Raw genomic sequence first — 54,577 nt, 5'->3', positions numbered from 1 at the left:
CCAAAATGCGTCGGCTTCGACATCGGCATCTTCGACCCGGACCTGGACCCCGACGGCAGGTACGCGGCCGAGCTCACCGACACCCTGGTCGCAGTACTCAGCTAGCTCCCCAGACCAGCTCCTGACCGTGGGGTGCTGCAGTGCCCAGCATCCGCAGCTTCCCGCCCGGCCAGGTCCGGAGATCGACGCGGTACTCCCAACCGTCCGTATCCCGCTCGGCGTGCGGCTCCAGGCTGAGGTGCGCCAGCGGCGTGGACTCGGTGGCTTGTGCACCCAGCTCGTCCAGCCGCGCTTCTATTGCAGTCCGGTCCGCACGGCTCAGGTACTGCCACATGATCGAGTGCCACACGACGGTCACGTGCCCCTCCGACAACTCCAGCCCACGCAGGAACGAGACGGCGTCCTCACGTCGTACGTCGGCCGGCACGTCCCGGGCGATCACCAGCGCACCACGCAGCCGCTCCAGCCGGTCAGCCATGTCAGGCCAGACGTACGACGTCAGCGTGAGCGCGCCGTCCGTCGTCAGCGGGTTGACGGGCGCGATGTCACACCCGACCCGCTCCGCGATCCGTAGCTCCACCGACGGCACCTGTCCCGACCACGCCGGATCGAACACCACCGGACTGTCCTCCGGCCCGTACGACGTCCCGTCCGCGACGTACCGGTATCGGTCCGCTCGCAGGTTCAACCCACCCGACGCGCCGATCTCGAACAGGCGCACCGGCAGCGGCACAGCCTCGACCAGCTTCAGCAGACCGCCGTACAGCGCAGCCGACCGTCCCACCTCGTTGGTCTGCGGCGGCTGAGTCAACAGCGACCGCACCTCTCCGATCCGCGACTGCAGCACCTGCTCGAACGCCTCCCACCCGAGCACCGGGTCCCACGTCCCGCCGACGCTCGGGTAGAACGCGGCCAGCTCAGGCGCCGTACCGGAGAGCACCAGACCGTGCACAGCAGCCAGCAGCCGCAGTCCGATCGCCGAACCGAACGACTGGCCGTCATATCCGTCCAGCACCTCGACGGATACGCCACCGACCTCGTAGTCGTCGACGAGCAGCCGAAGCAGTTCGGCGTACATCGGGGACCCCAGGTCCTCGCAGGCGACGGCTTGATGTTGGAGAGCTGTTACGACGTCCACCCGGCTGACTTTAAGCGGTAGCACCGCGCAGGAAGACGCCGAGCACGGCCGCGGTGGCCTGCTCGGCTCCGAGCTCGCGTCGCATCACCATGACCAAAGCGCGTTCCAGCAACGCTGTGTACAGCTGGAAGAGCACCTCCGTCGGCAGGTCGGTGCGGATCGTCTTGTCCGCTGCACCGCGCCGCAGCAGCTCACGGACCGGCTCGGCGAGCTGACGGTCGACCTCGGCCTCGTCGAGCTGCTTCTTCCGCTCAGGAATCGCGCCGCCGGCCCAGATCGCCATGTACTTCGGCCCGACGGCGAGGAAGGCCCTGGTCAACCGAGCCAGGCCGGTCTCGACCGGCTGGACCAGGTGTCCCGCTAGAAGGTCAGGCGGTCCAGAACGGACTTGGCGGTCGTGCGCGCGTCCTCGTCCTCGAGCGGCGAGCCATGACGATCGGTGAGGTAGAAAACGTCCACGCACTCGGCGCCGAGCGTGCTGACGTGAGCGGAGCGGATGTCTGCCCCCGTCGACGCAATGGCCGCAGTGACGTCGTACAGCAGGCCTGGGCGGTCATGCGCCCGCACCTGCAGCACAGTGGCTGTCTCGGACGCCTCCGGCAGCAGGTCGACCCGACTGGCGACCCGACTGCGTGTTGCGGACGAGTCGCGCGCGGCCAACCGGCGTACCAGATCGGTGTCGTCGCGCAGTGCCACCGCGAGCCGGTCCCGCAACCGCACTGGGTCAGGCGGCGATCCGGCAACGGTCCACTGTGAGATGCCGAGTCCCTCTACCGAGGTGATGACGGCGGACCGCACTGAGAGGCGCTCGACCGCCAGTACGGCGGCGACCGTCGACAGCGTGCCCACTTGGTCCGGTACGGCGACGTTGACGCGCAGATCACCGTGATGGTCGGTGAGTGTCAGGCCAAGCCGTCCTACGCCGACCACCTGATTCAGAACCGGTACGGGGATGGGCGGAGCGTCGGTCCACATGCCCTCGCCTCCCCCGGACAGCTCACCGCGCACCCGTCGGCACAGCTCGCCGACCAAGCGCATCCGCCAGGGTGACGACGCGGCTGGGCCCGCAGCCCGGGCATCGGCGTACGTGAGAGCTTCCAGCAGGTCCAGCGTCTCCGTGTCGCGGACGATGCCCGCAACCAGGTCGACGGTCATCGGGTCGTCCAGATCACGCCGTGTGGCGACCTGAGCGAGCATGAGGTGCTGCCGGACCAGCAGCGTGATGGTGTCGGAATCGGCCTCGTTGAACCCGATCCGCCGCGCCACCTTCGCCGCGATGACCGCACCGGTGACGCTGTGGTCGCCGTCGACAGCCTTACCGAGGTCGTGCACCAGTGCGGCGACCAGCAGCAGGTCAGGTCGCCGTACGTCGCGGACCATCGCCGATGCCTCGACGCAGGTCTCCAGCAGGTGCCGGTCGACGGTGAAGCGGTGGATCGCGGACTGCGGTGGCCGGAAGCGCACCGAGTCCCACTCGGGCAGGATCCGCGAGATGTAGCCGGCCTGGTCCAGCGCCTCCCACACTTCGAGCAGTCCGCTGCCCGCACCGAGCAGAGCACACAGCAACCGCCGCGCCTCTCCCGGCCACGGGTCCGGCATATCAGCAGCCGACGACGCCAGCCGTGCACAAACAGCAGGCGACAGAACGAGCTCACGATCCGCTGCGACCGCCGCAGCACGTAGACCGAGCACAGGGTTCCGGTCCGGGCGCGCGTCCGGCATCAGCACGACTTCACCCTCGTGTTGCCCCACACCCTCGTCCAGCGCGAGCAGCAACGGCCCACCGGTCCGCCCCCTGCGCCGGGACCGCGGCGGCTTGGTCATCAGGCTCTCGACCCGTCGCCAGGACACGTCGCACACGTGGGCCAGCATCCGGCCCGTCGCGTACACGTGGCGCAGCAACTCGTCCCGCCCAGACATACCGAGCCCAGCGGCCACCTCACCAGCCAGATCGGCCACGAGCCGGTCCGTCGCCCGACCAGCCACCTCATGCAGTACGTCGCGAACCTCGAGCAGATCCCGTCGCGCCCGCTCCACCACTGGATGCGGTACGTCGATCAGCCACGAGGCCACCAACGCCCGCAGTACGACGGCATCGCGCAAACCGCCGTACGCCTCCTTGAGATCGGGCTCTGCGAGGTGCGCGAGCTCACCGACCGTGGAGGCCCGGTCGCGGCACGCCTGCGCCAGTCCGGGCAGCCGCGACCGCGCAGTACGCCGCCAGTCCGCCATCAGCACCGACCGGAGCTGCAGTGTCAGGTGGGTGTCCCCCGCGACATGCCTCGCGTCAAGCAGTCCGAGAGCGACGCGGTCGTCGGCAGCAGCGGCCTGCCGTGCCTCCGCGAGTGTGCGGACGCTGTGGTCGAGCTTGGTCCGCGAGTCCCACAGCGGGTACCAGATTTGGGCAGCCAGCTCGTCGATCCGCGGGTACCCCTCGGCGTGCACGAGCATCACGTCGAGGTCGCTGTACGGCGACAGCTCCTCCCGCCCGTATCCGCCGACCGCAACCAGGGCGACGCCCTCGGCAGGTACACCGAGGGCGTCGCAAGCCTTCGCGAGCAGCAGTTGCAGCAGCGCGTCGGCCTCCTCGGCACGACTACGCCGCTGCTCTGCTCGATCGACCATCTAGAGTGCGTCTCCGTCCAGCTCGCCGGTGCGGACCCGGACGATCGACTCGACCGGGGTGACCCAGACCTTGCCGTCGCCGATCTTGCCGGTCTGCGCGGCCTTCACGATCACGTCCACCACGTCGGCGCTGTCGCCGTCCTCGACGACCACCTCGAGCCGGACCTTCGGAACCAGGTCCACCTCGTACTCGGCGCCGCGGTACACCTCGGTGTGGCCCTTCTGCCGACCGTAGCCGCTCGCCTCGGTGACCGTCATACCGGTGACGCCGAACGTCTCCAGTGCGGCCCGGACGTCGTCCAGCTTGTGCGGCTTGACCACCGCGGTGACCAGCTTCATGCCTTGACCCCTTCCTTCTCCGAAGTCTCGGTGACGTCAGTCGTGCCATTGTCCGCCGGGGCCGGGCGGGCGGTCATGCCCCGCAGGCCGGACGAACCCAGGTAGTCGTACGCCGTCTCGGCGTGCTCGACCTGGTCGACACCGGTGACCTCGTCGTCCTCCTTGAGCCGGAAGCCGATCGTCTTGTCGATCACCTTTCCGAGGATGAAGGCGACCGTGAACGAGTACAGACCGACGACCAGGTTGGCCAGCGCCTGCCGGCCGAGCTGCGTGACTCCACCACCGTAGAACAAGCCGTTCACAGCCGACGGAGCCGCCGCCGTACCCAGCAGGCCGATCGCCAGCGAGCCGAACAGACCGCCGACGAAGTGCACGCCGACCACGTCGAGCGAGTCGTCGAAGCCCAGCCTGTACTTGAGCGACACCGCGCCGCAGCAGATGGCGCCGGCCGCCAGACCGAGAATCAGAGCGCCGATCGGGCTAACCGCACCACAGGACGGGGTGATCGCGACCAGACCGGCGACCGCACCGGAGGCCATGCCCAGCGTGGTGGCCTTCCCATGCACGATCCGCTCGACGATCAGCCAGCCGATCACGGCGGCAGCAGTGGCGGCCTGGGTGTTCACGAAGGTGACCGCGGCGGTGGTGCCCGCGCTCAGGGCGGAGCCGGCGTTGAAGCCGAACCAGCCGAACCACAGCAGTCCGGCACCGAGAATGACCAGCGGCAGGCTGTGCGGCCGCATCGGGTCCTTCTTCCAGCCGACCCGCTTACCGAGCACGATCGCCAGCGCGAGCGCAGCCGCACCGGCGTTCAGGTGCACCGCCGTACCACCGGCGAAGTCGACCGCTTTCAGCTTGTCGCCGATCCAGCCGCCGTTGCCGTCGTCCAGGAACCAGACCGAGTGCGCGACCGGGAAGTACACCAGGAGCGTCCAGCCCACGACGAACGCGATCCAGCCACGGAAGGTGGCCCGGTCGGCGATCGCACCCGAGATCAGTGCGGGCGTGATGATCGCGAACATCAGCTGGAAGGCGACGAAAGCGAGCGTGGGCGTCGTCCCGCTCACCGCCTCCGGTGCGAGCAGGCCCTTGAGGCCGACCTCCGAGAAGTCCCCGATCACGTGTCCGGTGTCGCCGGCGAACGTCAGCGAGTAGCCGACCACCACCCACAACACAGTGACGACGGCGATGGTGATGAAACTCATCATCATCATGTTCAGCACGCTCTTCATGCGCACCATGCCGCCGTAGAAGAATGCCAGGCCCGGTGTCATCAGCATCACCAGGGCGGCGCTTGCCAGGACCCAGGCGGTATCGCCGGGGACAATCGTCATGAGCGTCGTCCTTCCATCGTTCTCGGCGTGGCCGGCGTCCTCGATCAGGGAACTCCACAACGCCGGGGAGCCCGCGCTCGGCCACATCGCAAACGGTGTCGGCGCGCCGTTTCAGCCGATCGGTCCATTTGTTTCAGGCATGTGACAAAGCGCCCTCTCAGGTGACATCGAGGTGACATGGCTCACGACGGGCCAACTTGTGGCACTCTGGCCTGGACCACACGGGCCGCAGCCGCGCCACTGCACCCGTCTGAGCTGGGGACGAGGAAATGGAGCCGATCCACGGGGTGAGGCCGCGCCGCGGCAGGCCACGGGACCCGGAGGCGGAACCGAGGATCCGCCGGTATGCCGTGCAACTGCTGTTGGAGCGGGGATTCGAAGGAATGACGGTGGACGATGTCGCCGAGGCGGCTGGGGTCGGCAAGGCGACGATCTACCGGCGGTGGGCCAGCAAGGAGCTACTCGCCAACGACGCGATGGCGGACCTGTTCGACATCGCGATCCCGGACGCGGACACCGGCTCGATCGCCGGCGATCTGCGTCAGGTCTACCGCTACGCACTGGAGTTCGTGAACACCGAAAGGGGACTTGCTGTGATCCGCCTGGCAGTCTCGGAGGCGAACCGCGACGAGCGGACCGCCGCGATCTACCGGGACGTCCTGGAACGCCGGATCGTACTGACCAAAGCGGCACTCGACCGGGCGCGGACCCGGGGAGAGCCGATCAAGAGCACCGCGGACCCGGTGCTGATGGTGGAGTGGATGGCCGGTGTGTTCGTGATCCGCGCACTGACCGGGCAGCCGATGCCATCGCCGGAAGACGCCGATCGCCTGGTCGACGTCACGCTGCAGGCTGTCATGGATCGATCAACCCAGGACAGTGCGACGCAGGACAGGGCAACACAGGACAGTTCAACCGCTCAGGCCCGGCCCGAGAGCCAGCTCGCCAACGGCGAGTTCGGTAACGCGCCGCACATTGCCTGAGTCCAGGTCCCAGGCCAAGACCCAGCCTCGGACCTGCAGTAACAGGTTCTGCTCGTCGTACCAGCCCAGTACCGCGCAACAGCCGGGATCCCGCACGTCACCGGAACCGGTGAGAGGGTCATCCAGCATCAGCAGCCGACTGGGCACCGACCGATAGGTGGATATCGCAGCCACTCCCTGTGGCTGCGAGACCATCGCCGGGACCTGCGGCAACTTCCCGGCGACGAACAGCCGGGCCACGGTGCCGACCGACGAGAACGTCTGGCCCACCCACGACTGGACCGGCAGCGGCAGCATGCTGTCCTCGGTCCACCGGCCAGTGTCTAGGTACCGCGTCACGGCGCCCGAGTCGATCCGGTACGGCGCGGTGATCGCCTCCGGGTCCTTGGCTCCGTTGATCCGGACCACCGGCTGCTCGCCGTTGCGGCCCTCCCCGACCACCACGCGGTACGCGACACCGGGTGCGCTCACCAGGACACGCTGTGCGTCCTGGAGCCAGGACACACTCCGGAAGTCCCCACCGGGCAGGCTGTAGTCATCGACCTTGGCTGTCGAGGCGTTGACCGTGACCAGCTGTCCTGGCTGGGGGAAGGCAACCGTCCGGCCGTCGGGTGAGATGGCTCCTGGGCTCAGCGGCGACGCACCGCCCACGGGGAGCAGGCTGACGTCGGCCTGCGACCAGGACGCGTCGCCGCCGAGTAGCAGTGGCTGGTAGCCGTCGCCGTTCTTCACCAGCACGACGGCGACGACTTTGTCGAGCTTGTGGTCGGCCAGCCGATTGACCTTGTCCGGCAGTGCCAGCCGGTCACCCAGCACAGTGTCGAGCCGATCGAGGAATCGCTCACTACCGGCTGGTGGCGCCAGCCAGTAGTCGATTCCGGCGATCTGGCCGGCCGGTGCGATGTAGCCGGTGGGCTGATGGTCCAGCGGGAGGGCGTCCGCCTTGCCGCCGCCGTCCGACTGCCCCATCTCGATCAGTATCGAGGTGACGAGCAACGCCACCAGTACGAGCACCACGCTGATCAGGACGGTACGGCGGCGTCGACGTCGTACCCGCAGTCCGCCTGCCCAGGCCACGTCGGCCAGGTCCGGTTCGGGCAGGTCGTCGGTCACCTGGAAGAGCAGCGGCGGGACGTCCTCGCGCCTCATTTGGCATCACGCCAGTCCCCCGCGCCCAACGCCGTACGGAACAGGCCGAAGGCGCTCAGGCCGTGCCCGTGCACGGCTGTCTGCGACATCCCGAGCAGATCGGCCACCTCGAACTCGGTGAGCTCCTCGACGTGCAGCAGAACGAACACGGCGCGCTGTGCCGGCGTCAGCTCACCCAGTGCGTGCTTCACCTGGTCGTCCTCGTCCGGGAACGCCTTCGCCCGGTTCCACGGCTTCAGTGCCGGCAGGTAGAGCAGCCGTTGGACGAACGCGTCCGGGTCGTCCACTCGCACCCAGTGCAGCGAGAGCTGAGTGAACGCGCGCAACAGCGCCCTCTCTGCTCGCTCCAGATCGCCGTACACGAGGTACGCCGTACGGAGCCATCTACCCTGCCGCGCATCGACGAACGAGGCGAAATCCGGGTCGACCGTGTCGCGCATCCACCCTCCCGCGCCTATTCAACCCCTCAACTACTGCGCGCTGCTACAGCCAATCGCGTCTCTTCGGTGATCAGGTCGAAGTTGAGACCACCGGCCGCCATCAGCCCGGCCGCCGCCGAGGGCATCACCTGGGCCATCGGATTGGTGACGTTGCCGGCTGCGAAGACACCAGGCACCTCCGTCGCACCCATCGCGTCGACCTTGACCGCAGTACCGACCTCGACGCCGTTGGTCTCGATCACCGTCGTCTCGAGTCCCAGGTCGGCCAGGAAGCCGGCCCGGGCTCGCACGGTGGTCTGGACCGCCAACGCCTGCCGCGGGATCACCGTGCCGCCTTCCAGCCGCACACCGGTGATCCGGTCGCCCTCCACCGCGATCTGCTCGACTTTCCCTTGTACTACGGCGATTCCGCGCGCAGCCAGCTCTTCCCACTGCTCCTCGGTCGGCTCCGGTGCCGTATGCAGGAACAGCGTCACGTCGTCACTCAACTGACGGAACAGCTGCACCTGGTGCATTGCCATCGGACTGGTCGCCAGTACGCCGATCGCCTGGTCCTGCACCTCCCAGCCATGGCAGTACGGGCAGTGCACCACGTCCTTGCCCCACCGCTCAGCCAGTCCGGGCACGTCGGGCAGTACGTCGGTCAGCCCCGTCGTCACCAGCAGCCGCCGACTCCGGTACGTCGTACCGTCAGCAAGCTCGACCGTGAACCCGTCGTCGTCACGCCGCGCCGCGATCACAGTGCCCTCAGCGACCTCACCGCCGTACCCGATGACCTCTTGGCGGCCGATCGCGTAGATCTCGCTCGGTGACGCGCCGTCGCGGGTCAGGTAGTTGTGCACGGCCTCGGCGGGCGCGTTGCGCGGTGTGCCGTCGTCGATCACCAGCACCGAACGGCGGAACCGGACCAGGGCCAGCGCCCCGCTCAGCCCGGCCGCGCCGCCACCGATCACGATCACGTCGTACTTCGTCATCTCAGGACTCCCCATTAGTTCGAAGCAGTTCAGGTGTCTCGAGCATGCGGCGCGGTTTTCATTTTCGACAAGTATTGTTGCTGGTATGGCAAACGACGACGACGTCCTCGAATCGGTCGGACCGCGGCTCCGCGGGCTGCGGATCGAGCGCGGGACGACGCTGGCCCAGCTGTCCGAGGAGACCGGCATCTCGGTCAGCACGCTGTCCCGGCTGGAGTCCGGTCAGCGCCGGCCGACCCTGGAGCTGCTGCTGCCGCTGGCCCGCGCGCATCAGGTGCAGCTGGACGAGCTGGTCGACGCACCCCCGACCGGCGACCCGCGGATCTACGCGAAGCCGATCAAGCGTCATGGCACTGTGCACATCCCGCTGAGCCGTCGGCCGGGTGGACTGCAAGCGTTCAAGCAGATCCTGCCGGAGGGCTTTCCCGGCAACGACGTGGTGCAGAAGACGCACGAGGGCTACGACTGGATCTATGTGCTGTCCGGGCAGGTCCGGCTGAAGCTCGGCGACCAGGACTTCGTGCTGAAGGAGGGTGAGGTGGCCGAATTCGACTGCCGGGTGCCGCACTGGTTCGCCAACCCCGGTCCTGGACCGACCGAGGTGCTATGTCTTTACGGCCCGCAAGGGGAGCGGATGCATGTCAGAGCCCGGACCAAATGACTGGAGGCTTTCAGTGAGCGTCGCGTTGTTCACGTTGGGTGGAACGATCTCGATGGCCGGCAGCCAACGCCTGACCGGTGAGGACCTCACAGCAGCGATGCCCGGCCTGGACGAGCTGGGTCATCCGGTGGAGATCCAGGACATCGAGAAGATCCCCAGTGCCAACCTGACTGCCGGCAAGGTGCTCGAGGTCGTCGACGCCGCTTCCAAGGCCGTCGCCGCCGGCGCTGCGGGGGCCGTGGTCACCCAGGGCACCGACACACTCGAGGAGAGTGCCTTCCTCGCCGATCTGGTCTGGCCGCACCCACAGCCGCTCGTCTTCACCGGAGCGATGCGCAACCCGACACTGGCCGGTCCTGACGGCCCAGCGAACCTCCTGGCCGCTCTGCGCGTGGCCTGCTCCCCTGCGGCCCGTGACCTCGGCGCACTGGTCGTCTTCAAGGAAGAGATCCACGCGGCCCGCTGGGTGCGCAAGACGCACAGCACGAGTACGGCGACGTTCGTGTCACCGAACACTGGCCCGATCGGCCACGTGGTCGAGGACCGGGTCCGCGTCCTCACCCGTCCGCTCCGGCTGGACGGCGTACAAGGCAGCGCCGAGCCCTCCGAGCTGGACCACCTCCGGGTGGCGCTCTACACGGTCACCATGGACGACGACGGCTTGCTGCTGCAGGGGTTGGCCGAGACTCATCAGGGTCTGGTCGTCGCGGGGTACGGCGTCGGGCACGTGCCGGCCGCACTCGCGCCGGTGCTCGGCGAGCTGGCGACGCGGATGCCGGTCGTCCTTACCTCACGGACCGGCGCCGGCTCGATCGTCCGCAACACGTACGACTCCCCCGGGTCCGAAACCGACCTGTTGCAACGCGGCCTGATCGACGGCGGATTCCTCGACCCCTACAAGGCGCGGGTGCTGCTTCGGTTGCTGCTGGCAACAGATGACGACATCACGGGGGCGTTCGCGCAGTACGTCTAACCGAGCGACGCGGCCTTGGTCATCAGGTAGTCGCGCTCGGGCAGGCTCGTCGTACCACGGGCCGCCGCACGGAAGTGTTCGGCGGCGGTCGCGTGGTCACCGCGCATCTCGTAGAGGTGTCCGCGGGTCGCGTCCAGGCGGTAGTGGCCGGCGAGCTCGTCGTCGAGTGCTTCGAGGAGCTTCAGACCGGCGTCGGGGCCGTCGACCATGGCGGCTGCGATCGCCCGGTTGAGCTTGACCATCGGGTTGCCGGACAGGTCTTCGAGGAGTCCGTAGAGCGCGAGGATCTGTGGCCAGTCGGTGTCCTCGGCGCGGTCCACCTCGTCATGCAGGGCAGCGATCGCGGCCTGGATCTGGTACTCACCGAGTGGCGGCGTACCGAACGCTTCGACCGCGAGCGCCACGCCTTCGGTGATCTGAACGTGGTCCCACAGCGACCGGTCCTGCTCGGCCAGCGGAATGATCTCTCCACCCTTGCCGGTTCGCGCGGTACGGCGGGCGTCGGTCAGCAGCATCAGGGCGAGCAGCCCGGTCACCTGCCCGTCGTCGGGCAGCTGGGTACGTACGGCGCGCGTCAGCCGGATCGCCTCGGCGGAGAGGTCGCTGCGGTGCAACTCGGGACCACTGGTGCTCGTATAGCCCTCGTTGAACATCAGGTAGAGGACATGCAGGACGTTGCGCAGCCGGTCCGGATCGGCGTCCAGCTCGAAGCTGGCGCCTTTCAGCTTCTGTTTCGCCCGGCTGATCCGCTGCGCCATCGTTGCCTCAGGCACCAAGTACGCGGTCGCGATCTCGGTCGTGGTCAGGCCGCCGACCGCCCGAAGGGTCAGCGCGATCGCTGAGGCCGGCGTGAGTGCGGGATGGCAGCACAGGAACAGCAGCCGGAGCGTGTCGTCGTGCTCCTCGACCTCCGCGGCCGGCACCTCCCGCAGCGCGGCCCGCTCCTCGCGGCGCCGCCGTGCCTGCTGCTGGCGAACCTCGTCGATCAGCCGCCGCGAGGCCGTCTGGATCAGCCAGGCCTTCGGCTTGTCGGGCCGGCCGTCCCGCGGCCAGGTGGTCGCCGCAGCCAGCAGGGCCTCCTGGACCGCGTCCTCGGCCGCGGCGAAGTCACCTGACCAGCGCACAACGGCCCCGAGGACCTGCGGCGTCAGCTCACGCAGCAGGTCCTCGAGGCCGTCACTCAGACCCTCAGGGTCAGAAGTCGTGGAGATCGGCATCCGAGTCCATGACGCGGCGGACTTCGATCGGTTGCTCGAGCGGTACGCCGCCTGGTCCAGGCGCGGCGGACTGGTACGCCGCGATCTCGTAGGCCCGCTCCTCTGACTCCACGTCGATCATCGTGTAGCCGGCCAGGACCTCTTTCGACTCGGCGTACGGACCGTCTGTCAGCACCGGCGCGGTCACGCTGGTCGCCCGCACCACCTTGGCGTGCGACGGCCAGGTCAGGCCCTGGACCTCGACCAGCTCGCCGCTCTGCCGCAGTCGCTCGATGCCCTCGCCGAGGTGGTCCATGTGGGCCTTCATGTCGGCCTCGTCCCACTCCAGCATCGGCGTCTCACAGTTCCCGCCGTCCATGTTCATCAGCAGCATGAACTTGGTCATGTCATCTCCTCGTAGTAGCGCCTTTTACCTGGAGACGGAGCCCGCACCGGGATCTCTACATCAATCCAGCAGTGCATCGACGAATTGTTCCGGGTCGAACGGCGCCAGGTCGTCTGCACCCTCACCCAGCCCAACCAGCTTCACCGGTACGCCGAGTTCGCGCTGGACCGCGATCACGATGCCGCCCTTCGCCGTACCGTCCAGCTTGGTCAGGACCAGTCCGGTGACGTCGATGACCTCTGCGAACACCCGTGCCTGGGTGAGGCCGTTCTGACCGGTGGTCGCGTCGATGACCAGCAGGACCTCGTCCACCTCGGCGGACTTCTCGATGACCCGCTTCACCTTGCCGAGCTCGTCCATCAGACCGGTCTTGGTGTGCAGGCGGCCGGCGGTGTCGACCAGTACTACGTCGGCCTCCTCCGCGATGCCCTCCTTGACGGAGTCGAACGCGATGCTGGCCGGGTCGCCGCCCTCCGGACCACGCACGGTCCGCACGCCGACCCGCTCGCCCCACGTCTGCAGCTGGTCCGCGGCCGCCGCCCGGAACGTGTCCGCCGCACCTAGTACGACGTGCTTGTCCTCGGCGACCAGGACCCGGGCGAGCTTGCCGACCGTCGTGGTCTTGCCGGTGCCGTTCACGCCGACCACCAGGACGACCGCCGGCTGGGTCTCCTTGCGGGTCACGTTCAGCGTCCGGTCCATCGACGGGTCGACCAGAGCGACCAGCTCCTCGCGGAGGATCTCCCGGGCCTGTGCGGCGCCGACGCCCTCGACGCGCATCCGGGTGCGCAGCTTCTCGACCAGCTCCTGTGTGGGCCCGACACCGACGTCCGCCGTGATCAGCGTGGTCTCGATGTCCTCCCAGGTCTCCTCGTCGAGCTTGTCCCTGGACAGCAGCGCGAGCAGTCCCTTGCCGAGCGAACCCTGCGACCGGGCCAGCCGAGCGCGCAGCCGGACCAGCCGGCCCTGCGCGGACTCCGGCGTCTCGAGCGTCGCGGCCGGGGCCTCCGGCAGCTCGGCGTCCTCCAGCGTCCTCGTCGGCGTGTCACGCGGTTCTTCGGCGTCGTCGCCAACCTGGGGCTCAGCAGCCTCGATCGGCGGTTTGGTAGCCCCCGGCAGCTCGGCGCGGCGGCGCCGGGCGACGACGAGACCAGTGGTGCCGACGACGAGGATGACCGCGATCACCACCACGATCGTGATCAGGGCCTGGTCTGTCAGCAGCGGGACGAGCAATGGGGTCAACACGATTCCCCATCTTGACAGACACCCGGCCCGCCGCCCGCATTTGTCACGTCAGGCAAACCAGTTGTCGCGTTACGTGAGGAGGCACCAGCTCGGGCCGGTGAGTGAGCAGAACCACGGTCCGGTCGCCTGCCGCCGCGAACAGGTCCGCGAGCAGTGCCTGGGCAGTCTCCTCGTCCAGGTGCTCGGTCGGCTCATCCAGGACGAGTACGTCGCGGTCTGCGAGCAGGAGCCTGGCGAACGCGAGCCGCTGGCGCTCACCACCGGAGAGCTTTGCACCGTGCTCGCCGACCATCGTGTCGAGGCCGTCCGGCAGGTTCTCGACGAATATGCCCAGTCGTGCCCGATAGAGCGCCTTCCACAACTGCAGGTCGCTCACCCCCGGCTTCGCGAGCAACAGGTTCTCCCGGATGCTCGTGTCGAACACGTGGCTCTCCTGGGTCAGCAGCCCGACGACAGACCGCACCTGGTCGCCTTCGAGCCTGGCCAGGTCCACACCGTCCAGCAGCACCTCTCCCCCGCGCGGCTCGAGGAACCGCAGTAGGACCGCGGCCAGTGTGCTCTTGCCCGAGCCACTCGGACCTGTGATCACCACACGACTCCCGGCCGGCATGTCCAGGCTGAGTCCGTCCAGTACGTCGCTGTCGTCGTACCCGACGCGCAGCAGCTTCACCTGGAGACCACGACCGGTGGGCAGTGGGAGCGGATCGGTCGGTTCGGTGACGGGCTCTGGGGTGTCGACGAGCTCCTGGACTCTGGCGAGTGCGGCTCGTACTCGGATGGCCAGCTGGGCGGCCGCTGGGATGCCGCCGAGGACGTCGGCCAGGGCGAGCGGGGTGAGGACCAGTACGGCGAAGACCGCGCCGGTGATGTTCGCCGTACTTCCGAGGACGAGTGCGGCCAGGGTGGCGCCACCGATGCAGAGGACGAGGAGGGCACTGCCGAGGCCGGTGCTCCAGGCTGACCGGCGTTCGGCGGCGGCCAGGCGGGCGTCGCGTCGGCTGAAGTCGTCCAGCACCGAGTCGATCGCGTTGTAGGCGATCACGTCGGCTGCGGTCAGCAAGGTCTCGGTCGCAGTGGCTGCGACGTCGCCACGGGCGCCGGCGAGGTTGCGTTCGGCACGCTCGGCAGTCCGGGCGGTCAGCCACGGTACGACGGTGCACGCGACCAGGACCGCCAATGCGACGGCCGCACCGGCCGCTGGGAGCAGTAGAGCGAGCAGGGCCACCGTTGCGGCGGCTGTCACGGCTGCGACTGCGATTGGCAGGAGGACTCGCAGCCAGAGGTCGAGGACCGCATCCACGTCCAGCACGAGTCGAGCGAGCAGGTCGCCCTTCCGCCGCGAGGTCAGTCCACCTGGTGCGATCTTCTCGAGCCGCCCGGTGATGCGGGCCCGGGTCTCTCCAAGGACCCGGTACGCCGCGTCGTGGCTGACCAGGCGCTCGACGTACCGGAAGACGCCCCGCCCTACGCCGAACGCCCGTACCGCGACGATCGGAACCATCAACAGGAGCACGGGTGGCTGTGCCGACGCAGCCGTGATCAGCCAGGCCGAGGTTGCGAGTAGGGCGACGGATGATCCTGCGGCTGCAACGCCTAGCAGGAGTGCGAGTACTAGTCGCCGGTCTGGCTTGATCATGCGTCCACCAGCTCTCGTGCTTCTACGGAGACTGTTCGGTCTGCGGCGGCTATCAGGGCGGGGCGGTGGGCGACCATCAGGACGGTTCGACCGGTGGACCGTAGGCCGGCGACCACTGTGGCTTCCGCGCCGGGGTCGAGGCCGGCGGTGGGCTCGTCCAGCAACAGCACGGGCGCATCAGTGATCAGCGCCCGAGCCAGAGCCACTCGACGCTGCTGGCCGCCGGACAGCAACTGCCCCTGCTCCCCGACTGCCTTGTCCAATGCCAGCTCACCGGCGCCGGCCGTGATCAGCGCCAACCGCACCTCGTCATCCGACGCGTCCGGTCGACCCAACCGCACGTTGTCCGCAACCGAACCGAGCCGCAGCCCAGGCCGCTGCGGCACCCATGCGAACTGACGCCGCCACACCACCGCATCGAACTCGTCAGCCGCACTGCCACCAGCCACGACCACACCACGCTCCGGCTCAACGAACCCCAACAGCACAGCCAGCGCAGTGGACTTGCCAGCGCCACTTGGCCCGGTCAGGGCCACCACCTCACCTGGCCGAAGCTCCAGGTCGAACCCGTCCAACGCCGGCTCTGCACGACCCGGATACCGCACAGTCACGTCGTACAGATGCAGAGGAGTTACTCGCAGGTCAGGTACGTCGGTCCGATCGCCGCGCACCGGCAGGGGCGTCTCCAGCACCCGGAACACCTCTTCGCTCGCCGCCACCCCGTCCGCACTCGCGTGGAACTGCTGACCGACCTGTCGCAACGGCAGGTACGCCTCCGGTGCCAGGATCAGCACCATCAAGGCGGTCTCGAGCCCAAGCTTCCCGTCGACCAACCGCAGACCGACCCCCACGGCGACCAACGCCACCGAGATGCTGGCCAGCAACTCCAGCGCGAACGACGACAAGAACGCCAGCCGCAGGCTCCCCATCGAGGCAACCCGGTGCTGATCGGTCACCCGGCGTACGGCGGCCTGCTGAGCCTTCGCGCGCCCGAACAGCTTCAGCGTGGTCAGTCCGCCAACCACATCAGCGAAATGATGAGCCAGCACCGCCAACGCATGCTGACGGCGCCGACTGCGCGCCTCGGTCGCCCAACCGATCAGTGCCATGAAGATCGGGATCAATGGCAGTGTGATCAGCACCGTCCCGGCTGCGATCAAATCACCAGTTGCCATCCAGCCGATCACGCCAGCGGGCACTGTCGATGCCAGGACGAGCTGTGGCAGGTAGCGGGCGAAGTACGGATCCAGATCGTCGAGTCCCTTGGTCAGCAGGGTTGTCAGCGCACTGCTGCGTTCACCACTGAGCCAGACCGGTCCGAGCTTCAGCGAGTGCTCCAGCACCTGCCGACGTAGCGTCGACTTCACCGCGGCCGCAGCGCGCTGTGCGACCACCTCCTGCGCCCACACCAGCAACGCCCGCCCCGCAACGACCGCAGCCAATCCCCAGGCCAAACCTGTGACTCCACTGCCCCGCAGTACGACGCCTGCAATGCCATGCGCCAGCAGCACAGCCTGTACGACGATCAGCACGCCACTGGCGACACCGATCAGGACGGACGCGCCAAGGAAGACCCGAGCCTCCCTGGCTCTCCGAAGCAACCGCGGGTCCAGCGGCTTCATGACACCACGACCCGCTTGCGGAAGACCCAGTACGTCCAGCCCTGATACAGCAGGACCAGTGGGAAGAAGATCGCGGTGATGATCGTCATCGCCTTCAACGTGTACGCCGAGGACGCCGCATCTACTGCGGTCAACGTCGTACCTGGGAGCGTCGACGGCATCACGTCCGGGAACAGCGCGATGAACAACGACACCACAGCCAGTCCGATGGCGAGCGTCGTACCGGTAAAGGCCCAGCCTTCGCGGCGGAGGAGGTTCGCCACCAGGCCGCCGGCGAACGCGACCACCGCGGCGATCGCGAAGCCAACCGAGACGGGGTCGCCGCGCAGCGCCTGCGCCCAGGCCAGAAAGGCGATCGTGAGCACCGCGGCGACGACTCCGGCGCGGGTGGCCAGCCGGTTGGCGCGAACGCGCAGGTCGTCGGTGGTGCGCAGCGCGAGGAAGATCGCGCCATGGGTGATGAACACCGCGACGAAGGTCAGACCGCCGAGCAGCGCGAACGGGTTGAGCAGCGTCCCGAGGCCGCCGATGTACTCGTGATCGGCGTCCAGCGGCACACCCCGGACGATGTTGCCGAAGGCAACGCCCCAGAGCAGGGCCGGCAGCACCGAGCCGATCGTGATCATCAGATCCATCCGACTGCGCCAGACCGGATCGTCCCGCTTCCCGCGATACTCCAGCGCGACGCCGCGCACGATCAGCCCGACCAGGATCGCGAACAGCGGCAGGTAGAACCCGCTGAACATCGTCGCGTACCACTCCGGGAACGCGGCGAAGGTGGCCGCGCCGGCCATGATCAGCCAGACCTCGTTGCCGTCCCAGACCGGCCCGATCGTGGTGATCGCGGCCCGTCGTTCGGGCTCGTTCCGGCCGAGCACGCGGAACAGCATCCCGACTCCGAAGTCGAAGCCCTCGAGCACGAAGTACCCGGTCCACAGCGTCGCGATCGCGACGAACCACACCGTCGTCAGTTCCATCTCGACCCCCTCAGTACGCCAGCGACAGTGGTTTGTCGGGCTGATCCGGTGCGGTGTCCGGTGGATCGTCGGTCCCGGCCAGGCCGCCCCGGATGGTCCGGAGCATCAGCTTCGTCTCGACGACCGCGAGTGCGCCGTACAGGACGGTGAACCCGACCAGCGACGTGATCACCTCGCCGCCCGTCGTACCGGGTGACACACCTGATGCCGTCGGCAACAACCCGAACACCAGCCAGGGCTGCCGGCCGGTCTCGGTGAAGATCCAGCCGAAGGTGTTCGCCAACAACGGCAGCAGCGGCAGCGGGATCGCCAGCCACACCAGCCACCGGCTCGGCGCTCGACCTCGACGTGTCACCCACAGCAGCCACAGCGCGACCGCAGCCGACGCCATCCCGACCCCGATCATCAGCCGGAAAGTCCAGTAGGTCAACGGGATGTTCGGCTTGTAGGACCCCGGCCCGTAGAGCTGCTCGTACGCCTGCTGCAGCGAATTGATCCCCTTCACCTCACCGCCGAAGTGACCGGTGGCGAGGAAGGACAGCAGGTACGGCACCTTGATCGAGAAGATCTCCTTCGAGCCGTCCAGCGTGCCGACCGTGAACACCGAGAACGACGCCGGCTTCTCGGTCTCGTACAGCGCCTCGGCCGCGGCCATCTTCATCGGCTGCACCTCGGTCATCACCTTGCCCTGCAGGTCGCCGCTGATCGCGACCCCCACACTGGCCACGAGCACCACCGAGGCGCCGATCTTCATCGCCGACCGGAACACATCCCGATCCGTGTCAGGCCGCCGTACCAGGTGCCACAACGCGACTCCCGCGACGAACGCGCCGCCGACCATGAAGGCGGCGAAGATCGTGTGTGGAAAGGTGACCAGCACGACCTTGTTGGTCACCACGGCCCACAGGTCGGTCAGCTCGGCCCGGCCGCGCTGGGCGTTGTAGCGGAAGCCGACCGGGTTCTGCATCCAGGAGTTGGCCGCAAGGATGAAGTACGCCGACAGTTGCGTGCCGAGCACCACCATCCAGATGCAGCCGAGATGGACTAACCGAGGCAGCCGCTCCCAGCCGAAGATCCAGAGGCCGATGAACGTCGACTCGAGGAAGAACGCGAGCAGGCCCTCGAGCGCGAGCGGGGCGCCGAACACGTCCCCGACGAACCGCGAGTAGTCACTCCAGTTCATCCCGAACTGGAACTCCTGCACGAGCCCGGTGACCACACCCATCGCGATGTTGATCAGGAACAGCTTCCCGTAGAACTTGGTCAGCCGCAGGTACTTCGCCTTGCCGGTCCGGTACCAAGCGGTCTGCAGGCCGGCCGTGATCGCGGCCAGCGAGATCGTCACCGGCACGAAGAAGAAGTGGTAGACGGTGGTGATCGCGAACTGCCACCGGGCCAGATCCAGCGTGTCCATCGGAAGGCCTCCCGAGCCTATCTACGACGTTTCGTAGTAGATGCTAGCGCGGATCTACTACGACGTGTAGTTATACTGGTCACCGTGGCCAGTGAGGACAGAACACCACGCCCCTTGGGGGACCTGGAACGGTTGGTGATGGAGCAGCTCTGGGCGGCTCCAGCCGCGTTGACCGTGCGCGAGGTGCACGAGCAGCTGGCCGGCACCCGCGAGCTCGCCTACACCACCGTGATGACCGTTCTGGACCGGCTGGCGAAGAAGAAGCTGACCGAGCGCGAGCGCGACGGCAAGGCCTGGCGCTACCGCGCGGCCGCGCCACGTGAGGAGCTCGCCGCCGACCTGATGCGCGACGCGCTGGACCGGGCCGGCGACCGGCGCGAGGCCCTGGTCCGCTTCGTCGGCCAGGTCTCCGACGAGGAAGCAGCACTGCTGCGCGAGGCCCTGTCCCAGCTGGACGCTCAGGAGCAGACGGGGTGATCACCCCGGTCCTGCTGGCCGTCCTGGCGCTGGTGCTCGCCGGCCCGGCACCGGCCGTACTGGCTCGCTCCAACTGGCCCTACCGGGTTCCCCGCGCCGCCGTCATCCTCTGGCAGTCGATCGCACTGGCCGCCGTACTAGCTGCGCTCGGTGCCGGCATCTCCCTCTCGTACTCGATCGCGGGTCGGCCTGGTGAGCCCAGGTTCAATCCGTCCTCGGCACGGGACCTACTCGCCGCAGTGATCCTCGCGATGACCGCGTTGGTCGTGGTGCGGCTGCTGTGGGCCATAGGACGCGTTGCGGTCGGTACGCGGGCCCGCCGCAAGCGGCACCGCGATCTGGTCGACGTACTGGCCACACCGGACGGACTGATCCCCGGACTGCGCGTGCTGGCCGAGGAGACACCACTGGCCTACTGCCTGCCCGCACTGCGTGGCGCACGGGTCGTTGTGTCGGTCGGCGCACTGGACCGGCTCGACGACTGCGAACTGAAGGCAGTGCTCGCCCATGAGCAGGCGCATCTTCGGGCGCGCCACGATCTGGTGCTGGAGGAGTTCACCGCGCTGCACCACGCGTTCCCACGCTGGGTGCGCAGCGACGTCGCACTGGAACAGGCGCGCACGCTAGTGGAGCTACTTGCCGACGACGACGCCCGTCGCCGCAACGGCCCACGCCCGCTGGCCCGCGCCTTGGTCGCACTAGCCGGCGCACCGGCTCCCGAAACAGCCCTGGCCGCAGCCAAGTCCGCCACAGTCCTCCGAGTCCAGCGCCTGGCCGGCCCGGCCCCGGACGAACGCCTGCTCTCCGCCCTGACCTACGCCGGCGCCGCCGCGCTGCTCGTCATCCCCACGATCACCATCGCCGCCCCCATCGTGGAAGCGATCGTGAACGCCGTCAGCTAGTTACCCGAAATGTTTGCCTTCGCCCCGGGCTACGGCCAGCAGCACCAGGCCCGACAGAACCAGCAGAACGACCATCGTGACAACGAATGTCAGCACTTCTCTCCCCGGAAATCCCCACGCACCCCACAACTAACACTGTGCATGACGCGCTCAGCGGGTCAGAAGTTCCCCGAATGCCTTGGCGATTTCGTCGACCTGCCAGGTGAGTGAGTTCGGTGTGACCACCAGCTCGATCCACGACCAGCCAGGTACGTCGGCCGGCTGCCACGGACCGCTCAGGGATTCGTGCGTGCGTTCCATCCGCTCGACCGCGGCGCGCTCGATCGCGTCCGCCGCGCGTGGTGCGTAGAGCCGGAACGAGTTGGTGTGCGGCGGCTCCGGGAAGACGCGGAATCCCTCACTCTGCAAGGCCATCGCGACCTCGACCGCCCGCTGGTACAGGTCGTCCATCAAGGGCAGCACGGTCCGCAGCCCCTCGCGCGCGGACACGGCGTACGGGAAGAGCGAGTAGAGATTGCCACCGAGTCGCCGCTGCCAGCGCCGTACCTCGTCGATCACGTCCTCCGGCCCGGCCAGCGCCGCACCGCTGATACCGCCGAGCACCTTGTAGAACGACACGTATACCGTCGACGCCAGCGCGGAGATCTCAGCCAGGCTGTGCCCGAGGTACGGCGTGCTCTCCCAGAGGCGAGCCCCGTCGAGGTGCAGCGGTACGCCGCGCTCCGCACAGGACTCGGCGAACACGACCAGCTCGTCCCAGGTCGGCAGGACGAACCCGGCATCGCGCAGCGGCAGCTCCAACGTCACTGCGGCCAGCTTCCCCGGAATGGCGGTCAGCTCGTCCGGTCGCGGCTGGCGTGGCTCTGACGTCAGCCGCTCGATCCGCAGCTGGTGCACCTCTTCGAGAGCGTTCAGCTCGTGCATCAACAGGTGGGCCAGCCCATGTACCGCGACCCGGCTGGTCCCTGCACGATCGGCGTACACCCGCAGCACGCTCTGCTGCGCCATGATGCCGGTCGGCAGGAACACCGCTGCCGGTTTGCCCAGCAGCTCGGCCACTTCCTGCTCGAGCGTGGCAACCTCGCCACCGTTGCCGTACGAGTCGGACAGGTCGTCGGTGGCGGCGTCTGCGAGTTGCCGCAGCCGGTCCGGCACCGGCACTCGCTGGCTGTACAGCCAGCGCTCGCAGTTGTCCGCCGCACTCTTCCGGCGATCTCGCAGGTCCTCGGAGGTAGTAGCCACGGCTCCATCCTCTCGTGTACCGCAACTACATTCAGATGGCTGTCTTGACGACCTGCTGTCCTTGAACCGTCCTGATCTCCACCGTGCCGACCTGGTCGAGCGGAATCAGCACACCACCGGCGAACGTGCTGCCGTTCTTGGCGGCCTTCTCCGATACCACCCAACTGCCCGCGGTCCAGGACTTGCCAGTCTTGTCGGTGACGAGCAGCACACACTGGTCTCCGGCCTTCAGCCCCGAGACGTGCACCTGCACCCAGCTCCAACCGGTCCGCGGCTCGACTGTGGTCGCCATGGTCGCGCCACTAGCCGTATCAGTCGTAGTGACTTGCTTGGAGCCGGCCGTTGGTGCGTTCGAAGCCTCCGGTGCGGTCGACCGACCGATTGCGATGCCGCCGCCGAGTGCACCGGCAACCACGACGAGTGCAGCCGCCACCAGCAGCCACCGGGACCGGGATCGCCGCTTGGCCGCGACGGGTACCGGAGGCTCAGCCTCCAACTCGCGCACCTCTCGCAGCGTGCGCTGCAGCAACAGGTCACCGCCCTCGGGCGGTCCCTCCAGGAACGCCTCCGGCGGCACCTCACCGAGGAAGTCCTTCATCTCGTTCAGCTCCGCCAGCTCGGCCCGGCACTCTTCGCAGGTGGCCAGGTGCTCGTCGACGGCTTCCGCCTCGCCCGGCTCCAGCGCACCCAGCGCGTAGGCGCCCAGCTGCGTACGGTCGTGCTCACTCATCGGGACACCTCCGCCTCTTGTCCAGCCAACACCGCGCGCAGAGCTCGGAGGGCGTAATAGGAACGCGATTTCACGGTACCGGGTGGAACACCCAGCTCCTTGGCAGCCTCAGCCACGGACCGCCCGCGGTAGTACAGCTGCACCAGTACTTCGCGATGCTCGGGAGACACCTTGTCCAAGGCGTCCATCACGACCATCGTGTTGACCACAGACTCGGAGTGGTCGACCGAGACCGGCGGCTTGTCCAGTACGTCGGCCACCTCGGCCGGACGCACCGCACGAGCCCTGGCCCGGTCCGTGACGATGTTGCGCGCCACAGTCAGCAGCCAGCCCCGCACCGACCCTTTGCCGGTGGTCAGATCAGCAGCGTGCTTCCAGGCCCGTACCAAGGTCTCCTGTACGACGTCCTCGGCAGCGGCCCGGTCTCCGGTGAGGCGGGTCGCGTAGGCCAGCAGGCTGCGGCCGTGTTCGGCGTACAGCGTGCGGATCAGAGTTTCGGCGTCGTGCGGCGCTGGGGTGTCACCCACCGACCGCACGATACCGGGATCAGCAGGCGCCCACACCAGTGCGGCACTAGTCGACTCAGTAACCGCCATTGCCGGAGCCGGCCGGCTGGGTGGTGATCTTCTTGCCGTCTGCCCCGACGACCCACCAGATGCCGCCGACTGCCTGTCCTTTGGCCTCGCCGGCCTGGCTGTCACTGGCGAACAGGTAGAGCGGCAGACCGTTGATGGCCAGCTGCTTGGATCCGTCCGACCTGGTGATCGTGCTGACCAGCGACGCGTCGATCCCGGTGAGCTGCGGCGTACCGTCGCCCGCGGCCACTGCCGGCCACTTGGCGAGGCAACCGCCCTCACAGTTCGACTTGCCCGCGGTGTCCTTGTCGTACACGTAAACCGTCCGCCCGTTGCCGTCGACAACGATATTGCCGAGACCGGTGACGGATGCCGTTGCCAGCTTCGCCGCGGCACCGGCCGACGGGCTCGCTGGCGCGGAGCTGCTGGAGCCGGAACTCGAGCCCGAGCTCGAATTGTCACTGCCACAGGCAGTCAGCCCGGCCAGGCCGAGCACTGCCACACCGACCACGCCGATCGCACTGCTCAGTCGTTTCATCAGACCCTCCTCGGTTGACCGTTCGTCACCCGCAACACGTGCGGATCCGCGGACCGGTTCAACCCGGAGGGTTATCGTCACCACCATGAGCCAAGAGAGCCTGGAGATTCCCGCCGCCGTTCAGCGCGCGCTCGCCGCGATCGACGCGCAGGACAACGACGCGTTCGTGGCCGCGTTCGCCCCGGACGGCTACGTCGACGACTGGGGCCGGCAGTTCCGCGGCCCGGACCAGATCCGCTCCTGGAGCCAGAACGAACTGATCGGCAAACAAGCCACCTTCACCGACACCCAGGTCACCCAGCCGGGCAACCCCCTGACGATCCTCACCCAGGTCGGCGGCAAGGGTTTCAACGGCCCCTCCCACTTCACCTTCGCCATCGACAACGATCAACTCGCCTCGATGACAATCACGGCCTGACGGTCAAACAGGCCGCACCGTCACCAGGCCGTCCAGCCCTTTGAAGTCCGCTGCGTTCCTTGTGTAGAGCGGCAGATTTCGGCTGGAGGCGATGGCAGCGATCATCAGGTCCAGCCTTCGCGGTCGCGGATCCCGCCCGGCCGCGATGGTCAGCGCCACCAAGGACCCGTATCGCGTCGCCGCGCTCCCGTCGAAAGGCAACGGGTCGAACGCTTTCACTGCCGAACTCAGTACCTCGGCGCGGGCAGCCCGGGTGAACGGGTCCTTCGCCATCTCGACACCTTGATGCAGTTCGGCCAGCGAAACGGCGGTCAGTTCAGCACGCTCTGGGAGATCTGCGATGTCCAGAACCAACAGGTCGATGTAGGTGCAGGTGTCGAGGACACCCGCTGCCAGGCGCTCACTCATGCGCGCTCGAACGGATCATCATCGCCGACCCGGTCCTCGGAGCCGAAGAACTCGTCGGCCTCCTTCCGCATCGCGGCGGCATCGATCCGGGGCAGGAGCCGATGCTGGGCGATCAGATCCTCGGTGGTCGGCTGGCGCCGCGTGGCGAGCGGGCGCAGTTCAGCGACTTCCGTGCCATTCCTGGTGATGTGGTACGTCTCACCGGCCTCCACCGCGTCCATCACCGCGGCGGAATGATTGCGGAACTCGCGCTGAGTGATGATCTTCATGCATCAAGCGTAGCGCGCTGAGACACACGGTGCTACATGGTGCTACACCGGTTCGGGTTCGCGGATTCGCTGGGAGATGACGGCGGAGACGCCGTCGCCTCGCATCGTGACGCCGTACAGGGCGTCGGCGACCTCCATGGTGCGCTTCTGGTGGGTGATGACCAGGAGCTGGCTGTTCTCGCGGAGCTCCTCGTAGATCTCCAGCAGACGGCCAAGGTTGGTGTCGTCGAGCGCGGCCTCGACCTCGTCGAGGATGTAGAACGGCGACGGGCGGGCCTTGAACAGGGCGACCAGGAAGGCGACCGCGACCAGCGAGCGCTCGCCACCGGACAGCAGCGACAGCCGCTTCACCTTCTTGCCGGGCGGGCGGGCCTCGACGTCGATACCGGTGGCCAGCATGTCGTCGGGGTCGGTCAGGACGAGTCGGCCCTCACCACCCGGGAACAGCCGGCTGAACACCTGCTCGAACGCGACCTCGACGTCGCGGTACGCCTGGGTGAAGACCTGCTCTACCCGCTCGTCGACCTCTTTGACGATGTCCATCAGGTCGCGGCGGGACTTCCGCAGGTCCTCGAGCTGCTCGGAGAGGAACTTGTGCCGCTCCTCCATCGCCTCGAACTCCTCGAGCGCGAGCGGGTTGATCTTGCCGAGCTGGTTGAGCGCACGCTCGGCCTGCTTCAGCCGCTTCTCGACCTTGGCCCGGTTGAACGGCTCGGCCTCGAGCTCCAGCGTGTCGTCGTCTGTGGGCAGCGGCGGCACCAGCTGGTCCGGCCCGTACTCCGCGACCAGGGCATCGACCTCGATACCGAGCTCGCCAAGCGCCTTCTCGTACAGCTGCTCGAGCCGCATCTTCTGCTCGGCCCGGGCCAGTGCGTCCCGGTGGACCGTGTTCGTGAGCTGCTCCAGCTCCGACGTCAGGTTCCGGGTCGCGGAGCGTGCCTGGGTCAGCGCCCGCTCGCGGTCGGCCCGCTGCGCCTGGATCGTGGACCGCTCGGCCGCCGCCTGCTGCAGCGACGACTCCAGCCGGGCCAGCACGTGACCGGCGGCCAGGTGCACGGCCTGCGCCGCCTCCGCCTGCCGCGCGCGCCGGGCCGCTCGAGCGATCGCCCGGGCCCGCGCCTCGCGCTCCTGCCGGGCCGCGCGCTCCAGCGAGTCGGCCCGGCCGGACAGCGCCCGGGCCCGCTCCTCGGTGGTCCGCAGCGCCAGCCGCGCTTCCATCTCGGCCGCACGTCCAGTCTTGGCCGCCTCGGCCAGGCGGTCGCGCTCTGACGTGTCCGGCTCGTCGCCGTCCTCGTCGAACGCCTCGGCATCCATCAGCCGCTCTTCGAGCTCGGCCAGACCGGACAGGTTCTTGTCGCGCTCTTCCTCGGCCGCAGAGATCGCCTCGGCCATCCGCTGAGCCTCGCCACGGGACGCCTTCGCCAGCGACCCGAAGTGCGCCAACTGCTCGGCCACAGCGGCCATCGCCGCATCGGACTCGTGCAGCCGGGCCAGCGTGATCTCGGCGGACTCCTTCTGCCTGGCCCGCTCGTCCTCCAGCCCCTGCAGTTCGAACCGGAGCCGCTCGCTCCGCGCCGTCGCCTCGGTCAGCTTCTCCGCCGCCTCGTCGACCGCGGACTGCACCTCGATCAGGCTCGGCGCCGCGTCCGATCCGCCGTACGCGAAGTGCGCTCCGAGTACGTCGCCTGCCCGCGTCGTACAGGTGACGTCGGGCAGGTTCCGAACCAGGGATCGTGCTGCGTCGACGTCCTCGACGACCGCGACCTTGCGGAGCAGCCGCCGGAGCGCGGACCGCAGGGTCTCGGGGCAGTCCACGACGTCAACGGCGTACGACGCTCCGTAGGGCAACGCCGGCCAGGTGTCGTGGTCGTCGGCCGGTGCATCGCCGAGAAGCATCCCGGCTCGGCCCAGGTCGTGCTGCTTGAGGTGACCGACGGCCTGCAGCGCCGCGTCGGTGTGAGTGATCGCGACCGCGTCGGCGGCCTCACCGAGGGCCGCCGCGATGGCGGTCTCGTACCCAGATCGCACGCTCAGCAGGGCGGCCACGGAACCCATCAGGCCATTCACCTGCTCGGAGGCGGCCAGCAGGGCGCCGGCGCCGTCCTTGCGGTTCAGACCGAGCTCCAGCGCCTCCTTGCGCGCGGACAGACCGGTGCGCTCGCGCTCGGCGTCGCGCTCCTCGGCCCGCACCTTGGCCAGGCGCTCGTCCATCTCGTCGAGGACCGCCTGAGCGGCCTCGTACTGGTCGTCGAGCCCCTTCTCACCGGCGTCGAGCCCGGCGACCTGGGTCTCCAGCGCGGTGAAGTCGTGCTGGGCCTTGCCGGCCCGGACCTCGGCCTCGTGCATGTTGCTGGCCAGACGGCCGATCTCGGACTCGGCGGCGGCCGCGCGGCTCTGCAGCGCGTTCACCTGGCCGGTCAGCCGAGCCAGGCCCTCGCGGCGGTCGGCGGCGGCCCGGATCAGCGCGGAGATCCGGCGCTCCTCCTCAGCCTCCTGCGCCTCCAGTTGCTGGCGGCGCTCGACGGACTCGGCGAGCAGCTCGGAGTGCGCCTCGACCTCGGCCTCGATCTGCGCCTCGGTCTCGCGGACCCGGGCAGCCTCCAGCTCGAGCTCGTCGGGGTCCCGCCCCGAGCGCGGGCCGTCGTCGGCCTCGTCGTTCAGTGAACGGATCCGGTCCGCCGCGATCCGCGCCGTACCTTTGATCTTCTCGCCGAAGCCGGACAGCTGGTACCAGGTGTCCTGAGCGGCCTGCAGCGCCGGCGCGTCCTCGCGGAGCGCGTCCTCGAGCTCGGCCTCCAGCTCGCGGGCCTCGCGCAGCTTCGCCTCGGTCTCGGACCGGCGCTCGGTCAGCGCGGCCTCGTCCCGCAGCTCGGCCTCGAGCGCTGACTGGGCCTGGACGATGTCGTCGGCGAGCAGCCGACCGCGACCGTCCCGGACCTCCGCCTGGATCGTCACGGCCCGGCGCGCCACCTCCGCCTGGCGCCCGAGCGGCTTCAACTGGCGGCGGATCTCGGTGATCAGGTCGCCGAGGCGGTGCAGGTTGCCCTCGGTGGCCTCCAGCTTCCGGATCGCCTTTTCCTTGCGCTTGCGGTGCTTCAGGACGCCGGCGGCCTCCTCGACGAACCCGCGCCGGCCCTCGGGCGTGGCGCGCAGGATCGAGTCGAGCTGGCCCTGGCCGACGATGACGTGCATCTCGCGGCCGATACCGGAGTCGCTGAGCAGTTCCTGGACGTCGAGCAGCCGGCAGTTCTGGCCGTTGATCTGGTAGTCGGAGCCGCCGTTGCGGAACATCGTCCGGCTGATCGTCACCTCGGCGTACTCGATCGGCAGCGCGCCGTCGGTGTTGTCGATGGTGAGGACGACCTCGGCGCGGCCCAGCGGGGCGCGGCCGGAGGTGCCGGCGAAGATGACGTCCTCCATCTTGCCGCCGCGCAGCGACTTCGCGCCCTGCTCACCCATCACCCAGGCCAGTGCGTCGACGACGTTGGACTTGCCGGAGCCGTTCGGGCCGACGATGCAGGTGATGCCTGGTTCGAAGTTCATCGTCGTCGCGGACGCGAACGACTTGAAGCCCCGGAGCGTCATGCTCTTCAGGTACAAGGCGAAGCTCTCCAACCCGTGAAAGGACAGACGATACCGAAGGAACCGTCATAACTGCACATCAGGCCAGTACTGCCTGTGATGCTGCCGCTACCCGGGGGAAGTGTTCCGCTTCGCAGTCTACAAAGAGATCGGTGCGAATCCGCGGAGGCGGGACCTGTCAGAGTCGCCGGAAAAGGTCAGGGAGCACAACATTCGGTGAACACACGACCGGCGGAGGCCCGGACGGGGGCCACCGCCGTGGGTGGTGCGGACGGTCGAGATACTAATTCTCTGTTGTCGCGGCTAGGGTCCTCAGACCGAAGCGGGGGCGCGCAAGGCCTCGTCGACGGTCAGCAAGCGACCTTCGTGAACCTGTGCGACGAGGTGGTCGTTCTCTGCCTGCAGGCGCATCACGTGCGCCTCCAGATCGGCGACACGCCGGTTGAGCAGACGAACCTGCTCAAGCATGCGCGGGTCAGTGCCTCCAAGATGCCCTAGAAGAGCCTTGGCCATTGTGCTGTCCTCCGGAAGGGTTCTGGCCGGGTGCGCTCCGCTGGCTTCAGTCATGGAGCGCCGAAAATGTGTGCCGTCTTTCAGGATGACACCGGCGAGGCCGACGGGTCAACCTGGGCCACGTTTATTAACGATACCTCGCTCACCAGCGAACCTGGCGCGGAACCGGCTGACATTTCGGGCACCGGTACGACGAACGGTTCATGAACGGCTCTCGACGAATCGGCCGGCCATCCCGCGGGCACGGCGATCCCTCCTGCCCGTAGACGTTCAGGCCGCGCTCGAAGTAGCCGGATTCCCCGTTCACGTTGACGTACAGGGCGTCAAAGCTGGTGCCACCAACGTTCAGCGCCTCGGCCATCACCTCGTGCGCCTGGTGCAGGATCCCCTTTATTTGAAAGGGTTTCATCGTTTCTGTTGCCCGCGCGTAGTGCAGTTTCGCCCGCCACAACGCTTCGTCGGCGTAGATGTTGCCGATCCCGCTGACCACGGTCTGGTCCAGCAGGGCCCGCTTCAGTCCGGTCTTGCGGCGCCGGATCTTCGCCATCGCCACGTCCGGATCGAACAGAGGATCGAACGGATCCCTGGCGATGTGGGCGATCTCGGCGGGCAGCTCGGCGCCCCCTTCGGAGTACGACAGACCACCGAACATCCGCTGGTCCACAAACCGGACCTCTCCGCGGTCGTCCGCGAACCGGAACCGGACCCGGAGGTGCGCCTCGTCGGGCGCGCCGACCGGCTGGACCCGGAACTGGCCGCTCATCCCGAGGTGGGTGAGGACGGCGTCGCCCGAAACCAGCGGCAGCCAGAGGTACTTCCCGCGGCGGGCCGGCTCGGCGAACACCTGGCCCTTGAGCCGGGCCACGAAGTCGTCCGGCCCGGCGGCATGACGCCGTACCGGCCGGGGATGCAGGACCTCGACGGCGTCGATCGTCCGGCCGGTGGTGAACTCCGCGAGACCCCGGCGGACGACCTCTACCTCAGGAAGCTCAGGCACCTCAGGGCTGCGTGGACGGATCGATCGTGTCGGGATGCGCGGCGCGCAGCGCCTTCCAGGCGGTCTCGGCGGCCTGCTGCTCGGCTTCCTTCTTGCTCCGGCCGATGCCGTGACCGTACGTGTCGGAGCCGATCCGGACCCGCGCCTCGAACGTCTTCGCGTGGTCCGGTCCGGACTCCGCGATCACGTACTCAGGCACGCCGACGCTGAGCTGGGCGACCAGCTCCTGCAGCGACGTCTTCCAGTCCAGGCCGGCGCCGAGCCGCGCCGACGACTCCATCAGGTCGTCGAACAGCCGGTGCACCACCCCGCCCGCGGTCTCGAACCCGCGGTCGAGGTAGACGGCGCCGATCAACGCCTCGACGCAGTCGGCCAGGATCGACGACTTGTCCCGGCCGCCGGTGGCTTCCTCGCCGCGGCCGAGCCGCAGGTACTTGCCGAGGTTGAGGTCGCGGGCGACGCCGGCCAGCGCGCGCATGTTGACCACCGCGGCCCGCAGCTTGGCCAGCCGGCCCTCGGACAGGTCCGGGTGGTTACGGAACAGCGACTCCGTGACGATGACGCCGAGCACGGAGTCCCCGAGGAACTCCAGCCGCTCGTTGGTCGGCAGCCCACCGTTCTCGTACGCGTACGAGCGGTGGGTGAAGGCGTGCTCCAGTAGTTCGTCAGCCAGCGATACGCCGAGCCGCTGGTTCAGCTCGGCGTAGAGCCCCGTTTCGTTGGCAGAGTTCACTGGGTTAGTGCCGTTTAGCTCTCGACGACCTGGCGACGCTCGCCCTTGGCGCCGTACTGGCCGCAGTTGGGGCAAACGGTGTGCTGCAGGTGCTTCGCGCGGCAGGCGGGGTTCACGCAGGTCACCAGCGACGGGGCAGTGGTCTTCCACTGGGCCCGGCGGTTGCGGGTGTTGCTGCGCGACATCTTCCGCTTCGGAACGGCCACGGTTATGACTCCTCGGTTCGGCCGGGGGCTGGTGGACCCGGCCGGCTAGCTGACGTATCTATGACTGGTACTACGGGTTTTCAGTTGTCCTGCTGGTCGTTCTGGACCAAACCGCCCAGGGCGGCCCACCGTGGGTCGACCCCGTCCTCGTGCTGGTGGCCGGGCTCGTCCGCCAGGCGAACCCCGCACTCGGGGCACAGACCCGGACAGTCGTCCGTACACAGCGGCTGGAACGGCAGTGCGAGCACCACCTGGTCCCTCAGCACCGGCTCGAGGGCGATCAGATCGCCCTCCATCCGGCTGGCCTCGTCCGGCTCGGCTTCGCTCTCCGGGTAGACGTACAGCTCCTGGACGTCAGCGAGGAACTCGTCCTCGATATCGACCAGGCACCGCGCGCACTCCCCGACCAGACGGCCGCGGGCCGTTCCGGTGACGAGCACCCCTTCGACCACCGATTCCAGCCGTAGATCGAACTGGATCGGATCGCCTTCGGGGACGCCGATCACGTCGATACCGAGATCTGCCGGCGCCGGCGCCGTAAAGGTGACTTCGCGTTCGGACCCGGCGCGGCGTGCCAGCTCGTGCGTGTCGATCACGAGTGGGGACCGTGGGTCCAAGGCGCTCAGAACGAACCTTTCAGGCGTGGGCAGGCAGGAACTCGGTCTCGTCGAGACCGGTGATCCACATTACCAAGTCCACAGCCCGTCGCCCAATTCGGGGTGAACCTAGAGGATGTCCAGTAACCGTGAGTGAACAGCCGGGGTCACGAATGTACTCACGTCGCCGCCGAGGCGGGCGATCTCCTTGACCCAGCTGGACGAGATGAAAGCGTTCTCCGGGGCGGTCGGCAGGAACACCGTGTCGACCCCGGTCATCCGCCGGTTCAGCTGCGCCATCTGCAGCTCGTAGTCGTAGTCGGCGGCGGAGCGCAGGCCCTTCACGATCACGCCGGCGCCCTCGGCCCGGCAGTAGTCGACCAGCAGCCCGTCGAAGGTGCCGATCCGGACGTTCGGGAACGGCGCGACCAACTCGGTGAGCATCTCGATCCGCTCCTGCGGGCCGAACAGCCGGTTCTTCGACTGGTTCACCCCGGTCGCGACGATCAGCTCGTCGAAGGCGGCGGCCGCCCGGGTGACGATGTCGAGATGCCCGACCGTGGGCGGATCAAAGGTCCCTGGAAAGACCGCCTTAGCCATGGCGGTGACCGTACCAAAGCCGGGCCTCGCCGTACTTGCGGTCCCGCAACGCGGCGAACCCCTCCGGCCACTCCCACGGCTCCCGTTTCCCGCGCTCGACCACCACCACCGCGTCGTCCGCCAGCCACCCGTTGGCGACCAGATCGGTCAGCACGTCCTGCAGCTCGACCGTCTCCAGCTTGTACGGCGGGTCCGCGAAGACCAGGTCGAACACCGCCGGAGCGTCACCCGCAGTAACCTTCTCCACCGGTCGCGTGAGAACAGTCGCTCCGGGCAGGCCGACCGTACGAACGTTGGTCGCGACCACCTCGGCCGCCTTCCGGTCCGACTCCACCATCACTGCCTTCGCCGCCCCGCGGGACAGCGCCTCGAGCCCGATGGCCCCTGATCCGGCGTACAGATCCAGCACCGCCAGCCCGTGGAGGCTGCCGAACTCCGACTCGAGCGACGAGAACAGCGCCTCCCGGACCCGATCCGCGGTCGGCCTCGTCCCGCTTCCCGGCGGTACGACGATCCGCCGGCCGCCGGCCGCTCCCCCGACGATCCGCATCAGGTCTTCTCCAGGTATTCGGTGGTCTCCGACTCCAAAGCGCTGCGTACTGCGGCCCCCAGCACCGGGTACTCGGCCAGGTCGGCGTCCACCGACACGATCGAGTTCGCGACATGCCGGGCGGCGAGGATGACGTCCTCGTCCCGCAGCACGCTCAGCAGCTTCAGACTGCTCCGCCGCCCGGATTGCGCCACGCCGAGTACGTCGCCCTCGCGGCGGGTCTCCAGGTCGATCCGGGACAGCTCGAACCCGTCCGTCGTGGACGCCACCGCGTCCAAGCGCCCGTACGACTTCGACCCCGGCCAGAGGTCGGTCACCAGCAGGCACAGCCCCTGCACCTTGCCTCGCCCGACCCGGCCGCGCAGCTGGTGCAGCTGGGAGATGCCGAACCGGTCGGCGTCCATGATCACCATCGTCGAGGCATTCGGTACGTCGACACCGACCTCGATCACCGTCGTCGCGATCAGTACGTCGATGTCACCGGCCGCGAACCGCGACATCACCGCGTCCTTCTCGTCCGCGGGCAGCCGGCCGTGCAGGATCTCGACCCGGAGGTCGGGCAGGATCTCGGCCAGCGCCTCGGACACCTGCATGACCGAGATCGGCGGCCGGGCCTGCTGCTTCTTGCCGCCCTGCTCCTCCTCGCCCGCCGCGAACTCGCCTTCCTCGTCGGTCGCGTTCTTGACGTCGTCCCCGATCCGCGGGCAGACGACGTACACCTGGTGGCCCTTGCCGACCTCCTCGCGGACCCGGGTCCAGGCTCGCTGCAGCCACTCCGGCTTCTCCTTGGCGGGGACGACCGACGACTGGATCGGCGACCGGCCGGCCGGGAGCTGGGTCAGCGTCGAGACCGCGAGGTCGCCGAACACCGTCATCGCCACGGTCCGCGGGATCGGGGTCGCGGTCATGACCAGCACGTGCGGGGTGTTGTCGCCGGACTTCGCGCTCAGCGCGGCCCGCTGCTCGACCCCGAACCGGTGCTGCTCGTCGACCACCACGAGCCCGAGATCCGCGAACTGGACCTTGTCCTCGAGCAGTGCATGCGTCCCGACCACGATCCCCGCGGCGCCACTGGCGGCATCGAGCATCGCCGTACGGCGGCCTGCCGCGTTCAGCGAACCGGTCAGGAGGGCAACCTTGGTCGCGTGCTCCGCGCCGCCGAGCATGCCCTGCTCGGCCAGATCCCCGAGCATCTTGGTGAGCGTCTTGTGATGCTGCACGGCCAGCACTTCGGTCGGAGCGAGTAGCGCCGCCTGACCGCCGTTGTCGACGACGGACAGCATCGCCCGCAGCGCGACCACGGTCTTGCCGGAACCAACCTCACCCTGCAGCAGGCGGTGCATCGGGTGCGGGCGGGCCAGATCGGCGAAGATCTCCTCGCCCACCTCGGACTGCCCCTCGGTGAGCTCGAACGGCAGCCGCTTGTCGAAGTCGTCGAGCAGACCACCTGGCGTGCGCGGCCGGGGTACGGCGTTCAGCGCGTCGGTCACCGCTCGCCGCTGAGCCAGGATCGTCTGCATCACCAGCGCTTCCTCGAACCGGAACCGCTTCTGAGCGTCCTCGATGTCCTTCTCGGTGTCCGGCAGATGCACCTTTTGCAAGGCTTCACGCAGACCGAACAGCTTCTCGTTGCGCAGGATCAGGTCCGGGATCGGGTCGTCGATCCGCTCGTCCAGACTGTCCAGCACGATCTTGACGGACCGCTCGATCGTTGCGGTCGGCAACTTCGCGGTCGCCGGGTAGAGCGGGCGGAACGGCCTGGCCCGGCGTTCGATCTCGGCCTCGGTCAGGTCCTCGGACTCGAGGATCTCGGTGCCCGGGCCCTTCAGCTGCATGGTGTCGCGGAACATCGTCACCTCGCCCCAGAACAGGGCCGCGGTGCCAGGCGTCAGCTTGGTCGCCAGCCAGGGCTGGTTGAAGAACGCCAGCTCCAGATCACGGCGCCCGTCGGTGACGACGACCTTCGTCAGCGTCTTGCGCCGAGCCCACTTCTGTACGTCGGCCAGCGGGATGTCGGCCTTGGTGTCCAGGGACCGCACGGTGACCTTCTTGACCCGGCCGTTGACGGTCGCCTGGTCGCCGACCTCCAGCTCGTCGAACGGGGTCAGCTCACCCTTCTTCAGGTACCGCCGCGGGTAGTGCCGCAGCAGTTCGCCGACGGTCTCGATCTCGAGCACGTCCGCGAAGGTCTTGGCCGTCTTCGCGCCGAGGAAGTCTCGGAGCTTCCGGTCCGTATCGCTTCTCATTCCACCCCGATCAGCAGCGGGTACCTGTCCTGCCCTCCGTCGTACACCACGACGTCGACATCTTTGCGTTGGCGGCGTACATGCCGCTCCACAGCCTCGGCCAGGCCAGGATCCGCGTCCAGGCCGGTGACGATCGTGAGCAGCTCGCCGCCACCGCCGAGCAGCCGGTCGACGACACCGAACGCGGCCGTCTCCAGGTCGTCGGTGATCAGCGCGAAGTCGCCGTCGACCACGCCGAGCGCGTCGCCGATCTGGCACCGGCCGGCCATCGTCCAGGCGTCCTTCACCGCGATCGTGACCGCGCCGTGCCGGGTCTGCCCGGCGGCTGCGGACAGGTGTACGACGTCGTCGTCGAAGCTGCGTTCCGGGTCGTGGACGGCGATCGCGGCCAGACCCTGGACCTGCGCGCGGGTCGGGATCACGGCGACCCGGATCCCGTCCTGACGGGCCGCGGTGGCGGCGGCCTCGGCGACCGCGATCGAGTCCTTGTCGTTCGGCAGGATCACGATCTCGGGGGCCTGCGACACCTCGATCGCCTGCAGCAGTTCACCGGTCGAGCACCGCCGACCGGGACCGCCTCTGATGACATGCGCGCCGGCCTCGGTGAACAGGTCGGCCAGCCCCTCACCGGCGACGACCGCGATCACGGCCCGGCTCCGGATCGGCTCGTGCTGGTGGGCCTGGTCTGCGAAGTGAGTGACCCGGATCCGGTGCGGGCGGCCGATGTCGATGCCGTGCTCGATCGCGGCGCCGACGTCATCGGTGTGGACGTGCACGTTCCAGAGTCCGTCGCCGCCGACCACCACGACCGAGTCGCCGAGCCCGGCCAGGGTCTGCCGGAAGTCGCCGATCTTGTCGTCGGTCGCGTCGAGCAGGAACATCACCTCGTACGCCGGCCCGTCCTGGCTCTCGGCGCTTTCGCCCTGCGGCTCGACCCTGGCCGGTACGTCGACCCGCACGTACTGCCCAGTGAGTACGGATTCCATCGCGCCGAGGATCACGACGAGCCCGGCTCCCCCGGCGTCCACGACCCCCGCACGACGGAGTACAGCCAGCTGGTCGGTCGTCTTGGTGAGGGCCTGCCTGGCGGATGCGACCGCGGCCAGGCAGACGTCGGCGAGGCTCTTGCCGTCGTTCGCGGCGGTCATCGCGCCGGTGGCGGCAGCGCGGGCGACGGTCAGCATGGTGCCTTCGACCGGCTGGGCGACCGCGCCGTACGCGGCGTCGGCGGCGTACTTGAGGGCGTCGGCGAAGGCGGCCGGCTCACTCATCCGGGGATCCGCGAGTACGCCGTTCTCGCGGTCGCGCGGGAGGTTCTCGTTGAGGCGGAGGCCGCAGGCGCGGATCAGCTGGGAAGTGATCACGCCGGAGTTCCCGCGGGCGCCGAGCAGGGCGCCGCGGCCGAAGGCCTGGATCGCCTCGGTAAAGGTCAGCTCGCCCTTGGGCAGCGCGTCGCAGGCGGCTTCCCAGGTCAGGTAGAGGTTCGTCCCGGTGTCGCCGTCGGGCACCGGGTACACGTTCAGCTCGTCGATCTCGGTCCGCGCCCGCCCGAGCTCGACCAGCGCCGTCCGGGCCCACGCCCGCAACACCTCGACCGTCAATTCCTCCACGCCCGGAAGGTTAGTACCTGTCCGTTTACCATGTGCTGTGCCTCGCTCCGTTCTGTTCTCGTTCGCGTCCGACAGTTACCGGTACGCGGTCCGCGAGATCCGCGAGGCGTTTCCTGGTGAGCACCGGTTCGAGCGGCTCGGGGCCGAGGTGGCCCGGCTGGCCGACACCGCGGTTCCGGTCGAGGAGTTCGCGGCGGCGTGTGACGAAGGCCGCATCATGTTCGTCCGGCACCTGACCCGGGAGATCGCCGGCTACCCGCTGGACGACCTGCCGACCGAGTCCGAGCTCGCGACGACGCTGCTGGAGGAGATCTCGGCCAAGTCGGTCGCGGTGCAGACCTGGGTGGATGGCACCGGTAGCTCGTACCACCACCTGATCGTCGACGCGCTGGCCAGTCGTGGGGTGACGAGCACCCGATCCGGGCAGGACGTCGTCGTGTCCGGAGTCGTAGCCGGGAAGCAGTTGGTCATCGGTGTGAACCGGCTGGCGGACAGCTTGTCGGACTGGCCGGGTGGGCGGATGCGGCTGGCTCGTGGAGACGAGCGGGTTTCGCGGTCCGAGTTCAAGCTCGAGGAAGCGATCGCGACCTTCGGGCTGGAGTTGCCGGCGGCTGGGAAGGCGGTCGACCTCGGCGCCTCACCGGGCGGCTGGACGCGGATCCTGCGGCAGCACGGGCAGGAGGTGTGGTCGGTGGACCCGGGTTCGCTGGACCCGCGGCTGCGGGGCGATCGCCGGATCCATCACGAGGCGACGACGGCGGGCCGGTTTTTCGCGGCCAACCGGGTGCGGTTCGACGTGGTGGTGAACGACATGCGGATGGACCAGGAGCTGAGCGCCCGGATGATGCTCGACGCGGCCGGCCACCTGGCCAGCGGCGGATTGGCGGTCGTGACGCTGAAGGGCGGCGGGAAGAACCCGCTCGACGGCGCCCGGCGCGGCCTGGACGTGCTCCGGCAGGGGTACGACGTCCTGCACGCGCGGCAGCTGCATCACAACCGGAACGAGATCACCGTCGTCGCCCGGAAGCATTAAACGGAAACACGAAGAGGCGCCCGGGGTTAGCCGGACGCCTGTTCGAAGGCCCTACACGGAGGAAAGCTGAGGTCAGCCGACGACGCGCTGGACCTTTCCCGCCTTGATGCAGGAGGTGCACACCTTCAGCTTGGTCGGGGTTCCCTTGATGATCGCCCGGACCGGCTGGATGTTGGGGTTGAAACGGCGGGGCGTACGAGCCTTGACCCGCCGGATCATCGCGCCCTTACCCAAGCGGGCAACGCTGTTGCCGAACGTCGGCTGCTTGCCGCAGACATCGCACTTCTTAGACATGATTCTCCGTGTTCAGGGTCGTGACACCGACAGACCATGTTACATGGGTGTCAGCGAGCCACCAATTCGGCTTCAGGACGTGAGGTAGGCCACTTCGTCCTCGGTCAACGACACCGAAAGACCCGGTGTCGAGGTGCGTGTTTCGCTGACGTGCCGCGGCCCGATCAGCGGAAATACAGGATACGGCTGGTGCAGCAGCCACGCCAAAGCGATCGCGGTCGGCTCGACTCCCTTGGCCTTCGCCAGCTCCCGCGCGCGGTCCAGCCGGCGGAAGTTCTCGTCGGAGTAGAAGCAGCGCACGAGCTCGGAGTCCGAGGTGTCCTCCGGCTTGGCCCGGCCGGTGAAGAACCCGCGTGCCTGGCTCGACCACGGGAACAGGGCGACCTGCCGCTCCCGCAACCAGGCCTGCGATTCGTCGTCCGACACATGCCGGCAGCCGGCCCACGGTACGTCGTACGCCCGGGCGAGGCTGAGGTGGTTGCTGAGCAGCGTGAACGGCTGCTTGCTGTTTGCCTCGGCGTACGCGTTGGCCTCGTCGAAGCGTTCCAGCGACCAGTTGGAGCCGCCGTACGCCTTGATCCGGCCGGCCTTGAAGTGCTCGTCCATGACGTCGACGAACTCCGAGACACCGATCTCCTCGTTGTCGCGGTGCATCAGGTACAGATCGACGTGGTCGGTCTGCAGCCGCTCCAGGCTCTCGTGCAGCTGCCGGGTGATCGACTCCGGGTTGCAGTGCGGGGTGTGCGCACCCTTGCCGATCACGACCACGTCGTCGCGGTTGCCACGGGACTTCATCCACTGGCCGAGGAGCCGCTCGCCGCGTCCACCGCCGTAGATGTACGCCGTGTCGAACGTCGTACCGCCGCGCTCGACGAAGTCGTCGAAGATCACCGCGGCGTGCGGCAGCGTCTGCTGGTTGTCCACACCCATGACGAGCCGGGACACCTGCTTGTCCAGGCCGGGCACCTTGCCGTACGTCATCGGGGCGTCGTCGCGCCGGGCCAGCGGTCGTCCGGTCGCGGTCGGGACCTTCGCGTCGTCCCGCTCGCTCGCGTACTGCTGCCCGATCGCCGCCCGCCACTGGTCCTGGACGGTGAGGTTGCCGAGTGTGTCGGCCCAGCTCATCTCCGGCGCCTGCTTCGCACCGGCCTGTACTGCGGCCTGCACGGCCTCGGCCTCCGCCGCGTAGATGAGGGCCGGCTCCGCGGAGATGTCCCGCGGCTCCTCCCCCACCTTGTGCAGCGTGACGTGGGTCGGCTTGCCGTCGCCGCCGAACCACGGGTCCTCGACGACGAGGTACCCCTCGCTGCCGAAGATCCGGACCTGGTTCCGGTCGGACAGCCGTACGCCGGTGCTGACCTGCGCGGTGACGCCGCCGTCGAAGAACAGCGTCGCCACCGTCCACTCGTCCACGCCGGTCTCGCCGACGTGCCCGACCGCGCTGACCGCGGCCGGGTCGGCGAACGGCTGCCCGGCCGCGATGCCGGCGATCAGCCGTGCGTACGACACCGGGTAGCCGCCGACGTCGAGGATGCCGCCGCCGGCCAGTTCGTCGGCGAAGATCCGGCTCTCCGGCCGGAAGCCCGCGGCGAACGCGAAGGTGGCCTGGATCTGGTGGACGGTGCCGAGCTCGCCGTCGCGGACCAGCTGGGCGACCAGCTTGGTCTGCGGCAGGCACCGGTACATGTACGCCTCCATCAGGAAGACGTCGTTGCGTACGGCGGCCTCGATCATCGCCTCCGACCAGGCCCGGTTGATCGCGAGCGGTTTCTCGCACAGCACGTGCTTGCCGGCCTCGGCGGTCTTGATCGCCCACTCGACGTGCATCGGGTGCGGAGTGGCGATGTAGACCGCGTCGACGGACTCGTCGGCCAGCAGGTCGTCGTACGACGCGTGCCGGTTCGCGATGTCCCACTTGTCGGCGAAGGTGTTCGCCGACTCGAGGGACCGGCTGCCGACGGCGACGACCTCGTTGGTCTTCGACGTCGGCACCTGGCTGGCGAACCGGGAAGCGATGTTGCCGGTGCCGATAATGCCCCAGCGGAGCTTGGTGTCAGTCAAAAGGAATCCCGTTGTCTTCGTAGTTTCGGATCAGAACTTCATGGCGCCTGCCGCCAGGTCGGCGATGAACGAACGCGCGCCGATCAGGAACACGCCGATCAGGGGGATGACGCTCATCAATGCACCGGCCATCACCATTGAGTAGTCGGTGCCGTAGATGCCGTTGAGCTGGTCGAGTGCGACCTGCAGGGTGAGGCGGTTCGGGTCGGTCATCACGATCAGCGGCCAGAGGTAGTCGTTCCAGACGTTGATGAACGTGAAGATGCCGAGGAAGGCCAGGCCGGGCCGAAGTACCGGCAGGCCGACGGTCAAGTACTGCCGGAAGAAGCCGGCGCCGTCGACCTTGGCGGCCGAGATGAGTTCGTCGGGGATCGCGCCGCGGGCGTACTGACGCATCCAGAAGATCCCGAACGCGTTCGCCGCACCCGGGATGATGAGTGCTTTCAGCGACCCGATCCAGCCGAACTCGGCCAGCGTGACGAACTGCGGCACCAGCGAGAGCTGGGTCGGGATCATGAAGGTCGCGAGCAGTATGGCGAACAGGACGTTCCGGCCCGGGAAGTCGTACTTCGCGAACGCGAAAGCGGCCAGCGAGTCGAAGAACAGCACCAGGACCGTGACCCCGAGGGACGCGACCAGGGTGAGCAGCATCGAGCCGAAGAAGTTGATGTTGTCGAGCACCTTGCCCATGTTCTCGAACAGGTGGGATCCGACCAGCAGTTTCGGCGGGTAGCTGAAGATGTCCGGTGTGGTGTTCGAGGCCATCACGAGCATCCAGTAGAACGGGAAGATCGAGACCAGCACCCCGAACATCAGCACGATGTGGCCGACAGCGGTACGCAAGCGCTCAATGGACATCTGCGGCCTCCCTCTTGGCATTCTGGGCTGCGATCTTGCGTTCCACTCGCCGAGCGGCGCGTCGGGTCACCCGTTCGTCGTCGTTTCCGCCGATCAGCCGCCAGTTGATGATGCTGAACAGCACGATCAGGATGAACAACGCCCAGCCGACAGCGGCGCCGTACCCGAACTGGTTCTTGATGAACGCGCTCTGGTACAGGTACGAAACGATGGTCAGACCGGCGTCGCCCGGGCCGCCGATGTTGCTGGTGTCACCGAACAGCACGCGGGACTCGGTGAAGATCTGCAGCCCGCCGATGGTCGAGGTGACCGCGGTGAACAGGATGACCGGTCGCATCATCGGGACGGTGATCCGCCAGAACGTCTGCCGGGTGCTCGCGCCGTCCACCTTGGCCGCCTCGTACACGTCCTGGGAGATAGCCTGCAAGCCGGCGAGGTAGATGATCGCGTTGTAGCCGACCCACCGCCAGGTGACGATGGTGGCGATCGCGATCTTGATCCCCCACGGTTGGGTCAGCCATTCGATCTGGCCGAGTCCGATCGACTGCAGGAACGCGTTCAGCAGGCCGAAGTTGTTGGAGAAAATCGATCCGAACACCAGGGTGATCGCGACCACCGAGGTGACGTTCGGGATGAAGTAGGCGATCCGGTAGAAGGTGCGCAGCCGGGTCGCGTTGTGCAGCGCGTTGGCGATCACCAACGCCAGCAGCAACATCGGCACGGTCGACAGCACCCAGATGATCAGCGTGTTCCCGATCGTCTTCCAGAACGTCGCGTCGGTGAGCAGGTAGTGGTACTGCTCCAGCCCGACCCATTTCATCTGGCCGATGCCGTCCCAGGAGTGGAACGAGATCCAGATCGAGAACAGCACCGGGAACGCGCCGAAGATCGCGAACAGGATGAAGAACGGCGCGACCGCGGTGTACTGCGGCAAGGCCTGACGGTACTTGTTCGGCGGCTTGTCGCCGGCCGCGGCGGTCGCGCTGACCGTCGCCGGAACGGCTTTGCTGGTCACGGCCATTCAGATCGCCCCCGCTCGGGTGAGCTCGCGCTCGACCTGCCGCTGGGCGTCGGCCCAGGCTTGGTCCGGGTTCTTGCCGGATGCCTCGACGTTCACCAGTTCGGAGCTGATCGGCGTGTCGATGATGGTGTCGTAGGGCGAGAAGTACGCGCCCGGGTACTTCTTCGCGGACTCCGCGAACACGTCGACGATCTGCTGCCCGCCGAAGAACGGATCGGGAGCGGCGAGCGTCTTGTCCGTGTAGGTGGCCGGCGTGGACGGGAACAGGACCGGGTCCAGGAAGGCCTGGGCCTGGTTCTTCGCCGACTCCAGCCAGCTGATGAAGGCGAACGCCGCCTTCGGGTTCTTGCAGTACTTCGTGATGGCCAGGAAGGACCCGCCCTTGTTGCCGGCGCCACCAGGAGCCGCCGTAACCCGCCAGAGTCCCTTGGTCTTCGGTGCCGCGTTCTTCGGCCCGAGCTGCGCCCACCAGACGGCCGCGTTGTAGGCGACCAGCTTGCCGTTGGTGACAACGGCGTTCTTGTCGGTCGAGTTCTGCGCGTTCGCCGACAACCCTTCCTTCACGACCCGGACGGAGAGATCGAAGGCCTCCCGGACGTGGTCCTGATCGCCGATGTACTGGCCGTCCGCGGTCATGTAGCGCTTGGACTGCTGCGCCATCCGGTAGCCGTAGATGCCGGTGATGTTGTCGGTGATCGACGAGCCGGGCACCGCCTGCTTCACCTTCTTGCCCAGCGCGATGTAGGTGTCCCAGTCCGGCGCCAGCTCGGCGACGGCGGCGGGATCGATGTCGATACCGGCCTTCTGGAACGTGTCCGTCCGATAGAACAGCGCGGTCGGCCCAGTGTCCATCGGGTAGGCCATCATCTTGTTCTGCTGGGTGATCCCGAGCTTCCACTTCCAGGGCAGGAAGTCGTCCGCCAGGTCCTTGGCGCCGAGCTCGTTCAGGTCGTAGAACTGATCGGCGTTCGGGAAGTAGGTCGCGACGTCGTCGTTGATCGCGACGATGTCCGGGACCAGGGACTTGCCCGCCAGCGCGGTCAGCACCTTGGTCTTGTAGTTCGACCCGATCCGGGTCATCGACAGCTTCATGCCGTCGTACCCCGGGATCGCCTTCTCCGCCTGACTGATCAGACCGTCGTTGACGGATCCGACCCAGGTCCACATGCTGAGCTCGTTCGAGCTGCCCAGTGAGCTGCGGGATCCGCAGCCGGTGAGTCCCGTGGCGGCCGCGGCTGCGGAGCCGCCGACCGCGAGGAAGTGCCTTCTGCTCAAGGTCATAGCCTCACCTGGCGCTTTCTGTTGGATTTCGCCGGAAGGTGTCCAGATATGTTTACGTAGCCATTAGGTAAGCGCATACCGACTGAACCGGTCAAGGCTCCGGTGACAAGATTGGTCTCATGATGATGCGAACCGTCACCGCCGTCCTCTTCGACGCCGACGGCGTGATCCAGCGCCCCAGTCGCGATTGGTGGACCAAACTCGGTTCTCTTGTCCCCGCCGACGGGGAGGCATTCGTCGCGGATCTGATGGCGGCCGAGAAGCCGTCACTGGTCGGCAAGGGTGACTTCCGGGACGCGGTGGCCGACGTACTGCGGCGGTGGAACTCGTCGGCTTCCGTCGACGAGGCGCTCGAGCCGTGGAGCTGGTTCGCCGCGGAGCCTGGGGTCGTGTCGCTGATCTCCGGGTTGCGCGCGGCCGGGGTCGAGTGTCACCTCGCGACCAACCAGCAGGCGTACCGGCGGGCGATCATGCAGGACGAGCGCGGGTACGGCGACTGGTTCGACCAGACCTTCTACTCGTGCGACCTCGGGCTGGCCAAGCCGGATCCGGCGTACTTCCGGGCCATCCTCGGTTCGCTGGACGTGCCCGCTTCGTCGGTGCTGTTCATCGACGACAACGTCGCCAATGTGGCGGGTGCTTCGAGCGTCGGACTGCAGGCCGAGCTGTACGACCTGTCGGCCGGCGTACCGGCGCTGGAGGAGCTGCTTCGGCGTTACGGGCTGCCGATTCCGGACTGAAGTCTTGTGATGGCGTGACGGCTGTGGCATCGTCGCCGGACAGCTGACAACGTAGGACAGTCCACCAGCCGCTCCCTGGAGGCACCGCATGTCCGATCGCCCACGTTCACGCTCTCCCGCCGCGGTGTAGTCGCGCTTACGCTCTGGCCCGCTCAAGTCCGTCACCCCCGGCCGCGGAGCCGTCGAGTCGTGCGGATCTGTTCCCACCCGGTTCGCCGAGTCGTGGATCGCGGTCGCGAATCGCAACCCAAATCCACGACTCGGCGGCTGGAATGTTGACGGAATCTACAGGTCGCGGAAGTAGACCGCGAGTGGGAGCTTCGCGCAGCCGAGGGATTCGTAGAAGGCTCGGGCCGGGGCGTGGAAGTCGTCGCCGCCGGTGCCGATCTCGACGTACTCCGCGCCTTCGGAGCGCATCGCCTCGAAGGCGTGTTCGCACAGCGCGGTGCCGGCGTTCGACCGCCGATGTTCCCGTGCGACGGCGAGCAGCTCGACGGTGCCTTTCGGTCGGGCCGGGTCGACATCCCAGGCGACATACCCAAGCAGCACGCCGCTTTCCTCCGCAACGGCGACGTACTTGTGCTGCGCCGGGTCATGCAACCCGGCGACCTGCTTGCGGTAGTCGTCCCGCCAGTTGCCGTGCTGGTGGGTGAAGATCGTCTCGCCAACCAGTGGGCGGAACGATTCCTCGTAGAACGGCCCGAAGGTGTCGATGGTCAGGTCGATGAGCCGGGCCAGGTCAGCGTCGACGTACGTGCGGATGTGCATGGAGTGTGCCTCTCACGAGTGAAGGAAATCCGGGCAGGCGTGACCGGCACACCGCACTACCTGCAAAGCAGGGGCGGTGAGCCGCGGTCAGCGCCGGGTACGCCCGGCGGCGAAGCACTCCATGGCCGTTAGATTATCGGCCGACTGGCGGTACGGCGACCTGCACGGCGTGGACCTGGCCGGTACGCGGGCCGTTCCTCAGCCGGCCAAGGTTGTCGGTGATGCTGTCGTTCATCCGCCACTCCGACGTCAGGATGCAGAGCGTCGGCCCGTCGAAGTCGACCAGAGTCAGCGCGAACGGAGCCCGGTTCTCGGGCAGGTCGATGCGCTGCAGGATCTCGCCGCCCTTGGCGACCCGGACGACAGCCTCCTCGCCAGTCTGTACCCAGATGGCGCCCTCGGCATCGAGGCAGATGCCGTCCGGGCCAAGGTTCTCCGCGAACACACGCCGGTTGGACAACCCGCCGCCCGGCTCGACGTCGAACGCGGTCAGCCGGCCGGCGAACGACTCCGAGATGACCAGCATCCGCCCGTCCGGCGTGAGCACCATCCCGTTCGGGAACTGGATCTCGTCGGCGACCTCCCGGACCTGCCCGTCGGGCGTGACGAGCTTGATCCAGCCGGGTTTCGGCGCCTCACCACCGGCGAAGTCGAAGTCCGCACCGTTCAGATAAACGTTGCCCCGGGCATCGACCACGATCTCGTTGGCAACCTGCTCGGCCAGCACCGTGACCGATCCATCGGGCTCGTAGCGCCGAAGTCTGTCGCCGGTCGTCAGCATCCGGCCGTCCGGCAGCCACTCGATGGACCAGCCCATCAACCGCTCGACCGGTACGTCGAAGTACTCCGCCTTGCCGTCGGCGTCGACCGCGACCACCTGCTGCTCGATCCAGTTGGTGAACCACAGCCGTCCGTCGTGCCAGCGGGCCGACTCGGGCATCCCCAGGCCGTCGAGCAGGAGTTTCGATTCGGACATCACGCCACCTCATTCGTCGATCGGGCTGCTTTCACCCACTACACGAACGAGGTCCGGTCAGATCGACGGCTGAGCAGGAAAAGTACGGCGATCAGCGGCAACGTCACCAGGTACGCCGTACGCAGGTCCACGACCCGGGCGAGTACGGCGAGGACCGCAGGCGCGACCAGGATCGCCGTACCGGACGCCAGCGCGCCGATCGCGGACAGGCGGGCCGAACTGAGTCCAGGGGTCGCGACCAGGGAGGCGAGCGTGACCGGATAAAGGGGCGCAACGCCGAGGCCCGCCACTACCAGACCCAGGGCGACGAGAGCCGGGGAGTCGAACAGGCTGACCAGCAACGTGCCGCACGCCGCCAGCGCACCCGACGGCAGCACGGGCGACCAGCCACGCCAGCGAATCGGACCGATCGCCCGCCCGATCGCCATCCCGATCGGGAACGCGCTCCCGAGCAACGCGGCCGTTGCCGTCGGCAACCCGGTCGCCACCAACCGCGCCACCGCCCACACCACGAAGCAGAACTCCACCGACACCGCGAGTACGACGCGCAGCCACCCAACCCCCACATCCACGACGACCTGCCGCCCCACCCGGCCCCGCCACTTCCGCCCGAGCCCCACCGCCGGAGCAGAATCAATCAGCACCGCTACGGGCGGCTCGACGTGCCCGCGCTCGGAGACCGTCGGCTCCACGCGTTGGCCGGCCAGGCCTGGACGCGGTGACTGAGATCGGCGGGTGAGGACGGCGAGCAGGAGCAGCGGTGGGGCGGCGGCGATCATCGCTAGGCGGCCGCTGGGGCCTAGGCCGTCGAGGGCGCCGATGGCTAGGGGCGCGAGGATGCCGGTGCCGCTGGCGACGGCGTTGACTCGACTGAGTCGGGCCGCGGCCGTTGGTCCGTTGAGTAGGAGCGGTGCGACCAGGACCAGTAGGGCGCCGCCCAGGCCGACGAAGAGTCCGCCGGCAATCGCGAGGGTGTACGTCGGGGCGACTGCGATCAGGACTGCTCCGATCGCGCAGACGACCGAGCCGAAGGCGAGAACCCTCGGGATTGGCCACGACCGCAGTAAGCGCGGGCCGATCAGCGCGACAACGAGCAGCCCGACCGCGAAGCCCGACGACAGCAGCGCGAGCCTGCCCGTCGGTTCGTCCAAGTCGCGGGCGAGGATCGCCACGCAGGCGCCGAGTCCGGCCAGTACGAACCCCATTGCCGACAGTGCGATGCCGATCTGGAATTCGTCCCCACGAGTCCCCGCGTCCACTCGAGCCGCCGTTCCGGCGGTCACTCGGGGCCTTTGATGAGCTCGGCGAGCTGGTGTAGGTCGGTCAGCTGGATGTCGGCGGGGATGCCCTTGAGACCGGCGGTCAGGGCACCGGAGGCGCGGCCGGCTGTCAGGCCGACCACAGTGTCCTCGACCACCAGGCACTGCGTGGCCTGTACGCCGAGCAACTCGGCGGCGCGAAGGTAGCCCTCCGGATTCGGTTTGCCGTGCGTGACGTCGTCGAGTGTGACGAGGATCGACGGCGAGACCCCGACCGCGTCCAACCGAACCTTGGCGAGCCTGGTCGACGCACTCGTGTAAACGGCCCACGGCACGGCTGTCCGATCGAGCAACGTCGTCAGCTCGAGAGCGCCAGGAGTGGGTACGACGTCGGATACGTCGTCGGACTCGATGTCCAGGACCCGTGCGACCGCGACCGCCACCTCGGCCGGCGTGAGGTCGGGCCGCATCCGGGTGATGGTCGCCTTGGCCGGGTTGCCGTGCGCGATCGCGAGTACGTCGGCGGGCGGTACGCCGTACTCGATCGCCCAACGGCTCCAGCTGCGGTCGACGACCGCGTCGGAGTCGACCAGCGTGCCGTCCATGTCGAACAGGACGGCGCGGATGTCCCGGATTTCCATGACCCCTCCCGATTAAACTCGTCCTCCGAGCATAAACTCTCTCGGCACAGGGTGAAAGCGGCCCAGGGTGAAGTACAGCGTGAAAGGCAGCTGATGACTCCAGTGCGTCGCGGGCAGTGGCAGACGGCTTCGGACGTGCTGACCCAGCTGTCCCGTCAGCCTGGGATCACCCGGGCGGCGCTCGCGCGCACCCTGCGGCTGAGTACGGGTTCGGCGACCGAGGTGACCGCTCGGCTGCGCGACGTACAGCTGCTGACCGAAGTACCTGCTCCGAGTCAGGGGCGTGGTCGGCCGACCACGCTGTTGCGGGCGCATCCGCAGGGACCTGTGGTGCTGGCACTCGACCTGCGGCAGAGCAGTTGGCGGAGTGCCGTGGTGACGCTGGACGGGTCGCTGCTGGACCCGCAATACCGCCGGCACCGGAGCAGGCGGCCACAGGTCGTGCTGAACAACCTGCGGCGCCAGGTGGAGCAGGCACAGCAGCAGTACGGCGACCGGCTGCGGATGCTCAGCCTGGCCGTACCGGGCTCAGTCCGCGACAACCACCTCATGCAGGCACCCACGCTGGAGTGGGACGAACTGGACCTCGCACAGGTCACCACCGAAGGGCTGCCCCTGCTCGCCGGCAACGACGCGACGTTGAGTGGTGTAGCGGAGGCCCGAACGGGCGCTGCGGCAGGAGCAGGTACGGCGGTGCACCTCATCGTCGAGGTGGGTATCGGTGGGACCCTGCTGATCGACGGCGTACCAGCACAAGGCGTGTCCGGTGCAGGTGGCGAGTACGGCCACATGCCCTTCGGCGACCGTTCCCGCTCGTGTCCGTGCGGTGCACGCGGCTGCTGGGACCTGGAGATCGACGGCCGCGCTCTGGCACGCCACCTGAAGCAGCCGACACCGGACGACCCCGTTGCCTACGCAGAGGAGGTACTGCGGCGCACAGACCGGACCGCACGCGCCGCCGTCACCAAAGTGGTCGCTGCGCTAGGCAGTGGCATCGCAGGTCTCGTCAACGCGCACGACCCGGATGTGGTGACCATCGGGAGTCTCGCGATCCCGCTGCGCGCGGCGGCTGAGCGTAGCTTCGAGGAGGCGTACCTGGGCGGTCTGATGACGTTCCACCGCGACTCTCCCCCGCCGGTCCTGCCCGCGACTCACCAGCCCGACGGCCCGCTCCGAGGCGCTGCCGCCCTGGCGCTCGACCAGCTCACCACCGAGCCCGCAATCGCAGCCTGGGTAGCTACTCGACTACCTCTTCGATGACGTCTTCTTCTTCGACCTTCGGCTTAGGCACGATCGGCGGCTCCAGCTTCGCCAGGATCTCGATGATGTCGTGCCGGTGGTGCTGGATCTCGTGCGCGGTGTGCCGGATGACCCAGCCCAGCGTGCGCGGCGCTCGCACCGGATAGTTGTAGAGCCCCAGCTTCCCCAACTCCTGCGGACGCAGCACCCGCGCCGCCGCACCGAACTCCTTCGCGAACCGCACCAGTGCCGCCGCGACCTCCATCGGGTCCTGGTCCTCGTACTTCTGCTGCTTGACCCGACCGGTCCGGTCCATCGGCGCGTACACCGGCCGGTCCTCGGCCAGGCACTGCGCGATCCGCAGCCGCTGCACTTCGAGTACGTCGCGGACGTGACAGGCGTACTCGATCGCGGACCACACGTCCGGCTCCGGCCGCAGGCGGACCACGCTCGAGTCGGGACCAGCCGCGGCCTTCGTCAGCGCCATGCTGCAGTCCGCCGACTGCCGGATCAGCAGGGTCACCGTGCCCTGCAGGTCACCCGTGTCGTAGTCGAACCCGCACTGCTCGCAGTACCCGTCGACCGGGGGCTGCTTGATCAACTGGTACTCCCTTTGAATCTCCACGCGTGATCGACCGGTCCGATGCCGGAGCCGAGTGCGAACCCGGCCGCGATCGCACCGGTCACGTACTCCTTCGCAGCGCCCACCGCACCCGGTACGTCGTACCCACGAGCCAGGTACGACGCGATGGTGCTCGCCAGCGTGCATCCGGTGCCGTGCGTGTGCCTGTTGTCGGCACGGACCGCGCTGTACGAACGCCGCACCCCAGGGCCGTGCAGTACGTCGACAGACGCCGTACCGACGTCGTGGCCGCCCTTCACCAGCACCCAGGACGCGCCTACGTCCAGCAGGAGCTTCGCGGCGAGCTCGCGGTCCTCGATGGTCTCCAGCTCGACATCGGCGAGCGGTCCGAGCTCAGTGAGGTTCGGGGTGAGGACGGTGGCGAGTGGGACGATCTCCGACCGTACGGCGGCCATCGCGTCAGCAGCGAGCAGCGCGTCGCCATGCTTCGACACCGAGACCGGGTCGACCACGATCGGCACCGACGGCGGCAGCGTCCGCAGCAATGACGCGACGACCTCGACCATCGCCGAGGACGCCAGCATGCCCGTCTTCACCGCGTCGACCCCGATGTCGTCGACCACGCTGTGGAACTGGGCCCGCACCTGCTCCTCCGGCAGCTCCCAGGCGCCCTGGACGCCGATGCTGTTCTGCGCGGTGATCGCGGTCAACACGCTCATGCCGTGTACACCGTTGGCAAGCATCGCCTTCAGGTCCGCCTGGATCCCAGCCCCGCCACCGGAGTCCGAACCGGCGATCGTCAACACTCTCGGCGGTGCCATCCCAACCGTCATCTCAACTCCTGAAGTGGGCGTGGCCGGTCTCGTCAGCATACGGCGAGCCGTCCACCGTCACGGTCCCGGCCGGGCGCTCTTCGTTGCCCTCAGCAACCGAACCGATGACGGTCCAGCCCTCCGGCACGTCGGCCGGCTCGAAGGTGCCGACCAGAGCGTGGTCCTCACCACCGGTCAGCACGAACTTCAGCGCGTCCACACCGGTCGCCGCCGCGACCGCCTGCAGCGGCTCCGGCACGGTCAACGCCTTCGTGTGGACGTCGATGATCACCTGACTCGCGACGGCGATATGACCGAGGTCCGACAGCAGACCATCGCTCACATCACACAGCGAGGAGGCTCCGGCGAGCGCAGCCCGCGGACCTTCGGCGTACGGCGGTTGTGGGCGGCGATGCGCCTCGACGACGGCTCGTGGTGAACGGAACCCGCGGGCGAGGACCGCCCAGCCGGCCTCGGCCCAGCCCAGCCGGCCGACGTACGCGACCTCGTCACCGGGACGTGCACCCGACCGCAACACGGGCTGGCGCCCGTCGAGCGAGCCGAAAGCGGTCACCGAGACGACGATCTTGTCGGACTGGACCGTGTCGCCGCCGATGATGCTCGCCTCGACCAGCTCACACTCGTCGACCAGACCCTGGTTGAGCTCCAGCGCCCAGGCCGTCGGCAGCTCGGCTGGACCGCCGAAGCCGACCACCAGCGCGGTGGGCCGGGCGCCCATCGCCGCGACGTCGGCCAGGTTCTGCGCGGCGGCCTTGCGGCCCACGTCGTACGCCGAGGACCAGTCCTGCCGGAAGTGGCGGCCCTCCACCAGCAGGTCGGTCGTGATCACCATCCGCCCGTCCGGCACCGCCATCACGGCGGCGTCGTCACCGGGACCGACCAGGACGTCCTCACCTGTGGACAGCCCCTTGGTGACGGCCGCGATCAGGCCGAACTCACCCGTGCTCCCCAACGTCTCTGTCACGTCAGCAGACCTCCCATATCGCTAGGCGGAGTCTAGGCGGTACCGTGACCGGGCAACGAGTACGCCCGGGCGTCCCGCAGTACTACGGGACGAGCGGAGCCAGCTGAGGACGACTGAGTGGAGAACGACGTGGTGGTCCAGGCCTACATCCTGATCCAGACCGAGGTCGGCCGGGCGGCCGACGTCGCGGCACAGATCGCCGAGGTCCAGGGCGTCACCCTGGCCGAGGACGTCACCGGTCCGTACGACGTGATCGTCCGCGCGGAAGCCCGCAACGTCGACGAACTGGGCAGGCTGGTCGTTGCCCGGGTCCAGAACGTTCCCGGCATCACCCGCACGCTGACCTGTCCCGTCGTCCACATCTGAGCCTCCACGGAGACCCGTCCACCTTCGGTATGCCCAAAATCCTGCTGGCCGCACTCGGCGTGATCGTGCTCGCCGGGTGCAGCCCCGGCGCCACGCTCGTCCCGGTCCCCTCCCCGGCCCCCGAGGTCGCCGCCGCCTGCACCCCACTGGTCCAGGCCCTGCCGGCAAAGGTTCTCGATCTGAAGCGGCGGAAGACCACGCCCGAGAGTCCCCTCACCACGGCGTACGGCGACCCACCGATCGAGATCACCTGCGGTGTCGCCCAGCCGGCCGGCATGGCCGAGGCGCAGTCCCAGTGCTTCGAGGTCAACGGCGTCGGCTGGTTCGCCAAACAGGCCCAGAACGGCTACATCTTCACCACCATCGGCCGCTCCCTGTACGTCGAGGTCGCGGTCCCCTCGAAGTACTCCCCCGAAGCCAACGCCCTCACCGACGTCTCCGACGCCATCCAAAAACACAACAAGGTCATCACCCCCTGTATCTGACCGTCGTGTCCGGTTGCGGGCCGCAGGGGCGACGTCTCGGGTAGAAGCGCCCGGTTGGTGGGCGCTCGGACGACGGGAGAAGCTGATGAAGTACATGATCCTCACGTACGCGTCGCAGCAGGACTACGACGGGATGGCCGGCAAGGACACCGGGAAGCCCGCCTGGAAGCCGGAGGACTTCGCGGCCATGGGGGCCTTCATGGAGAAGTTCAACAACGACCTGGCCGAATCGGGCGAGTTGGTCGAGACCCGCGCGCTGGCGGCGCCGGTGCTGACCCGGCGGCTGGGGTCGAAGGACGGGCAGTCGGTGGTGACCGACGGGCCGTACGCCGAGACGCAGGAGGTGCTCGCCGGGTACTGGATCGTCGAGTGCGAGTCGTTCGACCGGGCGACCGAGATCGCCGCCCGGCTCGCGGACACACCGGCGCCCGAGTTCGCGCGAGCGACGGCGTACGCCGATATCCGGCCGATGGCGGAGGGGCCTGAGGAGCTCGTCGGGTGAGCCAAGCCCTCGAGGAGTTGCTGCGGGAGCTGGCGCCGCAGGTGCTCGGGGCGTTGGTACGGCGGTACGGGCGCTTCGATACGGCCGAGGACGCGGTGCAGGAGGCGCTGCTCGCGGCGGCGGAGCAGTGGCCGGCGGACGGCGTACCGGATAGTCCGCGCGGCTGGTTGATCACCGTCGCTTCCCGTCGGCTGACGGATCTGCTGCGTCGTGAGCAGGCTCGTCAGCGGCGGGAGGACCGGGTCGCGCAGTGGGCGCCGCAGGGCGAGCCGGTCGGCGACGCCGACGACACGCTGGTGCTGCTGTTCCTGTGCTGCCACCCATCGCTGTCGCCCGCGTCGCAGATCGCGTTGACGCTGCGGGCGGTCGGCGGTCTGACGACGACCGAGATCGCCCGGGCGTTCCTGGTGCCGGAGGCAACCATGACGCGGCGGATCACCCGGGCGAAGGCGAGCGTGAAGGAGACCGGCGCGCGGTTCACGATGCCGGCCGATCGCGACGAGCGGCTGGGCGCGGTGCTCAAGGTGGTCTACCTGATCTTCAACGAGGGCTACGCGAGTACGACGGGTTCGAGCCTGCAACGGGTTGAGTTGGCGGCCGAGGGGATCCGGCTGGCGCGGATTCTGCACCGCCTGCTTCCTGACGAGACGGAGGTGGCGGGACTGCTGGCGTTGCTGCTGCTGACCGATGCCCGTCGACCGGCCCGGACCGGTCCGCTCGGCGAACTCGTGCCGATGGCGGAGCAGGATCGGTCGCTGTGGATCCCAGAGCTGATCCAGGAAGGCGTCGAGCTGATCACGGCGACGCTGCCGCGTGGGCCGGTCGGGCCGTATCAGCTGCAGGCAGCGATCGCTGCGATCCACGACGAGTCTCCGACCGCCGACGAGACGGACTGGCCGCAGATCGTCGCGCTGTACGAGGTGCTACTTCAACTCACCGACAACCCGATGGTCGCCCTCAACCACGTCGTCGCCGTCGCGATGGCCCGCGGGCCGGCGGACGGCCTCGAACTGCTGGCATCGATCGAGCACGACGACCACCTCGCCAAGGACCACCGCCTGGCCGCGGTCCGGGCGCACCTGCTCGAGATGTCAGGCGACACCGTCGGCGCACGAACGGCGTACGAGGAAGCCGCGAGCCGGACGACAAGCCTTCCCCAGCAGCGCTACTTGCGCGCCCGCGCCAGCAGGCTGTGAAGCTCCAGGCTTGGCCGGCTAGCTGATCCGGTCGGCGAAGACTACGAGATTGGCCTCGTACTTCGCCGACTCGTAGTCGAGGCCGCCGCAGGTGATCAGTCGCAACCCGGCGTGGTTGATGTCGCCGTAGACGGCGGCGCTCGGGAAGCTGGTCTTCGGATACTGCTGGACCCGGCTCACCCGGAACACCGCGGTGGAGTGGTCCTGCCGGCTGACGATGACGGAGTCGCCGGGCTTCAGCTGTGCCAGTCGGGCGAACACGCCTGCCCGGCCGGCCCAGTGGACGTGGCCGGCGATGACGGCCGGACCCCGCTCGCCCGGTGTGGGCGCGCCGGTGAACCATCCGGCCGGGAATCCGTTCGGCGGGACTTGCAGACTGCCGTTGCGTTTGAGGCCGAGACGGACCAGGGCTGAATCCACCCCGATCGCGGGGATCTTGACCCGGATCGGGGTGGACTTCCGCATCGGAGCCGGCCGCGCGTGTCCCGCGTCGGGGGGTGAAGACCGCCGGGATGGCGCGGTGGATGGCTCCGAGCGGAGTGTTGGGGTGTGGGTGCCTGGTCGTGCGGTGCGTTGCGGTGTGCTCGCGGCCGGCGTGCTCGGGGTGGGCGTGATCACGGTGGTGGTTGGCGCAGCGGCGCCGCTCGGTGCGACCTCGGCCGGTAGCGCACCGGACTGAGTCGGCCCCGTGCCTGACTCAGTGGTGCAACCGGCCGCCGTCAACACGGCCGCGAGGAGCAGAGCCGCCGCGCCGGTCCTCACGGAGTGCCGGCCCCGCTCCAGCCAAACCAGCTGAGCCCGGGGACAACCCACGGCCTGACGACGACGCTCGAGAGACCGGACGCATCACCCGTTCCAACAGCCCCTTGCGGAGTCCTGCTCACCTGCGGCGGCCGAGGCGTGGTCGGAGGCGTCGTGGGCGGCGTGGTCGGCGGCGTGGTCGGAGGCGTCGTGGGTGGCGTGGTCGGAGGCGTGGTCGGCGGCGTGGTCGGAGGCGTCGTGGGTGGCGTGGTCGGAGGCGTGGTCGGCGGCGTCGTCGGAGGTGTGGTCGGCGGCGTCGTCGGAGGTGTGGTCGGCGGCGTCGTGGGCGGCGTCGTGGGCGGCGTCGTGGGCGGCGTCGTGGGCGGCGTCGTGGGCGGCGTCGTGGGCGGCGTCGTGGGCGGCGTCGTGGGC

The 54,577-nt window shown here is 68.3% G+C and carries 60 protein-coding genes (1 of these 60 running past the window's edge); 15 read left to right on the top strand and 45 right to left on the bottom strand.

Going from position 1 to position 54,577, the window contains the following annotated elements; translation table 11 throughout:
- Nucleotides 1-105, top strand: partial view of an arginase family protein gene (locus tag EV650_RS39560; protein WP_134124363.1) — the 3' portion only. The gene continues 777 nt to the left of window position 1, outside the view; 105 of the gene's 882 nt are visible here — the last part of the coding sequence; its start codon lies off the left edge, out of view; it ends in the stop codon at nt 103-105.
- On the opposite strand, the gene EV650_RS39555 is transcribed toward EV650_RS39560, so the two are convergent.
- Genes EV650_RS39555 through EV650_RS39535 form a run of 5 tightly spaced genes read right to left on the bottom strand, consistent with a single transcriptional unit; the run spans nt 98 to nt 5,436 of the window.
- Nucleotides 98-1,138 (bottom strand): DUF2332 domain-containing protein, encoded by a 1,041-nt coding sequence (locus EV650_RS39555; RefSeq protein WP_134124362.1) that lies wholly within the window; start codon nt 1,136-1,138, stop codon nt 98-100. The two genes, EV650_RS39560 and EV650_RS39555, sit on opposite strands and share 8 nt — an antisense overlap.
- A gap of 10 nt (nt 1,139-1,148) precedes the next feature.
- Complete coding sequence (locus EV650_RS39550) at nt 1,149-1,457, bottom strand: hypothetical protein (RefSeq protein WP_134124361.1); 309 nt, start codon at nt 1,455-1,457, stop codon at nt 1,149-1,151.
- Nucleotides 1,458-1,498: 41 nt separating this feature from the next.
- On the bottom strand, nt 1,499-3,763 hold the full coding sequence (locus tag EV650_RS39545) for a [protein-PII] uridylyltransferase (protein ID WP_134124360.1): 2,265 nt from the start codon (nt 3,761-3,763) through the stop codon (nt 1,499-1,501).
- The gene (locus EV650_RS39540) at nt 3,764-4,102 is read right to left on the bottom strand and encodes a P-II family nitrogen regulator (RefSeq protein WP_134124359.1); all 339 of its coding nucleotides are present in this window, start codon (nt 4,100-4,102) and stop codon (nt 3,764-3,766) included.
- Complete coding sequence (locus tag EV650_RS39535; protein WP_202875334.1) at nt 4,099-5,436, bottom strand: ammonium transporter; 1,338 nt, start codon at nt 5,434-5,436, stop codon at nt 4,099-4,101. The genes EV650_RS39540 and EV650_RS39535 overlap by 4 nt, the downstream gene beginning before the upstream one ends.
- A 383-nt stretch (nt 5,437-5,819) precedes the next feature.
- Here EV650_RS39535 and EV650_RS39530 point away from each other — a divergent pair, with 383 nt between their 5' ends.
- On the top strand, nt 5,820-6,419 hold the full coding sequence (locus EV650_RS39530) for a TetR/AcrR family transcriptional regulator (protein WP_238174767.1): 600 nt from the start codon (nt 5,820-5,822) through the stop codon (nt 6,417-6,419).
- Here EV650_RS39530 and EV650_RS39525 read toward each other — a convergent pair.
- Genes EV650_RS39525 through EV650_RS39515 form a run of 3 tightly spaced genes read right to left on the bottom strand, consistent with a single transcriptional unit; the run spans nt 6,348 to nt 8,982 of the window.
- Nucleotides 6,348-7,568: a hypothetical protein gene (locus tag EV650_RS39525; protein ID WP_134124357.1), complete on the bottom strand. Its 1,221-nt coding sequence runs from the start codon at nt 7,566-7,568 to the stop codon at nt 6,348-6,350. The two genes, EV650_RS39530 and EV650_RS39525, sit on opposite strands and share 72 nt — an antisense overlap.
- Nucleotides 7,565-8,008: an RNA polymerase sigma factor gene (locus EV650_RS39520; protein WP_134124356.1), complete on the bottom strand. Its 444-nt coding sequence runs from the start codon at nt 8,006-8,008 to the stop codon at nt 7,565-7,567. Before EV650_RS39520 ends, EV650_RS39525 begins: the two co-directional genes overlap by 4 nt.
- 26 nt (nt 8,009-8,034) lie before the next feature.
- Nucleotides 8,035-8,982 carry an NAD(P)/FAD-dependent oxidoreductase gene (locus EV650_RS39515; RefSeq protein ID WP_134124355.1) on the bottom strand — a complete coding sequence of 316 codons (948 nt, stop codon included), beginning with the start codon at nt 8,980-8,982 and terminating at the stop codon, nt 8,035-8,037.
- Nucleotides 8,983-9,067: 85 nt separating this feature from the next.
- On the opposite strand from EV650_RS39515, the gene EV650_RS39510 reads away from it, so the two are divergent.
- Together EV650_RS39510 and EV650_RS39505 are read left to right on the top strand one after the other, a co-directional pair.
- A complete protein-coding gene (locus tag EV650_RS39510; RefSeq protein ID WP_134124354.1) occupies nt 9,068-9,643 on the top strand; it encodes a helix-turn-helix domain-containing protein in 576 nt (191 codons plus the stop codon).
- Nucleotides 9,644-9,656: 13 nt separating this feature from the next.
- The gene (locus EV650_RS39505) at nt 9,657-10,616 is read left to right on the top strand and encodes an asparaginase (RefSeq protein ID WP_134124353.1); all 960 of its coding nucleotides are present in this window, start codon (nt 9,657-9,659) and stop codon (nt 10,614-10,616) included.
- Here EV650_RS39505 and EV650_RS39500 read toward each other — a convergent pair.
- Genes EV650_RS39500 through EV650_RS39470 form a run of 7 tightly spaced genes read right to left on the bottom strand, consistent with a single transcriptional unit; the run spans nt 10,613 to nt 19,112 of the window.
- Nucleotides 10,613-11,833: an RNA polymerase sigma factor gene (locus EV650_RS39500; protein WP_134124352.1), complete on the bottom strand. Its 1,221-nt coding sequence runs from the start codon at nt 11,831-11,833 to the stop codon at nt 10,613-10,615. The genes EV650_RS39505 and EV650_RS39500 overlap by 4 nt on opposite strands.
- Complete coding sequence (locus EV650_RS39495; protein WP_134124351.1) at nt 11,811-12,218, bottom strand: YciI family protein; 408 nt, start codon at nt 12,216-12,218, stop codon at nt 11,811-11,813. Before EV650_RS39495 ends, EV650_RS39500 begins: the two co-directional genes overlap by 23 nt.
- Nucleotides 12,219-12,278: 60 nt before the next feature.
- On the bottom strand, nt 12,279-13,463 hold the full coding sequence (gene ftsY / locus EV650_RS39490) for a signal recognition particle-docking protein FtsY (protein WP_134124350.1): 1,185 nt from the start codon (nt 13,461-13,463) through the stop codon (nt 12,279-12,281).
- Between the two features lie 43 nt (nt 13,464-13,506).
- On the bottom strand, nt 13,507-15,099 hold the full coding sequence (cydC, locus tag EV650_RS39485) for a thiol reductant ABC exporter subunit CydC (protein WP_134124349.1): 1,593 nt from the start codon (nt 15,097-15,099) through the stop codon (nt 13,507-13,509).
- Nucleotides 15,096-16,721: a thiol reductant ABC exporter subunit CydD gene (gene cydD / locus EV650_RS39480; protein WP_134124348.1), complete on the bottom strand. Its 1,626-nt coding sequence runs from the start codon at nt 16,719-16,721 to the stop codon at nt 15,096-15,098. Before cydD ends, cydC begins: the two co-directional genes overlap by 4 nt.
- Nucleotides 16,718-17,698 (bottom strand): cytochrome d ubiquinol oxidase subunit II, encoded by a 981-nt coding sequence (gene cydB, locus EV650_RS39475; RefSeq protein ID WP_134124347.1) that lies wholly within the window; start codon nt 17,696-17,698, stop codon nt 16,718-16,720. Before cydB ends, cydD begins: the two co-directional genes overlap by 4 nt.
- Before the next feature lie 10 nt (nt 17,699-17,708).
- Nucleotides 17,709-19,112 carry a cytochrome ubiquinol oxidase subunit I gene (locus EV650_RS39470; RefSeq protein WP_134124346.1) on the bottom strand — a complete coding sequence of 468 codons (1,404 nt, stop codon included), beginning with the start codon at nt 19,110-19,112 and terminating at the stop codon, nt 17,709-17,711.
- An 84-nt stretch (nt 19,113-19,196) separates the two neighbouring features.
- Between EV650_RS39470 and EV650_RS39465 the strand changes: the two genes are divergently transcribed.
- Together EV650_RS39465 and EV650_RS39460 are read left to right on the top strand one after the other, a co-directional pair.
- Nucleotides 19,197-19,589: a BlaI/MecI/CopY family transcriptional regulator gene (locus EV650_RS39465; protein WP_134124345.1), complete on the top strand. Its 393-nt coding sequence runs from the start codon at nt 19,197-19,199 to the stop codon at nt 19,587-19,589.
- A complete protein-coding gene (locus tag EV650_RS39460; protein WP_134124344.1) occupies nt 19,586-20,491 on the top strand; it encodes a M56 family metallopeptidase in 906 nt (301 codons plus the stop codon). The genes EV650_RS39465 and EV650_RS39460 overlap by 4 nt, the downstream gene beginning before the upstream one ends.
- Before the next feature lie 150 nt (nt 20,492-20,641).
- Here EV650_RS39460 and EV650_RS39455 read toward each other — a convergent pair whose 3' ends face one another.
- Genes EV650_RS39455 through EV650_RS39440 form a run of 4 tightly spaced genes read right to left on the bottom strand, consistent with a single transcriptional unit; the run spans nt 20,642 to nt 23,576 of the window.
- Nucleotides 20,642-21,733 (bottom strand): threonine aldolase family protein, encoded by a 1,092-nt coding sequence (locus EV650_RS39455; RefSeq protein ID WP_134124343.1) that lies wholly within the window; start codon nt 21,731-21,733, stop codon nt 20,642-20,644.
- 31 nt (nt 21,734-21,764) lie between these two features.
- On the bottom strand, nt 21,765-22,463 hold the full coding sequence (locus tag EV650_RS39450; RefSeq protein WP_134124342.1) for an anti-sigma factor family protein: 699 nt from the start codon (nt 22,461-22,463) through the stop codon (nt 21,765-21,767).
- Nucleotides 22,460-22,990, bottom strand: a complete 531-nt coding sequence (locus EV650_RS39445) for a sigma-70 family RNA polymerase sigma factor (RefSeq protein ID WP_255512133.1) — start codon at nt 22,988-22,990, stop codon at nt 22,460-22,462. Before EV650_RS39445 ends, EV650_RS39450 begins: the two co-directional genes overlap by 4 nt.
- 55 nt (nt 22,991-23,045) lie before the next feature.
- A complete protein-coding gene (locus tag EV650_RS39440; RefSeq protein WP_134124340.1) occupies nt 23,046-23,576 on the bottom strand; it encodes a COG4315 family predicted lipoprotein in 531 nt (176 codons plus the stop codon).
- An 85-nt stretch (nt 23,577-23,661) separates the two neighbouring features.
- On the opposite strand from EV650_RS39440, the gene EV650_RS39435 reads away from it, so the two are divergent.
- Nucleotides 23,662-23,994, top strand: coding sequence for a nuclear transport factor 2 family protein (locus EV650_RS39435; RefSeq protein WP_134124339.1), 333 nt, complete (start codon nt 23,662-23,664; stop codon nt 23,992-23,994).
- A gap of 3 nt (nt 23,995-23,997) precedes the next feature.
- On the opposite strand, the gene EV650_RS39430 is transcribed toward EV650_RS39435, so the two are convergent.
- From EV650_RS39430 to EV650_RS39375, 12 genes are all read right to left on the bottom strand, one after another.
- A complete protein-coding gene (locus EV650_RS39430; protein WP_134124338.1) occupies nt 23,998-24,402 on the bottom strand; it encodes a type II toxin-antitoxin system VapC family toxin in 405 nt (134 codons plus the stop codon).
- Nucleotides 24,399-24,671: a type II toxin-antitoxin system Phd/YefM family antitoxin gene (locus tag EV650_RS39425; RefSeq protein ID WP_134124337.1), complete on the bottom strand. Its 273-nt coding sequence runs from the start codon at nt 24,669-24,671 to the stop codon at nt 24,399-24,401. The genes EV650_RS39430 and EV650_RS39425 overlap by 4 nt, the downstream gene beginning before the upstream one ends.
- Nucleotides 24,672-24,713: 42 nt before the next feature.
- Entirely contained in the window at nt 24,714-28,256 is a 3,543-nt protein-coding gene (gene smc / locus EV650_RS39420; protein WP_134124336.1) for a chromosome segregation protein SMC, read from the bottom strand.
- Nucleotides 28,257-28,565: 309 nt separating this feature from the next.
- Nucleotides 28,566-28,721 (bottom strand): hypothetical protein, encoded by a 156-nt coding sequence (locus tag EV650_RS39415; RefSeq protein WP_233712037.1) that lies wholly within the window; start codon nt 28,719-28,721, stop codon nt 28,566-28,568.
- 187 nt (nt 28,722-28,908) lie between these two features.
- The gene (mutM, locus tag EV650_RS39410; RefSeq protein ID WP_134124335.1) at nt 28,909-29,763 is read right to left on the bottom strand and encodes a bifunctional DNA-formamidopyrimidine glycosylase/DNA-(apurinic or apyrimidinic site) lyase; all 855 of its coding nucleotides are present in this window, start codon (nt 29,761-29,763) and stop codon (nt 28,909-28,911) included.
- A 1-nt stretch (nt 29,764) separates the two neighbouring features.
- A complete protein-coding gene (rnc, locus tag EV650_RS39405) occupies nt 29,765-30,496 on the bottom strand; it encodes a ribonuclease III (protein ID WP_134124334.1) in 732 nt (243 codons plus the stop codon).
- A 14-nt stretch (nt 30,497-30,510) separates the two neighbouring features.
- Nucleotides 30,511-30,702, bottom strand: coding sequence for a 50S ribosomal protein L32 (rpmF, locus tag EV650_RS39400; protein WP_130449167.1), 192 nt, complete (start codon nt 30,700-30,702; stop codon nt 30,511-30,513).
- Between the two features lie 80 nt (nt 30,703-30,782).
- On the bottom strand, nt 30,783-31,298 hold the full coding sequence (locus EV650_RS39395; RefSeq protein WP_238174766.1) for a YceD family protein: 516 nt from the start codon (nt 31,296-31,298) through the stop codon (nt 30,783-30,785).
- Nucleotides 31,299-31,427: 129 nt separating this feature from the next.
- Nucleotides 31,428-31,898, bottom strand: a complete 471-nt coding sequence (coaD, locus tag EV650_RS39390; protein WP_134124332.1) for a pantetheine-phosphate adenylyltransferase — start codon at nt 31,896-31,898, stop codon at nt 31,428-31,430.
- Nucleotides 31,891-32,448 carry a 16S rRNA (guanine(966)-N(2))-methyltransferase RsmD gene (rsmD, locus tag EV650_RS39385; RefSeq protein WP_369409982.1) on the bottom strand — a complete coding sequence of 186 codons (558 nt, stop codon included), beginning with the start codon at nt 32,446-32,448 and terminating at the stop codon, nt 31,891-31,893. Before rsmD ends, coaD begins: the two co-directional genes overlap by 8 nt.
- Complete coding sequence (recG, locus tag EV650_RS39380; RefSeq protein ID WP_134124331.1) at nt 32,448-34,694, bottom strand: ATP-dependent DNA helicase RecG; 2,247 nt, start codon at nt 34,692-34,694, stop codon at nt 32,448-32,450. Before recG ends, rsmD begins: the two co-directional genes overlap by 1 nt.
- Nucleotides 34,691-36,304: a DAK2 domain-containing protein gene (locus tag EV650_RS39375; RefSeq protein WP_134124330.1), complete on the bottom strand. Its 1,614-nt coding sequence runs from the start codon at nt 36,302-36,304 to the stop codon at nt 34,691-34,693. The genes recG and EV650_RS39375 overlap by 4 nt, the downstream gene beginning before the upstream one ends.
- A 37-nt stretch (nt 36,305-36,341) precedes the next feature.
- Here EV650_RS39375 and EV650_RS39370 point away from each other — a divergent pair, with 37 nt between their 5' ends.
- The gene (locus EV650_RS39370; RefSeq protein ID WP_134124329.1) at nt 36,342-37,337 is read left to right on the top strand and encodes an SAM-dependent methyltransferase; all 996 of its coding nucleotides are present in this window, start codon (nt 36,342-36,344) and stop codon (nt 37,335-37,337) included.
- Between the two features lie 72 nt (nt 37,338-37,409).
- On the opposite strand, the gene rpmB is transcribed toward EV650_RS39370, so the two are convergent.
- From rpmB to EV650_RS39345, 5 genes are all read right to left on the bottom strand, one after another.
- Nucleotides 37,410-37,631, bottom strand: a complete 222-nt coding sequence (gene rpmB / locus EV650_RS39365) for a 50S ribosomal protein L28 (protein ID WP_134124328.1) — start codon at nt 37,629-37,631, stop codon at nt 37,410-37,412.
- Between the two features lie 72 nt (nt 37,632-37,703).
- On the bottom strand, nt 37,704-39,692 hold the full coding sequence (locus EV650_RS39360) for an aldo/keto reductase (RefSeq protein WP_134124327.1): 1,989 nt from the start codon (nt 39,690-39,692) through the stop codon (nt 37,704-37,706).
- A 30-nt stretch (nt 39,693-39,722) separates the two neighbouring features.
- The gene (locus EV650_RS39355) at nt 39,723-40,550 is read right to left on the bottom strand and encodes a carbohydrate ABC transporter permease (RefSeq protein WP_134124326.1); all 828 of its coding nucleotides are present in this window, start codon (nt 40,548-40,550) and stop codon (nt 39,723-39,725) included.
- Nucleotides 40,540-41,571 (bottom strand): carbohydrate ABC transporter permease, encoded by a 1,032-nt coding sequence (locus tag EV650_RS39350; RefSeq protein WP_134124325.1) that lies wholly within the window; start codon nt 41,569-41,571, stop codon nt 40,540-40,542. Before EV650_RS39350 ends, EV650_RS39355 begins: the two co-directional genes overlap by 11 nt.
- The gene (locus tag EV650_RS39345; protein WP_134124324.1) at nt 41,572-42,852 is read right to left on the bottom strand and encodes an ABC transporter substrate-binding protein; all 1,281 of its coding nucleotides are present in this window, start codon (nt 42,850-42,852) and stop codon (nt 41,572-41,574) included.
- A gap of 119 nt (nt 42,853-42,971) precedes the next feature.
- Here EV650_RS39345 and EV650_RS39340 point away from each other — a divergent pair, with 119 nt between their 5' ends.
- Nucleotides 42,972-43,592, top strand: coding sequence for an HAD family hydrolase (locus EV650_RS39340; RefSeq protein WP_134124323.1), 621 nt, complete (start codon nt 42,972-42,974; stop codon nt 43,590-43,592).
- Between the two features lie 285 nt (nt 43,593-43,877).
- Here EV650_RS39340 and EV650_RS39335 read toward each other — a convergent pair whose 3' ends face one another.
- The 4 genes from EV650_RS39335 to EV650_RS39320 all read right to left on the bottom strand — a co-directional run bounded on the left by EV650_RS39335 (nt 43,878) and on the right by EV650_RS39320 (nt 47,236).
- Nucleotides 43,878-44,360: a GNAT family N-acetyltransferase gene (locus tag EV650_RS39335; protein WP_134124322.1), complete on the bottom strand. Its 483-nt coding sequence runs from the start codon at nt 44,358-44,360 to the stop codon at nt 43,878-43,880.
- A 133-nt stretch (nt 44,361-44,493) separates the two neighbouring features.
- Nucleotides 44,494-45,336, bottom strand: coding sequence for an SMP-30/gluconolactonase/LRE family protein (locus EV650_RS39330; protein WP_134124321.1), 843 nt, complete (start codon nt 45,334-45,336; stop codon nt 44,494-44,496).
- A gap of 38 nt (nt 45,337-45,374) precedes the next feature.
- Complete coding sequence (locus EV650_RS39325; protein ID WP_238174765.1) at nt 45,375-46,619, bottom strand: MFS transporter; 1,245 nt, start codon at nt 46,617-46,619, stop codon at nt 45,375-45,377.
- Nucleotides 46,616-47,236: an HAD-IA family hydrolase gene (locus EV650_RS39320; RefSeq protein ID WP_134124320.1), complete on the bottom strand. Its 621-nt coding sequence runs from the start codon at nt 47,234-47,236 to the stop codon at nt 46,616-46,618. The genes EV650_RS39325 and EV650_RS39320 overlap by 4 nt, the downstream gene beginning before the upstream one ends.
- A gap of 93 nt (nt 47,237-47,329) precedes the next feature.
- Between EV650_RS39320 and EV650_RS39315 the strand changes: the two genes are divergently transcribed.
- The gene (locus EV650_RS39315; protein ID WP_134124319.1) at nt 47,330-48,496 is read left to right on the top strand and encodes an ROK family transcriptional regulator; all 1,167 of its coding nucleotides are present in this window, start codon (nt 47,330-47,332) and stop codon (nt 48,494-48,496) included.
- Here EV650_RS39315 and EV650_RS39310 read toward each other — a convergent pair.
- Genes EV650_RS39310 through EV650_RS39300 form a run of 3 tightly spaced genes read right to left on the bottom strand, consistent with a single transcriptional unit; the run spans nt 48,474 to nt 50,855 of the window.
- Complete coding sequence (locus EV650_RS39310; RefSeq protein ID WP_134124318.1) at nt 48,474-49,076, bottom strand: DinB family protein; 603 nt, start codon at nt 49,074-49,076, stop codon at nt 48,474-48,476. The genes EV650_RS39315 and EV650_RS39310 overlap by 23 nt on opposite strands.
- A complete protein-coding gene (gene thiD, locus EV650_RS39305; protein ID WP_134124317.1) occupies nt 49,073-49,891 on the bottom strand; it encodes a bifunctional hydroxymethylpyrimidine kinase/phosphomethylpyrimidine kinase in 819 nt (272 codons plus the stop codon). Before thiD ends, EV650_RS39310 begins: the two co-directional genes overlap by 4 nt.
- Before the next feature lies 1 nt (nt 49,892).
- Nucleotides 49,893-50,855: a thiamine-phosphate kinase gene (locus EV650_RS39300; RefSeq protein WP_134124316.1), complete on the bottom strand. Its 963-nt coding sequence runs from the start codon at nt 50,853-50,855 to the stop codon at nt 49,893-49,895.
- A 117-nt stretch (nt 50,856-50,972) separates the two neighbouring features.
- Here EV650_RS39300 and EV650_RS39295 point away from each other — a divergent pair, with 117 nt between their 5' ends.
- The 4 genes from EV650_RS39295 (at nt 50,973) to EV650_RS39280 (ending at nt 53,404) form a co-directional block, all read left to right on the top strand.
- The gene (locus tag EV650_RS39295) at nt 50,973-51,221 is read left to right on the top strand and encodes an Lrp/AsnC family transcriptional regulator (protein WP_134124315.1); all 249 of its coding nucleotides are present in this window, start codon (nt 50,973-50,975) and stop codon (nt 51,219-51,221) included.
- Between the two features lie 29 nt (nt 51,222-51,250).
- Nucleotides 51,251-51,706: a DUF3515 domain-containing protein gene (locus EV650_RS39290; RefSeq protein WP_134124314.1), complete on the top strand. Its 456-nt coding sequence runs from the start codon at nt 51,251-51,253 to the stop codon at nt 51,704-51,706.
- Between the two features lie 85 nt (nt 51,707-51,791).
- A complete protein-coding gene (locus EV650_RS39285; RefSeq protein WP_134124313.1) occupies nt 51,792-52,208 on the top strand; it encodes a YciI family protein in 417 nt (138 codons plus the stop codon).
- Nucleotides 52,205-53,404 carry an RNA polymerase sigma factor gene (locus EV650_RS39280; protein WP_134124312.1) on the top strand — a complete coding sequence of 400 codons (1,200 nt, stop codon included), beginning with the start codon at nt 52,205-52,207 and terminating at the stop codon, nt 53,402-53,404. Before EV650_RS39285 ends, EV650_RS39280 begins: the two co-directional genes overlap by 4 nt.
- Nucleotides 53,405-53,422: 18 nt before the next feature.
- On the opposite strand, the gene EV650_RS39275 is transcribed toward EV650_RS39280, so the two are convergent.
- A complete protein-coding gene (locus EV650_RS39275) occupies nt 53,423-53,869 on the bottom strand; it encodes a class F sortase (RefSeq protein WP_134124311.1) in 447 nt (148 codons plus the stop codon).
- Between the two features lie 55 nt (nt 53,870-53,924).
- Between EV650_RS39275 and EV650_RS40605 the strand changes: the two genes are divergently transcribed.
- Nucleotides 53,925-54,083 carry a hypothetical protein gene (locus EV650_RS40605; RefSeq protein WP_166678433.1) on the top strand — a complete coding sequence of 53 codons (159 nt, stop codon included), beginning with the start codon at nt 53,925-53,927 and terminating at the stop codon, nt 54,081-54,083.
- Between the two features lie 167 nt (nt 54,084-54,250).
- On the opposite strand, the gene EV650_RS40600 is transcribed toward EV650_RS40605, so the two are convergent.
- Nucleotides 54,251-54,577, bottom strand: a 327-nt coding sequence (locus EV650_RS40600) for a hypothetical protein (RefSeq protein ID WP_202875332.1), incomplete at its 5' end; no start/stop codon positions are given.

Source organism: Kribbella kalugense (assembly GCF_004365875.1).
In the GTDB taxonomy this organism is placed as follows: Bacteria; Actinomycetota; Actinomycetes; order Propionibacteriales; family Kribbellaceae; genus Kribbella; species Kribbella kalugense.
Note: the sequence above shows the minus strand (reverse complement) of the source record. Positions and strands in the feature narration are given on the sequence as shown.

What these genes read in the sequence shown, in the direction of transcription:
- EV650_RS39470 (WP_134124346.1), bottom strand. Translation starts at nt 19,112, where the DNA reads ATGGACACGCTGGATCTGGCCCGGTGGCAGTTCGCGATCACCACCGTC.
- EV650_RS39330 (WP_134124321.1), bottom strand. Translation starts at nt 45,336, where the DNA reads ATGTCCGAATCGAAACTCCTGCTCGACGGCCTGGGGATGCCCGAGTCG.
- EV650_RS39355 (WP_134124326.1), bottom strand. Translation starts at nt 40,550, where the DNA reads ATGTCCATTGAGCGCTTGCGTACCGCTGTCGGCCACATCGTGCTGATG.
- EV650_RS39335 (WP_134124322.1), bottom strand. Translation starts at nt 44,360, where the DNA reads ATGCACATCCGCACGTACGTCGACGCTGACCTGGCCCGGCTCATCGAC.
- EV650_RS39500 (WP_134124352.1), bottom strand. Translation starts at nt 11,833, where the DNA reads ATGCCGATCTCCACGACTTCTGACCCTGAGGGTCTGAGTGACGGCCTC.
- rsmD (WP_369409982.1), bottom strand. Translation starts at nt 32,448, where the DNA reads ATGCGGATCGTCGGGGGAGCGGCCGGCGGCCGGCGGATCGTCGTACCG.
- EV650_RS39345 (WP_134124324.1), bottom strand. Translation starts at nt 42,852, where the DNA reads ATGACCTTGAGCAGAAGGCACTTCCTCGCGGTCGGCGGCTCCGCAGCC.
- cydD (WP_134124348.1), bottom strand. Translation starts at nt 16,721, where the DNA reads ATGAAGCCGCTGGACCCGCGGTTGCTTCGGAGAGCCAGGGAGGCTCGG.
- EV650_RS39440 (WP_134124340.1), bottom strand. Translation starts at nt 23,576, where the DNA reads ATGAAACGACTGAGCAGTGCGATCGGCGTGGTCGGTGTGGCAGTGCTC.
- EV650_RS39495 (WP_134124351.1), bottom strand. Translation starts at nt 12,218, where the DNA reads ATGACCAAGTTCATGCTGCTGATGAACATGGACGGCGGGAACTGTGAG.
- rpmB (WP_134124328.1), bottom strand. Translation starts at nt 37,631, where the DNA reads ATGTCTAAGAAGTGCGATGTCTGCGGCAAGCAGCCGACGTTCGGCAAC.
- EV650_RS39515 (WP_134124355.1), bottom strand. Translation starts at nt 8,982, where the DNA reads ATGACGAAGTACGACGTGATCGTGATCGGTGGCGGCGCGGCCGGGCTG.
- EV650_RS39430 (WP_134124338.1), bottom strand. Translation starts at nt 24,402, where the DNA reads ATGAGTGAGCGCCTGGCAGCGGGTGTCCTCGACACCTGCACCTACATC.
- EV650_RS39525 (WP_134124357.1), bottom strand. Translation starts at nt 7,568, where the DNA reads ATGAGGCGCGAGGACGTCCCGCCGCTGCTCTTCCAGGTGACCGACGAC.
- coaD (WP_134124332.1), bottom strand. Translation starts at nt 31,898, where the DNA reads ATGGCTAAGGCGGTCTTTCCAGGGACCTTTGATCCGCCCACGGTCGGG.
- EV650_RS39315 (WP_134124319.1), top strand. Translation starts at nt 47,330, where the DNA reads ATGACTCCAGTGCGTCGCGGGCAGTGGCAGACGGCTTCGGACGTGCTG.
- EV650_RS39520 (WP_134124356.1), bottom strand. Translation starts at nt 8,008, where the DNA reads ATGCGCGACACGGTCGACCCGGATTTCGCCTCGTTCGTCGATGCGCGG.
- EV650_RS39290 (WP_134124314.1), top strand. Translation starts at nt 51,251, where the DNA reads ATGCCCAAAATCCTGCTGGCCGCACTCGGCGTGATCGTGCTCGCCGGG.
- EV650_RS39510 (WP_134124354.1), top strand. Translation starts at nt 9,068, where the DNA reads ATGGCAAACGACGACGACGTCCTCGAATCGGTCGGACCGCGGCTCCGC.
- smc (WP_134124336.1), bottom strand. Translation starts at nt 28,256, where the DNA reads ATGACGCTCCGGGGCTTCAAGTCGTTCGCGTCCGCGACGACGATGAAC.
- cydC (WP_134124349.1), bottom strand. Translation starts at nt 15,099, where the DNA reads ATGATCAAGCCAGACCGGCGACTAGTACTCGCACTCCTGCTAGGCGTT.
- recG (WP_134124331.1), bottom strand. Translation starts at nt 34,694, where the DNA reads ATGAGAAGCGATACGGACCGGAAGCTCCGAGACTTCCTCGGCGCGAAG.
- EV650_RS39425 (WP_134124337.1), bottom strand. Translation starts at nt 24,671, where the DNA reads ATGAAGATCATCACTCAGCGCGAGTTCCGCAATCATTCCGCCGCGGTG.
- EV650_RS39435 (WP_134124339.1), top strand. Translation starts at nt 23,662, where the DNA reads ATGAGCCAAGAGAGCCTGGAGATTCCCGCCGCCGTTCAGCGCGCGCTC.
- EV650_RS39540 (WP_134124359.1), bottom strand. Translation starts at nt 4,102, where the DNA reads ATGAAGCTGGTCACCGCGGTGGTCAAGCCGCACAAGCTGGACGACGTC.
- EV650_RS39415 (WP_233712037.1), bottom strand. Translation starts at nt 28,721, where the DNA reads ATGCTTGAGCAGGTTCGTCTGCTCAACCGGCGTGTCGCCGATCTGGAG.
- EV650_RS39320 (WP_134124320.1), bottom strand. Translation starts at nt 47,236, where the DNA reads ATGGAAATCCGGGACATCCGCGCCGTCCTGTTCGACATGGACGGCACG.
- EV650_RS39285 (WP_134124313.1), top strand. Translation starts at nt 51,792, where the DNA reads ATGAAGTACATGATCCTCACGTACGCGTCGCAGCAGGACTACGACGGG.
- EV650_RS39450 (WP_134124342.1), bottom strand. Translation starts at nt 22,463, where the DNA reads ATGAGTGAGCACGACCGTACGCAGCTGGGCGCCTACGCGCTGGGTGCG.
- EV650_RS39535 (WP_202875334.1), bottom strand. Translation starts at nt 5,436, where the DNA reads ATGACGATTGTCCCCGGCGATACCGCCTGGGTCCTGGCAAGCGCCGCC.
- EV650_RS39275 (WP_134124311.1), bottom strand. Translation starts at nt 53,869, where the DNA reads ATGCGGAAGTCCACCCCGATCCGGGTCAAGATCCCCGCGATCGGGGTG.
- EV650_RS39350 (WP_134124325.1), bottom strand. Translation starts at nt 41,571, where the DNA reads ATGGCCGTGACCAGCAAAGCCGTTCCGGCGACGGTCAGCGCGACCGCC.
- thiD (WP_134124317.1), bottom strand. Translation starts at nt 49,891, where the DNA reads ATGACGGTTGGGATGGCACCGCCGAGAGTGTTGACGATCGCCGGTTCG.
- EV650_RS39530 (WP_238174767.1), top strand. Translation starts at nt 5,820, where the DNA reads ATGACGGTGGACGATGTCGCCGAGGCGGCTGGGGTCGGCAAGGCGACG.
- EV650_RS39545 (WP_134124360.1), bottom strand. Translation starts at nt 3,763, where the DNA reads ATGGTCGATCGAGCAGAGCAGCGGCGTAGTCGTGCCGAGGAGGCCGAC.
- cydB (WP_134124347.1), bottom strand. Translation starts at nt 17,698, where the DNA reads ATGGAACTGACGACGGTGTGGTTCGTCGCGATCGCGACGCTGTGGACC.
- EV650_RS39340 (WP_134124323.1), top strand. Translation starts at nt 42,972, where the DNA reads ATGATGATGCGAACCGTCACCGCCGTCCTCTTCGACGCCGACGGCGTG.